Origin of the sequence: Flavobacterium endoglycinae (genome assembly GCF_017352115.1) — a bacterium.
Taxonomy (GTDB): domain Bacteria; phylum Bacteroidota; class Bacteroidia; order Flavobacteriales; family Flavobacteriaceae; genus Flavobacterium; species Flavobacterium endoglycinae.
Map to the genome: position 1 here is coordinate 3,627,672 of NZ_CP071448.1, position 57,671 is coordinate 3,685,342.

Below are 57,671 nucleotides of genomic sequence, written 5' to 3' on the forward strand. Positions count from 1 at the left end.
CATTTGGTAAAATAATTTTGATACCAAAAAGAAGGAAAAATATCGGTTTTCAAGTGACCAAATATTCCGTAAGACAAATTCAGAATAAGATACGTTATAATACTCAGATAATTAAATTTTAAGATCGTAATTAAAAACAGCCAGATAACTCCAAATCCCAAAGTTTCAATAGGGTGAAGTACATACAAACTGTAGACATTGGTTTCGACATGCGTATGATGCAGTTTATGAATTGGATACAGCCATTTTAAATGGTGAACCAGATAATGAAAAAGAAACATTAAAAGATCCATTAACAAAATCAATAAAAGCGTATCGAAAAAGATAAGCTTTATAGATTCTGAAAAATCTATTTTTAGAATTCCGTAATGATATAATTCGAAACCTAATAAGGTTATGAAGGTGTTGCAAATGAGTGTTAATAAAACCCATTTTTGGTCTTTGCTTTTTAAAACGGTATTTTCTGGTTCGAAGATTTTTCCAATTAAAACGGATAGAATTATTAGCGCTAAGTTTTCGATTAAAAAGAAAACAAAGAGCCAGAATGCGTTTAATTGTGCCAACTGTTGTAACCAGCTTTCAAAAATCATGTTGTTTTTCTAAGTTCAATAAACTATTCCTTAAATCTGCAACTCCTTCCGAAGCAAATTTTGCGATGGTTTCTACTTTATTTCGAAGATTTGGAATGGCAATGGGTTTTGGATCAATATAAAAAACTGGAGTTGTACTTGGTGTGTAAGCAATTAATCCCGCTGCTGGATACACTTGTAACGAAGTCCCAATTACAGCAAAATAATCAGCCGTTTCGGTTATGTCAATTGCTTCTTCGAGTGCTGGAACTTCTTCTCCAAACCAAACAATATGCGGACGCAGTTGATGTCCGTTTTTATCCAAATCGCCTGTTATTAAATCTTCTGTCCAGTCTAAAATGAGGTTTTTATTCTGCGTGCTTCTCACTTTTAATAATTCGCCATGCAAATGGAGAACGTTTGTACTTCCTGCACGTTCATGTAAATCATCAACGTTTTGAGTAATAATTTGTACCTCAAAATCGTTTTCCAGTTCGGCTAAAATCTGATGTCCTAAATTAGGCTGTACTTCTTTTAACTGCTGGCGTCTTTTGTTGTAAAAGTCTAAAACCAAATCTTGGTTTTTATACCAGCCTTCTGGAGTTGCCACTTCCATTACGTCATGTCCTTCCCATAATCCTTCGCTGTCGCGGAAAGTTTTAATACCGCTTTCAGCACTGATTCCGGCTCCAGTTAAAACAACAAGTTTCTTTTTCATTCTTACTTTTATTAAAAGATAAAAATAGTAATTTCTGTATTCAGATGGTTAGTAATAGATAGGATTTGTATTATTTTTTTAAGAAATAAAGCGTATTTCTACTCGTTGTACGTCTTTTTAAATTATTTAGTTTTAATGCCAGATTAGAGAAAGAAAATTCCCAATGATTTTAATACAATTTACAGGTTTATCGGGTTCAGGAAAAACTACACTAGCACAAAATGTTAGGCAGCTGTTAATGGAAAATAATTACAATGCTGAGATTGTGGACGGCGATGTGTACCGAAAAACAATTTGTAAAGATTTAGGATTTTCTAAAGAAGACCGCTGTGAAAACGTGAGACGGCTTTTTAATGTGGGGCGAAATTTAATCAGCGAAAATAAAATCGTCTTAATGTCGGTTATCAATCCATATGAAAATCTTCGGAATGAATTACGTTCTTTTGAGTTTGTGAGAACTATATTTTTAGATTGTTCAATTGCTAATTTGATTGAAAGAGACCCCAAAGGATTGTATAAAAAAGCACTGCTGCCAGACGATGACGAGAATAAAATTAAAAACTTTACCGGAATCAGCGATGTTTTTGAAATTCCGCAGAAAGCAGATCTAATACTAAAAACAGATTCTGAACCTGTATCAGTTTCCACTCATAAGCTTTACCATTTTATAGTGAATAGCTTGGTTGCTTCTGTTTGATTCAAAGTCTTTGTTAATTTGTAAACTTTTGCTTATTTATTTAACAAATTGGCTTTTATAAATTTATATATTTACCTAGTAAAATATCCTTGTTAAATTTAATCCTGTAAGCGTATGAATCCTTCTTCCTGCCAGCTGCCGATTTCTTTTTCAATCGAAAAATTGCAAAATGATTTAGTAACCTGCGAAACCAATTTATGGACACCGCATTTTAATACCTATCGGTATGAAGGTAAATGGACCAGTGTTTCCCTGCGTTCGCAGTCAGGATTAGAAACCGATATTCTTTCTTTTCCAGATAAAGAATATAAAAATACGCCTCTGCTGGACAGCTGTCCTTATTTTAAAGAAATAATGGATTGGTTTCAATGTGAAAAAGAAGCAGTGAGATTATTAAGACTTGGACCTGACAGCGAGATTAAAGAACATGTAGATAATGATACTTCTTATGAAGATGGTTTTTTTAGAATTCACGTTCCTATTATCACCAATTCTGAAGTATATTTTTATGTCGATCAAAAATTAGTTCCTATGAAAATGGGCGAGTGCTGGTACGCAAATTTCCAATTGCCACATAGTGTACAGAATAAGAGTTCTGAGCCAAGAATTCATCTCACACTAGATTGTATACGAAACGAATGGTCTGATGCATTGTTTGCTAAAATGGGTTTTGATATACATTATAAACCGCCAACAGAATATTCAGACGAGGTTAAAAAGCGAATGATCGAAGAGCTTTCTAGAAATCCATCGGATATTAATGCTGCACTTATTGCTAAACTTCAATCAAATTTAACTGTATAAAATGGAAAATATTCAGAACCCTGTTGCCAATTGGATTCCGGTAAAATTAATCGAACAAGAAAATCAAATTTATTTTGAATGGATTTATTTGTCAGATATTCTATTTGAAGAACCTTTTTTTGATGAAACAATTGCAAGATGCAAAAGTCATAGTTACAATTCTAAACGGGTTAAATTAATAAGTACAGCAGAAAATTTGATTGAATGGTCTAAGGATTTAGATTTTGTTGCATTAAAATCACTGGTATTTCATGTTTCAAGATGTGGTTCTACAATGTTGAGCCAGTCTTTGGCGACTTCAACAGAAAATATTATGATTTCTGAAGCGCCTATTATTGACCAGATTTTAAGAAGTGACGCTTTTGGTCTTGATAGCAAAACGATTTTACTGGAGTCGGTTATGAGGTTCCTGGGACAAAAAAGATTTCCAGAACAAAAATACCTGATTATAAAACTCGATGCATGGAATATATTTAACGCGTCTTATTTAAGATCTATTTTTCCAGATGTTCCTTTTGCTTTGCTGTACCGCGATCCGTCAGATGTTTTAAAATCACATCAAAAATTAATGGGAATGCACATGGTGCCAAATTTAATTCCGCCAAGTGTTTTTGGAATTACTCAAAAGGAAATCAACCAAATTAGTTTTCAGCAATACGGAGCTTTGGTTCTGGAAAAATATTTTCAAGGTTTTCTGGATTTTTATGAAACCGACGATAATGTTACCATGCTGAATTATAATGAAGGAATGAAAAATGTTGTGGAGCGATTTGTGACATTTATAAATGCCGATTATTCTGAGAATGAAAAAGAGGCCATGTTTGACCGTTTAAAACACCATTCTAAAAATAAACAAGCTGATTTTAGCGGAGATTCTTATAAAGATGATGTTTTGTCGGTAGATTTAAAACAAGCGAATGTACTGCATGAGAAGCTAAATGAAAAATTTAGCTGTTATTTACATCAGTAACTTAAAATAAGTATTTAAAACTAAATACTTATTTTTGGCATCAAAAAATAAAAGTGTCTTCAGAATTAAAAGTAAAAATTAAAAGAAGTTTTTTAGATTATAAGCGAAATCTTCATCTTCACCCAGATTTTATAAAGTTTGAAGATAAAGATTTAGCTAATGATGACTCTACATTTTTTAAAGTAAACGAAATAAAAGAATTTCGTTACGGCATTACTTTCTATCAATATAAATTTGTTTTTGGAAGAGAATATCAATTGTTTATTAAGAATTCCAATAACAAAATATTAAAAATAAATTTCAATACATATTTAGGTATAAAGAAACATGAATGTCATGAATTATATTCTAATATATTGAATTCTCTATGGGATTTATATTTTAAAGACAAAACACTTTCTTTTATCGAAAAATTTCAATCAGGTGAATCTTTCTTGATTGGAGATGTAAATATTACTCAAGAAGGTGTTATTATTGAAGTTTCTAAACTTTTCAAGCAAGAAAAAAAACTTATTCTTTGGCACGATATAGCTGTAAGGAAGTACAATACCTATATTTCTATTTATTCCAAAGAAAATTCTTTAGATTTTAATCGTGGCTATTCATATAAAAATGATTGGAATACATTTGTATTGTATAATGTTATTAATAATATAATTGAAAATAAAAATACTAATTAATGATTGATTTAGATTACCTCGCCTTTTTAGAAAATATATTGACAGAAAACAGAAAGAGTAATTTCTTAAAAGTATTAGAAAACCGCACCAAACATTTTACAGTTGCTGTTGAAGATGTGTATCAAATGCATAATACGAGCGCGGTAATGCGTAGTTGTGAGGTTTTTGGAATTCAGGAACTGAATGTAATCGAACAGCGTTTTGGTAAACGAATTGATAAGGAAATTGCTTTAGGCGCTCAGAAATGGGTTGATATTAATAGATTTGATTCAGTTTCAGGCTGTCTTTCTGATTTAAAAAATAAGGGATATCAAATTATTGCCACAACTCCGCATGAAAAAGACTGTATGCTGGAGGATTTCGATATTTCAAAACCAAGTGCTCTGTTCTTCGGAACAGAAAAAGAAGGCTTGTCAAAAGAAATTATGGACAATGCAGATGGTTTCTTAAAAATACCCATGGTTGGTTTTACAGAGAGTTTGAATATTTCGGTTTCGGCAGCAATTATTATTCAGAATTTGACGAACAGACTTCGCCGATCTGATATTGATTGGAAATTGACCGAAGAAGAAATTCTGGTAAAACGTTTGGACTGGGCCAAAAATTCAATTAAAGATATTAAACGAATAGAAGCCCGTTACTATCAAGATAATCCGCAATAGAATTCCTTCAAGGTTTTTTAAACCTTGAAGGTATGTTTATGTTTGATCATCTAAAAACCTTGCAGGAGATGAAATTACCTCTTTAAAAAAAGAATAAAACCTAATATACTCACAATTAAAATACTCAGTGCAGCCAATACTGTCGCCAGATCACGGATATTTTTTCCTGCCCAATCCATAAATAAAAATTTATGTAAAATGGCAAAAGAATATCCTTCTACACGATCTGAGTTTTTAACCACAGCAGCAAGTCTTGAAGTTGAAGTTTCTATAAAATAAGTCGTTTTCTCAGGTGTATCATAAGCCAGTTTTACAACAGGAAGTCTTTTGTTGACAAAACCATATTCCCGGCTTTCAAAATCATGTAAAACTTTTGATTCTAATAATTTTGTGTTTTCCAAAGAAGGCTGAGGTTCTTCATCTGAAGTTTCGGTCATTTCACAACAAGATCTTTTTGGCGCGCCATCCGTAAAATAAAAAGCTAGAAATTCCGCATATTCCAAATCAAGATTAGGAATTATTTTATTTGAAGCCGCATTGATATACAGAATTTCCGATTTTGAGTTTTCATTTTTATTCCACTTAGAAGCTGATTTTGGTTTTTTAAATCTTCCAGTTTCTTTTTCTGCCAATTGACAGCGAAAATAAACAGAGTCATTTAAGGTAATAAGACTCACGTTCTGAAAACGATTCCAGTCGACGTTAAGTGTATTATTTGCTGTTGCAATTTCTTTGGTTACAAATGTTGGTTCGTAAACCATCTGCGAAAGCATATTCGGAGACCATTTTGTGGTAGTATGATATGCGCCGCTAAATGCGAATGTTAACGTAAAAAGAGAAACCCAGATTCCAATTTGGCGATGGTACTTTCGAAGTCCTTTTTTAGGTTGCAGTGAATCTGTTTTTTTGAACTGTTTCCATAATAAACCATATATTAAAATACCGCTTAAGGCAGAAAATCCAATAATCGACAACAGAAAAATCATGGTAATAATTCGTACGCTGTTGTTCGAAATAGCATCTATAAATGACCAGTTATGAAAAGTATCAAATAATGAAATGAAAATTTGTCTTGAAACCGGATTGTACGTGGCAAGTTTGCTCGATGATGTTTCTACATAAATCTGCATTTCATCTGGTCGATCAAAAGTGATTTTGTAAACTGGAAGATAGCGGTTTACATATTTGTACTGCGAAGTAAATTCGGTTAAAATTTCACTGTTTTTGACAAGACTTTTTTGGTCGTCCAGAAAATAGCGCGAAAGCCATTCGGCATATTTTTGATCTCCGTTTTCTAATTTTTGGGCATTTGAAGTGTCAAAATAAACCAATTCACCAAAAAAGGTTTTTACCTGATAATAGGTTTTATTATTGAAAGTTACAATTCTGAAGTTTTTAAATTGTGTCAGCTCGTTTTTTAATAATACGTCCTGAATAGAATATTTCAGCTGACTTTTATCAATGATGTATTGTTCTATTTTGTCATGTGCAATTTCAGGTTTGAAAAAATGCGCCATAAACGGGTGCATCAAACCAGAAAGCGTCCAGAAAATTACGGGAACAACCGTAATCAATCCAATAACACGATGCCATTTGTACATGTGCTGTTTGATCTTTTTTATGAACTTAGACCCAAAAGATTTCTGGTTCTTCTTCGAAGATTTTTTATTCGTTTCTTTACTCATTGGTTTAGTTTTTTGACCACTCCCAACTGTGCTGAGAGTGGCTAAATATTATTTTTTTAATGAAAAATTATACTGAATTCCAAATACAAATGTTCTTGGCGCCGCTGCAGTATAAGTTGGCTGTGCATTTGTGGTATTAGCTCTCGATACATTGTAAGCATACAATTTATCAGTAAGATTTAAGACATTTCCGTAAACCTCAATTTTTCTCCATTGGTAGCCAATTCTGGCATTGAATATATTATAACCTGAATACTTTACGGTATTAATCTGATCCTGATAGTAACTTCCCACAAGCTGCCATTCTAAAGAGGTTCTCAGATTTGGAAGCCAATTTGGGTAATAACTTACTTCTGAATTTCCTGACCATTTTGGTGCAGCCGGCATTTCTTTGCCATTTAAATCTTGAACAGGATCTGTTGGTTTGTCTGAAAGTTTAAAATCGATATAAGTATGTTGTGCATACGTTCCACCAAGACGAATATTGAATTGTTTTGAGGGTTTGTATGAAGCTCCAAACTCAATTCCTTTGTGGCGTGTTTCTCCTGCAGAACGATAATCTGTTGAGTTGTCAGGTAGTTTTATGTTTAATAATTCATTTTGGCCTTCCATATAATACAAGGCGTAGTCAAAGTTCAGTTTATTTTCTAAAAAAGTAAGCCATCCGCCAATTTCATAATTGTTAAATTCTGCGGGTTTAAGGTTGTAATAAAAATCAGCTGGAACACCAGTTGTACCACCTGTACCTGGTTTTGTTCTAAAAATAGATGTAATTCCCGGAGGCGCAAATCCTTGTGAATAATTCCCGTAAAAACCTGCAAAATGTACAGGATTGTAGTTGATACCTGCTTTAAAAGTAGTTTTGTCGTATACTTTGCTTCCGCTTGAAAGGTCAAGTGCATTATCATAGTTGACTTTCATATTATCGTAACGTCCGCCAAGCGTTACTATTACTTTCTCGATTGGATTAAAACTAATCTGAGCATAACCTGCTGTATTGAAGATGTCTGCAGTATAATCGGCTAGTTTTGAATCAGGATGTTCAGCTATAATTTCGTATGAATCTACGGTTTGTTTTCCGGGTTCTCCCGGATTTAAATTGGCTTTTAAATCGATTACATACGACCAATACGTTACAGGAGAATAATCATATAAAGCTCCGGCTACAATTTTGGTATTCAAGAAATCAAATTTTTGAACGTGCTGTCCAATTGCACCATAGCTTTTAAAGTTGTTTGAGTTTACCTCACCTTTTGCTGTTGTAGGATTTACGGTTGGACTCCATTTAATTCCGTATGACGGGTTTTGTCCTAATTTATTATCGCGTAAATAAACTGTAATGTAACTGTTTGAGTTATCGTTCCAATCGTGCTCAAGCGTTAAACGAGTACGTAGAGCATCAGATTTTCTATACGTAAAATTAGAAGTGCTTTTGTACGTTCTATTATTAAAAGCATCTTCGTTTACAGTTCCACTCATATCCGAATAGTATTTCCCATACATAGTATTGCTTATCAATCGGGTAGAAAGTGAAATGTTGTAATCGATTCTGGCGTTTAGGTTGTCTTTGTTGTAATCTGAATACGTCATCCAGCCATTTTCTTGTAAACTTGAAATTCCGGCAATATGAAATCCGACTTTTCCAATTGTTGCTCCTCCAGCGGCTTGAAATCTTCTGTAACCGTAATTATCAGCCTGAATTCCAAATTTAAATTCAGGATCAACAGGAGGTTTAAGCGAAATTAAGTTAATCGTTCCGCCTACTGCTTCTGGTCCGTATAATGAAGATACTGGACCTTTTACAACTTCAATACTTTGAAGGTTAAATTGGTTGATTTCTAATAGGGCATTGTGATTAAAAATTCCCATTGGACGAATAGGCAGTCCGTCTTCCAAATACAAATAATAAGCATTTGTAGTCATAGGCTGTCGAATAGACATCATGTGTTGTTCGTTACCTAAATTGACCATTAATACACCGGGAGTTTTGTTTACAATTTCGTAAACAGCTGTCGCTTTGGTTTCATTGATCGTTTTTGCCGTTAATTTACTAATGGCAACTGGAGTTTCTTTTCGTTGTGCAGCTGTACGATTTGCGGTTATAAAAACATTTTCAAGTTCCTGCGATTTTGTTGTGTCCTGCGCTGTTTTGTTTTGTGCAAAAACACATTGCCCTATAATAAAAAGGGTAAAGAATATTTTTTTCATTTTAAATTCTATAAATTTTAAAAAGTATTGTGTGTTCTCAGATGCTTCATCTTTGAACAGGCTTAATTCATAAAGCCTAATTAAAATTTATATGAAATAGGATGGAGGATGAAATGCAGGAATTGAAACCCCTATTGGTTTTTTATGGAAAGAGCTGTAAATTTTTCTTTTTGGTTCGGCTGGTAATGTCAGTTCGAAATTATTTAAAACGAAATTTTGAATGTAAACTACTTCTGTTTTTTCTTTCAGATTGTTTTGCATTCTTTTCTCGTTATCGGCATATTTTTTTAAACTTTTTTGAAGTTCGCATCGTCCGTTACAGCTGTTAAACATCATTTTTCGCTGTACGCAGATGGTTTTAGAAATTTCTTCCTGATTTAACTTGAATGAGGTATATACAAAGAAACTGCCAAAAGAAGGTACTAATAGCATACAGGAAAGAAATAGAATAAATAATCTTTTCACTTTGGGTTTCTGTTGTTTTAAATAATTTGATTCTTATTGTGCATAACTAAATTTGAGATTTAGATATAGGCACTTATGTATTCGATGTTTTTACACAGCGAAATTTATTCAATTAAAAAATTGAATTAAGATTTTAAAAAATTATATAAAACAGGATGGAGGGCGAAATGCCACAACAGTAATCGAAACAGGTTTTTTATCTGCACTTGCAAAGTTTTTTGCAGCAGTTTCAACAGGAGCGACTAAAGTATATAGGGAAGTATTTGTATTCTGGATGTAAACAATCTCTGCTTTTTCTTTTAGATTGTCTTGCATTTTCTTTTCGTTGTCGGCGTATTTTTTTAAGCTTTTTTGAAGCTCGCATCGGCCGTTGCAAGTATTGAAAACCATTTTGCGCTGCACGCATATTGTTTTCGAAATTTCTTTTTGATTTAATTTGAAAGAAGCATAAATGAAGACCTTACCAAAAGACGGCACCAGAAGGGTAATCGAAAGTAATATGATAAAAAGTTTCTTCAAGAGTGAATTTCTATGTTTCAAATGCAAAAGTACATTTAATTCGTTTTTATCATAAACTTATTTGAAAGTTTTTTATAAAAAAAATCCCCGATAATTATCGGGGATATTTAAGTGTCGTTCGTTCTGCAGTTTAAGTGAAAACTGAGATTAAAACGTATGTATTAGTTCACTAAAACCCAAGCTCCAGAAGCGATAAGGCTTTCTGCTTTTTTGAATTTCATAGTTTCTGTTTTACCAGTTGCTACTTCTTGAACCGTTACCGTATCGTTACGATTGATTTTTGGCATATCTCTAACGATCGTTTCGGTTACCTGACGCTGTTGTGTTTCTCCAGCTTCACGATTCATGCTTTCGCTGTTTGGAATTTCGTCTTTACTTAATTGTAAGTTTTCTTTTTGACGAACTTCTCTTGCTTCGTGAATTTCAGGAGCGTTTTGAGCAGGTAAATCACCTTTGAATAAGAATGAAATAACTTCTTTGTTAACGTTATCCAGCATTCCTCTAAACAAATTGAAAGCTTCTAATTTGTAAATAAGCAAAGGATCTTTTTGTTCGTGAACGGCTAATTGAACAGATTGTTTCAATTCGTCCATTTTACGTAAGTGTTTTTTCCAAGCTTCATCCACAATAGAAAGTGTGATGTTTTTCTCGAAATCAGCAATTAATTGAGCTCCTTCGCTATCGTAAGCTTTTTTCAAGTCAGTTACCACATTTAGAGTTTTGATTCCGTCTGTAAACGGAACTACAATTCTTTCGAAATGGTTGTTTGGCTCTTCGTAAACTCCTTTGATGATTGGGAAAGCTTCTCTTGCGCTTCTTTCTGTTTTTTCAGTGTAGAATGCTAAAGCTTCTTTGTATACTTTTCCTGTAACTTCAATATCTGATAATTTTACAAAATCAGCTTCTGAAATTGGAGATGTGATTCCGAAATAACGAATTAAATCAAATTCAAATCCTTTAAAGTCATTGGCTACTTTATTGTTGCTTACAATTAATTCGCAAGTATCATAAAGCATGTTGGCAATATCCAGTTTTAAACGCTCTCCAAATAAGGCGTGACGACGGCGTTTGTACACTACTTCACGCTGAGAGTTCATTACATCATCATACTCTAATAAACGTTTACGAACACCAAAGTTATTTTCTTCTACTTTTTTCTGAGCACGTTCGATAGATTTAGTCATCATAGAATGCTGAATAACTTCACCTTCTTTTAATCCCATTCTGTCCATTACTTTTGCAACTCTTTCAGAACCAAATAAACGCATTAAGTTATCTTCAAGAGAAACATAAAATTGAGAACTTCCTGGATCTCCCTGACGACCAGAACGACCACGTAACTGTCTGTCTACACGACGAGAATCGTGACGCTCAGTACCTACGATTGCTAAACCTCCCGCAGCTTTTACTTCTGGAGATAATTTAATATCAGTACCACGACCGGCCATATTTGTTGCTATGGTTACAACTCCGGCTTTACCAGCTTCTTCAACGATTTGTGCCTCTTGCTTATGCATTTTAGCGTTCAATACGTTATGAGTGATTCCTCTCATTTTAAGCATACGGCTTAATAATTCCGAAATCTCTACAGAAGTTGTTCCAATCAATACTGGTCTACCAGCTTTTGATAATTCTGTTACATCTTCGATTACCGCGTTGAATTTTTCACGTGTTGTTTTGTAGATGTAATCTTCTTTGTCTTGTCTTGCAATTGGACGGTTTGTTGGAATTTCAACAACATCCAATTTATAAATCTGCCATAACTCACCCGCTTCTGTAACAGCAGTACCCGTCATACCGGCTAATTTGCTGTACATTCTGAAATAATTCTGTAATGTTACAGTTGCAAAAGTTTGAGTTGCAGCTTCGATTTTTACGTTTTCTTTTGCTTCGATCGCTTGATGAAGACCGTCTGAGTAACGACGTCCATCCATGATACGACCTGTTTGCTCATCGACAATCATAATTTTGTTGTCCATGATAACATACTCTACGTCTTTTTCAAATAAAGCATACGCTTTTAAAAGCTGAGTAAGAGTGTGGATACGCTCGCTTTTTACACCAAAATCTTGAAATAATCTTTCTTTGGCTTCAGCTTCAGCATCTTTGTCAAGTTTTTGTTTTTCGATAGCTGCGATTTCTGTTCCAATGTCTGGTAAAATAAAGAAATCCGCATCAGTATCGCCAGAAAGGTATTTAATACCATTATCTGTCAATTCTACTTGATTGTTTTTTTCTTCAATCACAAAATACAAAGCTTCGTCTACTTTGTGCATTTCGCGATTGTTATCCTGCATGTATTGATTTTCAGTTTTTTGAAGCAATTGTTTAATTCCTTCTTCACTTAAAAATTTAATTAATGCTTTATTTTTAGGTAAACTTCTGTAAGCTCTTAATAATAAGAAACCACCTTCTTTAGTATTACCTTCTTTGATTAATTTTTTAGCTTCAGCTAAGAAACCATTCGCTAACTGGCGTTGTTGTGCAACTAAGTTTTCGATTTTTGGTTTCAATTCGTTGAATTCGTGACGATCTCCTTGAGGAACTGGTCCAGAAATGATAAGCGGTGTTCTAGCATCATCAATTAATACAGAGTCAACCTCGTCGACAATGGCAAAATTGTGTTTTCTCTGCACTAAATCGCTTGGCGAATGTGCCATGTTATCTCTTAAGTAGTCAAAACCAAACTCGTTGTTGGTTCCGTAAGTAATATCGGCATCGTAGGCTTTTTTTCTAGCTTCTGTACTTGGCTGGTGGTTATCGATACAATCTACAGATAAACCGTGGAATTCGAATAAAGGTGCTTTCCATGTGCTGTCACGTTTTGCTAAGTAGTCGTTTACTGTTACTAAGTGAACTCCGTTTCCTGTCAAAGCGTTTAAGTAAAGTGGAAGGGTAGCCACCAAAGTTTTACCTTCTCCCGTTTGCATTTCGGCAACTTTACCTTCGTGTAATACCATACCACCAATTAACTGAACATCATAATGAATCATGTCCCAGGTGATATCTTTTCCGGCAGCATTCCATTTGTTAGCCCAGATTGCTTTGTCGCCTTCAATAGTAATGTATGATTTTGCAGCTGAGAATTCGCGGTCTTTTGCAGTCGCAGTAACTTCTATATGAGAGTTTTCTTTGAAACGACGTGCTGTTTCTTTTACAACCGAAAATGCTTCAGGAAGAATTTCTAATAAAGTTTTTTCAGAGATTTCATAAGCTTCTTTTTCAAGAGCGTCTATTGCATCATAAATATCTTCTCTTTTGTCGATATCCTCAATATTTTCAACTTCAGCTTTAAGCGAAGCAATTTTAGCATCTTTCTCTGCTCTTGCTTCTTTAATTCTATCTTTAAAATAAACGGTTCTTCCTCTTAATTCGTCATTAGACAATTCCATTAAAGGAATTTCGAACGCTTTAATTTTGTTTAAATATGGTTGTAAAGCTTTGACGTCTTTTTCGGATTTATCACCTACAAAGACTTTGATGATGCTGTTTATGAAACTCATAATTTATTGTATTTCTTTATTTTATATAATTAATTTGAACCAAAAAAAAAGCCTCTGTGATGAGACTTTTTCATTTGGTTTATTTTTTTAATATTCATCCTCATTCCAAAGATAATCTTCGTCTGTTGGATAATCAGGCCAAATTTCTTCCATTGATTCATATATCTCTCCTTCATCTTCGATTGACTGAAGGTTTTCTACTACTTCTAATGGAGCACCTGCTCTAATAGCGTAGTCTATAAGTTCGTCTTTGTTAGCAGGCCATGGCGCATCACTTAAATAAGATGCTAATTCTAATGTCCAATACATCTGTTATCTATTTAGTTTGTGCAAAAATAAATTTTTTACTGAAAAAGACAAGTAAAATTTGATTTATTTTAATAAAATTTAAGAACGTCAATTATTAAATCCCTATTTTTTAAATTTCAAATTCCTAAAAAGGAGTTTAAAACATCCTGTTTTAAAGCTTTTATGTAAAATTTAAATTCAAAGAATTATTAATTTTTCTTGGAATTTGGGATTTAAAAAAATTGAAATTTTAAGAAAGCTTTTACTTTCTAGGAATCCATTTCACTTCCTCCGCTTTTAGGTCAAAGGACAACTTTCGTGCCAAGACAAAAAGGTAGTCAGAAAGTCGGTTTAAGTACATGATTGCGATTTCTGGAACATGCTCATTGTGGCTTAAATGCACGGCTAAACGTTCTGCTCGACGGCAAATACAACGTGCAATATGACAATGTGACACGGTAGGATGACCGCCAGGTAAAACAAAATGAGTCATTTGTGGAAGACTTTCTTCCATTTTATCTATTTCGTTTTCGAGCAGTTCGATATCTGAATCAATTATTCCGAGATTTTCTAATCTAAGTTTACCATTTTTTAAAACTTCTTTTTCCGGCGGCGTTGCCAAAATGGCACCCACTGTAAAGAGTCTATCCTGAATTTCTATTAAAATGGTTTTATAATGTGAATCTATTTCCTGATCGCGGATTAATCCTATATATGAATTTAGTTCATCAACAGTTCCGTAACTGTCAATTCGAATATGGTCTTTTGGAACACGGGTTCCTCCAAAAAGAGCTGTTGTTCCTTTGTCGCCTGTTTTGGTGTATACTTTCATTGTGATTTAAGATTGTAGATTTCTGATTTTAGATTGAAATGTTGTTGTCTATAATTTTAGATTTAGAAATTAATCTAAAGTCTAAAATCAGAAATCTAAAATTATTTACTCGTGTCGCTTTCAATTAAACCATCTCTTAAACGAATAACGCGATGTGCATATGCTGCAATATCTTCTTCGTGGGTTACTAGTATTACAGTATTTCCTTGTGCGTGAATATCTCCGAAAAGTTTCATGATTTCTACAGATGTTTTACTGTCTAGGTTTCCTGTTGGCTCATCGGCTAAAATAATTGACGGTTTGTTGACCAAAGCACGGGCAACAGCAACACGCTGGCGCTGTCCTCCAGAAAGCTGATTTGGCTGATGATCCATTCTATCGGCAAGGTTTACTTGTTTTAGAACTTCTGTAGCGCGTGCGATTCGATCTGATTTTCCGTAACCGGCATAAATCATAGGTAAGGCGACATTATCTAGGGCTGTGGTTCTAGGTAAAAGATTAAAGGTCTGGAAAACGAAACCAATTTCCTTATTTCTAATTTCGGCTAGTTCATCGTCTTTCATTTGGCTGACATCTTTTCCGTTTAAAATGTAACGCCCAGAAGTTGGGGTGTCTAAACAGCCTAAAAGGTTCATTAAAGTCGATTTTCCAGATCCAGAAGGTCCCATTAAAGCAACATATTCTCCTTTATTGATTTGTAAATTAATTCCTTTTAGAACATAAACTGTTTCATTCCCCAGAATAAAATTTCGTCTTATGTCAGTTATTTTAATTAATGGATCTGCCATTTGGTTTTACAATTTTGGATTTAAAAGTACGAAACACTTTTCAATAAAAATGATAAGTAGTTGAGAATTGGATTTTGTTACAAAAGCTTTTTTAAGAGATAACATTTAAAATAATATGTTTTTTAAAGTTTTAAATTGTTATATCTTTTTTGATTTGTTTTGCATAATAGTCATTATTTTATGTGTTTTATAGTTTTAAAATGTTTTTAATTCTAAAAATGTGTCAATAATGTAATTTTTTTACGTTTGTTGTTGAGTAAATTTGATTAATCAATATTAAATACTCAACATTATGAAAAATATTAAATTAGGATTAGGAATTGCATTAATTGCCTTAGGTTTTGCATCATGTAAAGATGAGAAACAAGAAAAAGCACAAAAAACTGTAGACTCATATGTAACCTACGTAGATTCTGTTAAGAATGTAGCTGCTGCTGATTTGAAAGAAAATTGGAAAACTGTAGAAGCAGAGTATGACAGAAAATCTCAAGAGGCTCAGGCAGCTTTAGCAGACCTAAAAGATAATTCGGCAGCGACCGAAAAAATTAATGCAAGTAAAATTAAATACGAAGAATTTAGAAATCAAATGGCCACCCAATTTGCCCCACCGGCTCCAAGTCCGAAACAGCAATTAAGAGATGCCTTATTTGGAGCAGGAAAAATAGGTGATGATATGAACTTTGACTGGGTAAATGCTAAAAATATTCACAGCGTTTATCAGCAGTTCGTTCACACTGTAGAAGATAATAAAGATAAATATTCAAGAGAAGACTGGGATGAGGTTAAATTGATGTATGAAGCACTTGACAGCCGTAAAAATACAGTTGAAAAAGAAGGTCTAACATCAGAAGATAACCGAAAAATCGCTGGTTTGAAAATTAAATTTGCACCTATGTATACTGTAAACAGAATGGGGGCAAAATCTGAAGAAAACAAAGAAGCTAAAAAATAGTTTTTTAGAATTTTGAATTAGATAAAAAAAGACGATCAGAAATGGTCGTCTTTTTTTATGCTCGAATTATAAAATGTTCTTTTGGTTGTTCGTATCTAAAAAATACAAATCCCCATTGAAAAGTGTCTATTGTCACTTTTACTCTTGGATGTTCTTTTATGGTTTTCCAAGCTTCTTCCATTTCTGGCGACCAATGAATATCATCAAAAATCCAAACCGAATCGTTGTTTATTGTTGGAAGCAATACTTCAAAATATGTCAAAGTTGCTTTTTTTGAATGATTACCATCGAAATATATTAAGTCGAAGTTTTTAGAATTTAGATTTTCATAAATTAAAAATGATTCAAATTCCGAAATTATACTTTCAACGTTTTTACAATCGAATTTATCCAATTGATTTCTGGCTGTTCCTCCAGTTTGAGGACATCCTTCAATCGTAATAACATTGGCATCTGTATTTCCTAAAGCTAAGGCCGAAGTTGCTAATCCTAATGAAGTTCCTATTTCAAGAATGTTTTCAGGTTTAAAATAACGCGTAACTCTAAATAATAATTCGGCTCGTTTTGGTGAAATTCCTGCAGTTTGTGCAATTTTAGAAATTTGTCTTCGGTTTGATTTAAAGACTTTAGAACCAGCTCCAAAATCAGTTACTTCAATAAAATTGTTATTTTCTAAAAGTGACTTTCTGTAATTTTTTAGAATTTGATATTCGGGTTTTGGCTTTTTATCGTAAAAACATTTGGTGAGTAAACTAAAGACAAAAGGAGAGTGAACTCCGTGTTCGTTTTTAGATTCCCAAAGAAATTTTAGATAAGATTGAATTTGAAACAGCATTCTGAATTTGAAAAAATCTTAATTAACCGAAATTAGTTTTATATCAAATATAAGTACAGATCCGCCTGGTATGCTTTGGTAATCTTTACTCCCGTACCCTAAATGAGCAGGGACTAAAAGTTTGCCTTTCCCGCCTTCTTTAAAATGAGGAATACCTTCTTTCCATCCTTGAATTACTTGAGTCAAACTAAATGCAACTCCTTGTTCATCACTTTGGTCAAAAACATTTCCGTTCGTATAATATCCTTTATAAGCAACTGTTACATTTGAGGTTGCTAATGGAGTTTCTCCTTCAGCATCACCTTCTTCTTCAATAATATAATACAAACCAGAATCAGTTCTTGTTGCAGTTAAGTTATTTTGTGCCAGATAATCTGTGATCTCTTTTTCGTTTTGAGCAGTATAATCTTTTACTTCGTCTTTATCTTTAGAGCAAGAAATGAAAAGTGTTAATGTAAGTAATGCTGATAAAAGGTGTTTCATTTTTTAGGGTTTTAAATCGCTAATTTATATAAAAATATTTTTCAGTCTTGGTTTTCGGTTTGAGTCTCAGTTTTCAGTTTTCAGTCTCAGTTTTCAGTCTCAGTTTTCAGTCTCAGTTTTCAGTCTCGGTTTCGGTCGCAGTCTTAGTTTTGGTTTTCTACTTTGTTTGGCAGCCGAATTTACTTGGATTATTGATCATGTAATTAATTAGCTTTCCAACTTCAATGCTTTTTTTATTCAAATGGTCAAATAATTCCTGATTTATGTATTTGCATTTTAAAGAAAATTCAAGCCAAGTATTGGTTTCTGAATTTTCAGCATCGCTATCAGTCAGTTTGCTTATAAAATGATTTATGTATCTTCTTTTTCTGTATGATTCTGCTATGTTTGCTGTAACGCTTCTTGATGAACGACGAATTTGATCAGTTAATGAATAGGTTTCTTCTTTTGGAAAAGTTTTCGAAATCTCAAAAATGTCCATTGCCAGTTCAAATGATTTTTTGTAAGCCAATAAATCTTTAAAATCCATTTTCTATTTTTCTACAAGAATAATAAAAAAGAAAGAAAATGTTTACTTTTTTAAAGAAAAACTGAGACTGAAAACTGAAAACTGAAAACTGAGACTGAAAACTAAAACTATCCTTCAATTTTTGCAGAAAGCTCAAACCATCTTTCTTCTTTTGCTTCAATTTTATTGATTATGTTTTGAAGTTCGTTGGCTTTTTTCTCGATATCAGCATCAGCAACTTTTCCATCAGAGAAAAGCTGTTCGATTTTGGCTTTTTCGATTTCTAAATCTTTGATTTCGCGTTCGATTTTTTGATATTCTTTCTGTTCGTTAAAGCTTAGATTTCCGGTTGGGTTATTTTGTTTCCAGTCTTTTTTCTCAGCTTTGTTTTCTTCTTTTTGAGTAACATCTGCGCTGTCTTCGTAAGCACGGAAATCAGAATAGTTTCCTGGGAAGTTTTCGATTTCGCCTTGTCCTCTAAAAACAAATAAATGATCGACAATTTTATCCATAAAATAGCGATCGTGAGAAACCACCAATAAACAGCCCGGATAATCTAATAAGAAACTTTCCAAAACGTTTAAAGTTACAATGTCCAAATCGTTTGTAGGCTCATCGAGAATCAAGAAGTTCGGATTTTGAATTAAAACGGTACATAAATACAAACGTTTTAATTCTCCACCGCTTAATTTTTCGACATAATCGTATTGTTTTTTGGCATCAAAAAGGAAACGTTCCAATAATTGCGAAGCCGAAATAATCTTTCCTTTTGTCAGCGGAATGTATTCGCCGTATTCTTTAATAATATCAATAACTCGCTGACCCGGTTTTGGATTAATTCCAGATTGCGTGTAATAGCCAACTTTTATAGTATCGCCTTTTACAACACGTCCGCTGTCTGGCGGAATTGTGCCTGTAAGCAAGTTTAAGAAAGTCGATTTACCGGTTCCGTTTTTACCAATAATCCCGATTCTTTCGCCGCGCTGGAAATCAAAACTGAAGTTGTCGAGAATAACTCGGTCTTTGAATTTTTTAGAAAGTTTGTGAAGCTCGATAATTTTGCTTCCCATTCTTTCCATATTAATTTCAAGCTCGACTTTGTTTTCTTTACGTCGGCTTTGTGCTTTTTCCTTAATAATGTAAAAATCGTCCTGACGTGATTTAGATTTGGTTGTTCGCGCTTTCGGCTGGCGGCGCATCCATTCTAATTCTTTTACAAAAAGGTTTTTGGCTTTGTCAATACTCGCATTTTCAGAAGTAATTCTTTCTTCTTTTTTCTGTAAGTAATACGAGTAATTTCCTTTGTATTGGTATAATTTTCCGTTGTCTAATTCGATAATTTCATTACACACACGTTCCAAAAAGAAACGGTCGTGCGTTACCATAAACAACGTAATGTTTTCTTTTGCAAAATAACTTTCCAGCCATTCGATCATTTCAAGATCTAAATGGTTGGTTGGCTCATCCAAAATCAATAAATCTGGTCGATTAATTAAGATTATGGCCAATGAAAGACGCTTTTTTTGTCCTCCTGAAAGATTTTTTACTTTTAGTTTAAAATCTTCCAATTTTAGTTTGAATAAAATCTGTTTGTACTGCGTTTCGAAATCCCACGCATTGTGCTGATCCATGGCATCAAAAGCTTTTTGATACGCTTCTTCGTCATTTGGGTTTTCGAGTGCTTTTTCGTAAGCTTCAATTACCTTCAGTGTTTCATTGTCTGATGCGAAAATACTTTCTTCAATCGTAAGTTCATCTTGCAGGTTATTATCTTGAGAAAGAAATGCCATTCTGATTCCTTTTCGCAAAACCACTTGTCCAGTATCTGGCTCTTCCAAACCATTAATAATACTCATAATAGTGGTTTTACCAGAACCATTTTTGGCAATAAAAGCAATTTTTTGGTCTTTGTTGATTCCAAACGAAATGTTGTCAAAAAGGACTCTTTCTCCAAATGACTTCGATATATTTTCTACAGATAAGTAATTCACTGTTGTAATTATAAGTTATAAATTGTGAGTTATGAAGGTTTCTAAAAACATAACTTTCTGCAAAAGTAAACTATTATCTTACGATTTACGAATTATTTATGGAGATACGAATTGAGTACCGAACCCAAATCTAAATAATGCATTTGCTGCGGCGTGTTTATAATAGGTTTGCGAACGAGTGATTCGTTTGTAATAAAATAATGAATTCCGTCTTTGGTTGTAATTCCTTCTATTTGATGAAAAGGCAGTTTTAAATCAATTCGGCGTTGGTTTCCCGAAGTGAAATCAGAGTTTTTGAAATCATATAAAAGATACAGAAATGATTTTCCAACTTTTGAATATCCGCAGAGGACAACAAGTTTTTTATCTTCTACATAAACGGCGCCTGTCACTAAACCTTTTGTATCAATTGTGCCTTTCAATTGTGCAATGTGATTTCCAGACTGTTTAGGCAGCACATAAATGTTAGTTTTTGAAGAAGTCCACTGTTTGGTAAACAAATAAATACTATCTCTTGAAACAATAAAAGCTTCACAGTCAAAATTGGTGGTATTTGGTTTTTGTGAAGATAAATCTGTTTGATCCGAATAGCTGAAAGAGATGGTTTCAATAATTGGATTTTGGGTAAAAAAAGAATTTTTATCGATTTTTAAAATATGAAGATCAGTTCGGCTTCCAGTGTAATTATTTCCAAAATCGCCAATGTACAAATGTAAACTGTCTTGCGATATTTCTTCCCAGTCATGGTTGGTTACTTGTTCTAGAACAATTTTCTTTTTGATTTTTCCTAAAGAATCTAAGCCGTAAATTGTTTTGTCGTGATCGTCATTATGTGTCCAAAGCAAATTGTTAAACGCAATTAAACCAGATGTTTCTTTTATAGAATCACTTAACTTTATCGAATATTCTGGTTTTATTTTTAAGTTTTCGTAGGTACAACTTCCGTCATTTTCGATTGCTGCAGAATTGTAGTTTTTTGCCAAAGAATCTGTACAGCCAGAATTTTGTGTATAAGCACTGAAACAACTGAAAAAAACGAATAAAATAAACCTGTTCACTGTCTTGATTTTAAGTTTACGTTAATATAAAAGTAAATTTTTAAAGAATAGAAAAAAAAATAGGATTATTAATATAATTAAAATGTTATTTTGCAGCTACAAGTTTACCCCCAGATTCAGTTTTCCAATATATGAAGATATTAGAAGAGTTATCACGTTTTAGAATGTCCCGTTATTTCAAACTTTTGTTTGTCTGCTGGGATATTGTTTTGTTGAATACTGCCATAATTCTTTCGGCTCTGGCCAGATTTGGAACTCTGGATGAGCTTTTTATAAAAGAAGAAAAAACGGTTTCTTTGCTGGCAAATCTCGTTTGGATTGGTCTTCTTCTTAATAATGATTCCTATCGTATGATCCGTATCGAACGTATCGAATCTATTGTAAAACGTACAACCAGAAAACTGATTATTCATGCTTCGGTAATTTCGATTTTTGTCGTTTACCTTAAGTTCGCCGATATTTCCCGACTTCGTCTGCTTTTTTTCTATCTTTTCTTTTTCGCTATATTGCTCGTTTCGCGTTACATTTCAATGAAACTGCTAAAAGAAATAAGAGCAAAAGGGTATAATTTTAGGAAATTTATAGTTGTAGGCGCTAATGAAACCGGCGAAAGAATGAAAAAAATCTTAGCCAAAGATCTAACATATGGGTATCGGTTTTTAGGTTTTTTCGACGGAAATCCTGATCCATCTTTTTCAGAAGAAATTCTGGGAGGTTTTGATAAAATTCAAGAGTTTATAGTCAAAGAAGGTGTCGAAGAAATGTACATTGCACTTCATATCGATCAGGTTGAGGTTATAAATGAATTGATTAAAGTATGCGAACAAAACATGGTAAGAATTAAATTTATACCTGATTTCCAGTTGTATACTAAATCAAGTAAAGTCGAAATTACCTTCTATGAAAATACTCCCGTATTAATGTTTCGTCCAGAACCTTTAGAATCTTCAATAAACAGATTGATCAAAAAAGCATTTGATGTGTGTTTTTCGGGTCTTGTAATTCTGCTGATATTTCCTTGGTTATTTCCTATCGTAATGCTCATTATTAAAATCGAATCGCCTGGACCTGTATTTTTTAGACAAAAACGTTCAGGACGTGACAATCGCGAATTTTTATGTTTGAAATTTAGAAGTATGTACGTTAACGATCTGGCTCATAATAAACAGGCAGGAAAAGGAGATAGTCGTATAACGAAATTTGGGGCTTTTATCCGTAAAACCAGTATTGACGAACTGCCTCAGTTTTTCAATGTTTTCTGGGGAGATATGTCGGTTGTTGGCCCTCGTCCGCACATGATCAATCTTGCCAAAGAATACAGCGAATTGATTAATCATTATTTAGTGCGTCAGTTTGCAAAACCTGGAATAACAGGCTGGGCGCAGGTAAATGGTTACCGCGGAGAAACAAAAGAGCTTGTCGATATGGAAAACAGAGTCGAATACGATATTTGGTATATCGAAAATTGGAGTTTACTTCTCGATATTAAAATTATCATTAGAACGATAATCAATGTTCTAAAAGGTGAAGAAAACGCGTATTAGTTTTTAAAATTTAAAAAACTGATTGTTGGTTATAACTTCTTTCAGCTGTACTGAAGAATCAATTTTTATTTTTTGATGCAGCGATTCGATGTGTTTTCCGTGGTGAACATCTGTTCCCGCGAAATCATACATTCCTTTTTTCAATAAAAGTTCAGACGTTTTAGTGATTTCACTTCCATAATATCCCATTACAGCCAATAAATTTAACTGAAACAAACAACCGGATTTCTTGAGGTTTTCGTACTCACCAAAGTTTTTATGAAAATAAACATATCTTTCAGGATGTGCCAAAACAGGTTTGTATCCTGCAAGCTGAATATCAAAAATCATTTTATAAAGGTTGAATGGCGCGCTTAAATACGATATTTCAACCAACACGTAATTATCTTTTAAAGTCAGCAGTTTTCCTTCTTTTAAATGATTCTCAAACCAATCGTCCATAAAATATTCGGCAGCAGCTTTGAATATTGGTGTGCTGTTTTCTTCTTTTAATAAAAGTTTAGTTTCATTGTATTTTGCTGCAATGCCTTCTTCAGAATTATTCCAAACATAATGATTAATGTGTGGTGTGGTTACAAACTGAGAAATTCCCAAATCCTCAAAAGCTTTTGCCAGTTTTACAGTTTTTTTAATCGTTTTTGCGCCGTCGTCTATTCCCGGCAGTAAATGCGAGTGAATATCAACAAAGTCTCCGGCTAAAAGATCTTTTAAATAAGGTTTGGATTTGAAAAATGATAACATGGGCGCAAAAGTAAAAAAATGATACCGTTTTTATCTATGCAAGAACAGATTAATGCAAAATAAAATAATGTAACCATGTAACCCATTTTAGAATTATGCTATATTTGATAAAAAAGTAATATTTTATGAAAATTAAAGAGAATTTGTATAATCAAAGGATTATTTCGATTGACGCTTTGCGCGGAATTACCATTTTTGTAATGATATTTGTAAACGAACTTGCAAGTATTCAAGATGTACCACAATGGATGAGACACATGCCTGCCGATGCCGATGCGATGACCTTTGTCGATTTAGTTTTTCCTGCTTTTTTATTTATTGTCGGAATGTCGATTCCGTTTGCTTTCAATGCCCGTTTGATAAAAGGTGACCCTCCAAAAACCATCTGGACACATACCCTCAAACGTGCTTTAGCATTAATCATTATTGGTGTTTATATGGTTAATTCAAGTGAAGGTTTTGATGCTTCAAAAATGATCATTACACCTGCAGTCTGGGGACTCTTGGCGTATGCCATGCCAATTCCTATCTGGAATAAATATCCTAAAGATTTTTCAGCGGGTTTAAAATATGTACTTCAATACGGCGGAATGCTGGTTTTAATTGCTCTTTATTTTTTATATGTTCAAGAAGGAACAGGCAAAGTTGGAATCACGCCGCAATGGTGGGGAATTTTAGGGCTGATTGGCTGGGCGTATCTTATTTCGGTTATTTATTATTGGCTGGTTTCTGGCAGATTATGGGCAATGATTGCTTTTTTGGTAGTTTGTGTCGCTGCAAATTCGATTCATTTAACCAAAGATATTCATTTGCCGGAATGGCTTGGGTTTATTGTAGGACATTTAACTCATACTTCATTAGTAACCGCTGGAGTTGTAATTTCATTATTGTTTTTTGACCGAAAAGTCGAAGCTAAAATAAATTGGCCTGTAATATTATTTATAGTATTATTTTTTGTTGTTGGATTTTCGCTTCGTCCGTACTACGGAATTTCTAAAATACATGGTACGCCATCATGGACAATGATTTCTGCCGGAATTTGTACTATTTTATTTTACTTTCTTTTCTGGCTCATGGAAATCAAAAAGAAAACTAAGTGGAGCGAATTTTTCATGCCAGCTGCAGCTAATCCATTATTGATTTATATCCTGCCAGGAGTTATTTATTATTTCTGTAAAGCTTTAAACCTTCATATTATTCCGGGCTATTTTAGAGTAGGAGTTCCAGGAATTATCTGGTCACTGCTGTTTTCTATTATCATGCTGTATGTCATGAGGATTTTTAACAGATTTAAAATTCAATTGCATTTATAATTTTCTTGAATAAAAAAAATTAACCGCAAAGTACGCAAATAGTAAAGGCGCGGCACAAAAAAGCGCAAAGTTCGCAAAGCTTAATCAATAAATAGCTTTGCGAACTTTGTGTTTTATAGAATCTCGCTTATTAAAACTTAGCGTGCTTTGCGGTAAATAATAAAGGAATACACTATTCAATAATAACTGACTTTATCTCTAAAATCGCTCCAGAACTTGGATTGTAATTCACAAAATTGAACTTACACAAATTATGAACATTTAAGAGCTTTCCGTTTGGATTGCCATCTTGCCTAAAATTTGTCCACGGAATTTTTATAGTCGTGAATTTTTCAGAAATAGGTAAGTCAACTCTTGGATGCGAACCGCCATGAACACATCCAGTTCCCTCAGCATTTCCTTCGCGTGCCTGCAATTTAATCAGCTGATTTGATTTGTAAGTGATACTCACATATTTTGAATTTTGCGAGAGGTTTGTAGGTGCGCCGTCATTTGAATCAGATTCGGTAATCATGACATTTAATTCGATTTCTCCAATCGGATTTTCTTTTGCAGTAACACGTACAATTCCTTTTTCTTTCCGAATAGCATTTATAGTTTCTTGGGTTTCATTAACCGGACCGGCAATAAACCACGTTGAGGTTTTTACTAAATCAATTCTAGATTTTGTTTTTTCTTCTGAGAAAGCAAAACCCATTACTACATATAAAATGGATGACAAAAATAAACTGATAATTGCTATGCTGCTTTTCATAAAATTTCCTGTTCTATTTCAAAAATAAGATTTCTTTTTATTCTTTGTGAAAATAAGATGACTATTCTGAATAAAATTTTAAATTTGTAAGGTGTTGTTTTTGAAAAAGTTGCGGTATGAAAAATGTAAAATTGATACTGGGTTTGTTTTTCTTTTTTCAAGTGCATTTTTGCTATTGCCAAAACGATTCTATTTCAAACAACAATAAAGATATTTTAGATGTTCTGCTTAAACTTTTCCATAAAAATGATTCAATCAGACAAAATACAGATAAGAAAATAGCTTTTTCACTGCTTCCTATTCCCGTTGATGCTAATAAAAGTACCGGTTTGGTCGTTTCCTTTTTAACAACATTTTATCTCGGAGACAGCAAAACGACCAAAATGTCGCAGATTACTTTTTCGCCTTATTTTAGTTTTACCAAGCAATATGTTTTTCCCATTCAATCGTATATTTATACAAAAGACAATAATTGGAATTTTACAGGCGATTATAGATTTATGATTTATCCGCAAGATACGTATGGCTTAGGCGGACATAATACTGATGAAAAAATGTCGACACTCGATTATCAGCAATGGCGGTTTTATCAATTTGCAACCCGAAGAATTTTTGGAAATTTTAGAGGCGGATTGGGATTGCTGCTGGATAATTATCAAAATATTTCTGAGAAATCATACATAGAAGATGAAACAGATTATTATAAATATATGAATGGGGATTTTTCAGATGAAAACTCCTTTGGAATCGCGATTCAAGGACTTTACGATTCGCGCGAAAACAATGTAAATCCAGAACAAGGAATGTATATAGAAGCCGATTACCGTATAAATACCAGCGGTATTGAAGGTAAAAAATGGAATTCTATTTATATTGATGCCCGAAAATACCATTCTTTTCATAAATACAAGCACAGAGTTTTAGCTTACAGAGCCTTTTACTGGTCAACTTTTGGAGGAAAACCACATTATTTAGATCTGCCGAGTATTGGCTGGGACAGAGAAGGAAAAACAGGCCGAGGTTTTACCCGAAACAGATTTAGAAGTAATGCTCTGATTTATTTTGAATCCGAATATCGGACCGATATTTCCAGAAATGGTTTTTGGGGAGCCGTATTTTTTACCAATATTTCTTCGGTTTCTAAATTCGATACCTACGATTTTAAAAAATGGAATCCTGCTGCTGGCGCTGGACTGCGTATTAAATGGAACAAGAAAAACAACAGTAATTTAGTACTCGATTACGGAATTAGTAAAAACGACTGGTCATTGCGATTAGGTTTGGCCGAAAATTTCTAACTTTCCCCAAAATCAATTTTCTATTTTTTTCATGCAGTTATCGGTAATTATACTTAATTATAATGTACGTTACTTTCTGGAACAATGCGTTTTAAGCGTTCAGGAAGCAATCGCCGAACTTGATGCCGAAATAATAGTAATCGATAATAATTCATCTGACGACAGCTGTTTGATGATGAAAAGTAAATTCCCCAATGTAAAACTCATTGAAAACAAAGAAAATTTCGGTTTTCCAAAAGGCAATAATATAGGAGTTGAACAAGCGCGCGGAAAATACATTTGTATTCTAAATCCGGATACTGTTGTTGCTGATGATACTTTTGTGAAAATTTTGGCTTTCGCCGAAGAAAAGCAAAACCTCGGAATCGTGGGCTGTAAATTAATTGACGGAACTGGAAGTTTTCTGCCCGAAAGTAAACGCGGAATTCCAACTCCGTGGGTGGCATTTACCAAGATTTTCGGATTGTATAAAATAGCGCCAAAATCAAAACTTTTCAATCAATATTACGCCCAGCACATCGATGAAAATCAAACTGGAAAAGTAGAAATTCTCGTAGGCGCTTTTATGTTTATGGAAAGAAAATTATATCTCGACGTAAACGGTTTTGATGAAAATTGCTTTATGTATGCCGATGATATTGATTTGTCATACCGCGTTTTACAGCTTAAAAAATCCAATTATTATTTTCATGAAACGACAGTGCTGCATTATAAAGGAGAAAGTACGATAAAAGATGAATTGTATATGAAACGTTTTCAAGATGCGATGAACTTTTTCTATGAGAAACATTTTAAAAAATCATGGTTTTTTAGTTTTTTTATTCAAATAGGAATCTGGATTTTTTCATTTGTAAAAATGTTTCAAGGAAAACCAAAAGTAAAACCATTGCCAGAAAGTTATATTTTGTATTCAGAAAATACGAATTTGTTTGAAAAACTGGCTTCGATTTTAGAAAATAAAGTTAGTTTTTTAGATTTCAAAAAGGAAAAAATGGTAAATTCGTCGCTGATTTTAAAGGGTAAAAAGACAGAGATCATTTTGGATAATCACTATATTTCATTCAAAAAATGTATCAATATCATAGAAACTCTTAAAGATAAGAACATTACTTTTAAGATTTTCCCTAAAAGAACAAGTTTTAGTATTGGAAGTAATTCTAGAAATGACAGGGGGCAAATCATGAAAATTGAGTAAAAAATTATATTAAGTGAAATTTATATTCAAAATTTTCAGTAATTTCGCAATCAGAAAATCAAAATCACCCTTTAGAATAACAATATGGCAAGATTTGAATTAAAGCTTCCTAAAATGGGAGAGAGCGTCGCTGAAGCAACCATAACCAACTGGTTGAAAGAAGTGGGAGACAAAATTGAAGCTGATGAAGCAGTACTGGAAATTGCAACGGATAAAGTTGACAGTGAAGTGCCAAGTGAAGTATCAGGAATTTTGGTTGAACAATTATTTGGCAAAGATGATTTAGTTCAGGTAGGGCAGACAATTGCAATTATCGAAACTGAAGGCGGTGATGAACCAGCTGCAAAAACGGCACCGCAAGAAATTGCTGCTCCGGCAGAAGCTGTAGAAATTGAAAAATCAATTGAAGCAGTAAAAGAAAATACGGCACCTCAGGATTTTTCTGGTTCTGAGAAATTCTTCTCTCCGTTAGTAAAAAATATTGCAAAAGAAGAAGGAGTTTCTGTTACTGAACTTGAAAATATTCAAGGTTCAGGAAAAGATGGCCGAGTAACTAAAGAAGATATTTTAAAATACATAGACGACCGTAAATCTGGAGTTGTAGAAACGCCAAAAGCTGTTGAAGAAGCTCCAAAACCAGCTGTTGAAGCGCCAAAAGTGGCTGCGGAAACACCAAAAGCGGCAGAACCTGCGGTTCAGAAAAGTCAGCAGGCAGTTCCGGTTTCTGTAAACGGAGCTGATGAAATTGTCGAAATGGATAGAATGCGTAAACTAATCTCAGGATATATGGTCGCTTCTGTACAGACTTCGGCTCACGTTCAGTCTTTTATTGAAGTTGACGTAACCAACATTGTAAAATGGAGAGATAAAGTAAAAGCAGCTTTTGAAAAAAGAGAAGGTGAAAAACTTACTTTTACGCCAATTATGATGGAAGCTGTTGCGAAAGCATTAAAAGATTTCCCTGGAATGAATATTTCTGTTGATGGCGATTATATCATCAAAAAGAAAAACATCAACTTAGGAATGGCGGCTGCGTTACCAAATGGGAATTTAATTGTTCCTGTAATTAAAAATGCAGATCAGTTAAACCTTGTTGGAATGGCAAAAGCGGTTAACGATTTAGGAAACCGTGCAAAAGCAGGAAAACTAAAACCAGACGATACTCAAGGTGGAACGTATACAGTTACAAACGTAGGAACTTTTGGAAGCGTTTTTGGAACTCCAATTATCAATCAGCCTCAAGTCGGCATTTTAGCACTTGGAGCTATTCGTAAAGTACCTGCAGTTATCGAAACTCCAGAAGGAGATTTCATCGGAATCCGTCAGAAAATGTTCTTGTCACACTCTTACGATCATAGAGTGGTTGATGGTGCATTAGGAGGAAGTTTTGTGAAAAGAGTAGCAGAATATTTAGAAGCTTTTGATGTAGATAGAGATTTCTAATATATTCCTAAAAATACATTCAGAACCCGAAAAAACGAGAACGTTTTTTCGGGTTTTTCTTTTTTAAGAAATTGGGAAAATCTATTTTTAATGCTTTTTTTACACGTTTTTTTAAAGTTAAAATTCGAAAAATAGCCTTATTTTGGTCAAAAAAATAGAATTTGGGGCGGAAAATTCGCCTTTTAAAATTACATTTGTAATTCTTATAAAAATTAAAAATGGAATTAAAACTTAACAAACCAATCTGCTTTTTTGATCTTGAAACAACTGGAATTGATATAGGTAAAGATCGAATTGTAGAGATTTCAATATTTAAAGTTTTCCCAAACGGAAATAAAGAAAGTAAAACCTGGCTGGTTAATCCAACAATTCCAATTCCTCCGCAGACAACTGCTGTTCACGGAATAACCGATGAAAAAGTAGCAAACGAACCTACTTTTGCAGAATTGGCTCCGCATATCCACAATATGATTAAAGACAGCGATCTTGGAGGATTTAATTCAGACCGATTCGATATTCCGTTATTAGCAGAAGAACTGCTTCGCGCAGGAGTTGATTTCGATATGAAAAATAAAGTTTCTGTTGATGTTCAGACTATTTTTCACAAAATGGAAGAACGCACATTAAGTGCTGCTTTGAAGTTTTATTGCGGAAAAAATCTAGACAATGCGCATTCAGCAGAAGCAGATACGATGGCAACTTACGAAATTTTAAAAGCGCAGCTGGATCGTTATCCTGAACTGGAAAACGACATGAAATCTTTATCTGAATTTACCACTCGTAAAAAGATAGCTGATTTCGCTGGAATGATTGCTTTTGACAATGATAATGAAGAGATTTTTACTTTCGGAAAACATAAAGGTGCCAAAGTAGAAAAAGTGTTAGAAACTGAGCCAGGATATTTCAGCTGGATTCAAAACGCAGATTTTCCTCTGTATACCAAAAAGGTGTTGACGGGAATAAAATTGAGAAAATTAAATACGAAATAAGGTGCTGAGGTACTAAGGTTCTAAGGTTGTTAAGTTTTTTACCTTAGAATCTTAGTGTCTTAGAATCTTAGAACCTATAAAAGAAATGAAGATTATTTGTATCGGTAGAAATTATACCAATCATATTGAAGAGCTGAAAAACGAACGTCCAGACGAACCGGTGGTGTTTATGAAACCAGATTCGGCAGTGTTATTGAAGCAGCATCCGTTTGTAATTCCCGAATTTTCTGAAGAAGTTCATCACGAATTAGAAATAATTGTGAAAATTAACAAAGTAGGCAAGTACATCGAGCCTAAGTTTGCACACAAATATTATGATGATATAAGTGTGGGTATCGATTTTACAGCCAGAGACTTACAAGATAAATTGAAAGCAAAAGGACTTCCGTGGGAAAAAGCAAAAGCATTTGACGGATCGGCAGTTATTGGAGATTTTTTACCAAAAAGTGATTTTGTTTCGTTAGAAAACCTTACGTTTGAACTCAAAAAGAATTCAGAAACAGCTCAAATAGGAAATACAAGTTTAATGCTTTGGAAGATTGATGAGCTTATTTCGTATGTGTCTCAGTTTTTTACATTGAAAATAGGAGATATTATTTTTACAGGAACGCCGGCAGGTGTAGGACCAGTTAAACCGAACGATATTTTAGAAGGCTTTTTAGAAGATAAAAAATTATTTAGAATACAAGTAAAATAATGGCTTTAAAGTACAACCTTTCGAAAGTGTATGCGCTTTCAGATAATGATCCCGAATTTGTAAACGAAATTCTAAAATTATTTGTTACAGAAGTTCCAGAAGATTTAAAACAAATCAAAGAAGGAATCAAGAAAAAGGATCATAAATATGCCTATTCTTATGCACACAAAATCAAGCCTACATTAGATTTAATGGGGTTAAATGTTGCTTTTGAAGAAATCCTTCAGGTTGAAGCTTGGACAAAAGCAGAAGGAAAGAAAAAGGACATCATAGAAACTTTTAAAAGCATAAAAGTACAGGTGAAAGACGCGATTAAGGAAATCAAAAAAGACTTTGATTTATAAAAATAAAACGACCTGATTCGTTTAAAAGAATCAGGTCTCTTTTCTGATTTTCAGAAAATAACTTTTGTTTCAGAATATCATACCACACCATATTCTTGTAATACGTTTTACTTCCCCAAAAACGAAACAGAAACAAAAGAACCACTTCATAAATTAATGGCTCAATAAATAGAGTGTAAAAAATAATTCACATGAAAGCAGTTATTGTTACGATTGGAGATGAAATTTTAATTGGTCAGATTGTAGATACAAATTCTAATTTCATTGCCAAAGAGCTGGATCGCATAGGTGTTGAAACGCATGAAATGATTTCAATAAGCGATGATAAACAGCATATTTTGAATACATTTAAACAATTGCAGAATAAAGTTGACATTGTAATTGTAACTGGAGGTCTTGGGCCAACAAAGGATGATGTTACTAAAAAAACTTTCTGTGAATATTTTAATGACGAACTGGTGGTTAATCCAGAAGTTTTAGCACACGTAACACAATTGATTGAAGGTTTTTATAAGAGACCAATTTCGCAGTTGAATAAAGATCAGGCACTTGTTCCGTCAAAATGCACCGTTCTGCATAATAAAATGGGAACCGCTCCGGGGATGTGGATGAAAAAGGAAAATACCGTTTTTGTTTCGCTTCCGGGTGTGCCGTATGAAATGAAATATCTGGTCGAAAATGAAATAATTCCTAAACTTGTCCGCGAATACGAACGACCTTATATTATTCATAAAACTATTTTAACGTATGGTCAAGGAGAAAGTTTAGTTGCAGAACGTATCGAACAATGGGAAAACAATCTGCCTGAATTTATAAAATTGGCTTATCTGCCAAATCCGGGACGAGTTCGCCTGCGTTTAACAGCACGCGGAACCAATAAGGAAAAACTAGAAGAAGCAATTGAAAGCAATGTACGTTCTCTAGATGCTATAATTCATGATATTATAGTAGGATATGAAGAAAATGAAACCATAGAAACAGTTGTTGGAAAACTGCTGGCAAAACAAAATCAAACCGTAGCAACGGCGGAAAGCTGTACGGGCGGAAAAATAGCATCGCTTTTATCAAGTGTTCCGGGATCTTCTTCTTATTTTAAAGGAAGTGTTGTTTCGTATGCGACTGAAGTTAAGGTAAATGTTTTGGGAATTCCACAGGAATTGGTAGATCAATTTTCAGTAGTAAGTGCCGAAGTGGCATCTGCTATGGCACAGAACGTTAAAAAATTACTGAAAACGGATTATGCGCTAGCAACGACTGGCAATGCAGGGCCTTCTAAGGGGGATTCAGATGCTGAAATTGGAACCGTTTTTATAGCCTTAGCAACGCCTGAAGGTGTAATTACTGAGGAATTTAACTTTGGACAACCACGTGAAAAAGTGATAGATAGGGCAACTGTTAAGAGTTTGGAAATACTGCAAAAAGAAATTTTAAAAATTGTTCGATAAATTTTGGTACAATGGTTTATTTTTCTTTTCTTTGCACCCTGATTTTGAATAACGATAAAAGATAAGTATAATGTCAAGAGTTTGTGACCTTACAGGTAAAAGAGCGATGGTAGGAAATAACGTTTCTCACGCTATGAACAAAACTAAGAGAAAGTTTTCTGTAAACTTAGTTAAAAAGCGTTTTTATCTTCCAGAAGAAGATAGATGGATTACTCTTAGAGTAGCAGCATCTACGATAAAAACAATTAATAAAAACGGAATCACTGCTGTTTTGAAAAAAGCACAGTCAGAAGGATTTATCAAATAATCTTTTCCTAAATAAATATATAGCAAGATGGCAAAGAAAGGTAATAGAATCCAAGTAATTTTAGAATGTACTGAGCACAAAACTTCTGGTGTTCCAGGAACTTCTAGATATATTACAACTAAGAACAAAAAAAATACTCCAGACAGATTAGAGATTAAAAAATTTAATCCAATCTTAAAAAGAGTAACTGTTCATAAAGAAATTAAGTAATAATTAGAGATTTTGTAAATCTCAATGGTTGTTTTGCCATTTGAGTTTTATAAAAACTTCAAATAACATTTGAATCATGGCAAAGAAAACCGTAGCATCGTTACAAACATCTTCTAAGAGATTATCAAAAGCCATCAAAATGGTAAAATCTCCAAAAACTGGTGCATATATATTCGTTGAATCTATTATGGCTCCTGAATTAGTTGATGAATTCTTGAAAAAGAAATAATTACAATCACATCATATAGAAAAGCTGCTTTCTTTCGGAAGTAGCTTTTTTATTTTTATATTTGTTTAAAATTTTATAGGAACACCGCAAATTTGTGTTTTTTTAAACATTTGTTCCCGCCATACTCTTTATCTTTACCTGTCTAAAGAAGCCAGGCAAAGGATATCGTTCCTGTCGGGTTACATTAAAAACAATAGGCATTCTATAGACATAGAGATGGTTTCAAAACTTAAAAGAAACCATCTGGAACTAACAATAAATAAAAAAATGAGTTTTTTTAAAAAATTATTCTCTACCGAAAAAAAAGAGACTTTAGACAAAGGTCTTGAAAAAACAAAAACTACTTTTTTCTCTAAGTTAAGCAAAGCTGTTGCTGGAAAATCTAAAGTCGATGATGATGTTTTAGATAATCTGGAAGAAGTTTTGGTAGCATCTGATGTTGGTGTTAATACAACATTGAAAATTATTGAAAGAATTGAAAAAAGAGTATCTGAAGATAAATATCTAGGAACAGATGAGTTAAACCAAATTCTGCGTGATGAAATTGGTGCTCTTTTATCTGAAACTAATACTGGTGAAGCTACTGAATTTGAAATTCCGAAAGATAAAAAACCGTATGTTTTAATGGTAGTAGGAGTAAATGGAGTAGGAAAAACGACTACTATTGGTAAATTGGCTTACCAGTTTAAAAAAGCCGGACACAAAGTAGTTTTAGGTGCAGCTGATACTTTCCGAGCAGCAGCAATCGATCAATTGCAAGTTTGGGCTGATCGTGTAGATGTGCCTATTGTAAGACAACAAATGGGGAGTGATCCAGCTTCTGTAGCATTTGATACTTTACAGTCGGCAGTGGCTCAAAATGCCGATGTAGTGATTATTGATACTGCAGGACGTCTTCATAACAAAATTAATTTGATGAACGAATTAACGAAAGTAAAACGTGTGATGCAGAAGGTTGTTGACGATGCTCCTCACGATGTGCTTTTGGTTTTAGATGGTTCTACAGGACAAAATGCTTTTGAACAAGCCAAACAATTTACAGCAGCTACCGAAGTGACTTCACTAGCTGTTACTAAATTAGACGGAACTGCAAAAGGTGGTGTTGTAATTGGAATTTCGGATCAATTTAAAATTCCTGTAAAATACATTGGTGTTGGCGAAGGAATTGAAGATTTGCAAGTCTTTAATAAATACGAATTCGTTGATAGTTTCTTTAAATAATTTATAATGAAAAATATATCGGCTGTTACGTTCTATTTTGCCAGCGTAATATGTTTTGTTTTTGCAAACGTATTGAAAGGTACTAATATTTCAGTTTATTATGTTTTACTGGTTTTAGGAGTAATTTTATTCTTTTTGGGAGTTCTTAAAAGAATAGGGACTAATCGCTAGAGTTTTAGTAAAATATAAATTCTAAAAATATTGAGCTTTTAAATAAAAGATTTTGATGACTTTTATTTAAAAGTTCTTTTTTTATTGGTATAAAGCGCTAATCTTTTCCCATAAAGTTTTATCGAAATCAGATAACGCCAGATTAACATTGTCAGCAGCATCACCCATTCTGATTACGACCATTTTTTTACTTGGAACAACGTAAATTTTCTGATCATTTTTACCCAGCGCCATAAACATATCGTTTGGTCCTGTTGGAATTACACTCCCTTGAAAAGTAAGCTGTGATTGTGGTAAATGATAAGAAGTTTTTCCGTTTAGCCACCATAAATAGCCGTATCCTAAATTAATATTTTGTGAAGTAGTTGTAGCTTCATTAAAATATGTTTCGTTTAGAATTTCGTTGTTTTCCCATTTTCCTTTGTTGAGCATTAATAATCCGAAACGCGCCATGCTTCTGGTTGTGCTGGTGTAAACACTATTTACACCAAGTTGTACCCAAGTGCCGTTCATTCCAATTTTGTCTCGTAATTTCGCATTAAAATAATTCTCCCAAGTTTGTCCGCTGGCTTGTGCTACAACGTCCTGAAGTTTTACATATACATTATGATACGCCCATCGTGTTCCAGCATCGGCTTTATAGATTAAACTGGCGGGGTCAACATCGTCTGTGCTGTCGTCAAGACCGGATGTCATGGATAGTAAATGTTTGCAGGTGATTAAATTTTCTTTGGCTAAAGTTTCGCTTGTCCATCCTGTTCCTAAATATTGTGAAACTTTGTTGTTGATGTTAAGCAGATTTTCTTGCTGAGCAATTCCGGTAACAGTTGAAGTTAACGTTTTTCCGGCGCTGGCCCAATACCAGTTTGTTGTAGCTGAATGTCCGTTGAAATAATTTTCGAGAACGATTCTGCCGTTTATTAAAATAATAAAAGATTTAGAATGTTTAAGTTCAAGATAATCCAATAAAGGCTGTACTGCGGTTTGATTCCATTTTAAATCAGCAATAGATCTGGTTTCCCAAGTTGTTCCGGTTAAAGGTGGGAAATACATGCTTTCTGATGGTGTTGGTACAGGATCTGGTTCGGCTGTGTCTTTACTGCAGCTTATGCACAATAAGGCTGTCAGTACAATACAAATGATTCGGTTCATGGTTTTTGGTTTTAGTTTGGGCTTTGACCAAAAATATGCAAAATAGTTTAATGGGATTTGTAATTTTTTATTTCTTATAGATTAACTTTGCAGATTACGAATTTTTCTTTTGAAAACGAAGTCTAGCCCTGATGGGAGCGGCATCCTTTTTCTGGCTTCTTTAGACAGAAAAAGATACAGCGTACAGCAGGAATAAGCTTCTAATAAATGATATGATTATTATGAAAAACACTTTTATGATTTTGGTTTTGTCTTTATTGTTTGTGAGTTGCAAACAGGAAATAAAACCAGCAGATATTGCGAAATTAAATGGATATTGGGAAATTGAAAAAGTGGTTTTTGATAAAGGTGAGGAGAAGGCGTATGGAATGAATGAAAATTTTGATTACCTTCAAGTGAAAGGAAATAAAGGAACGCGAACGAAAGTTATGGCGCAGCTTGATGGGACTTTTTTAACTACAGATACTTTTGAAAATTTTTCGGTTCGGTTTACAGATAAGGGAACTTTTCTGGATTATAAAACAGATTATGCGAAATGGAGTGAAGAGTTAATTTCGATTTCGGATGATCAATTTGTGGTGAAAAATGATCAGAATAAAGAATATCATTATAAAAAGGCGGGACCTGTAAATTTGTTGAAAGATGGCGAAAAGACTAAATAACGAAAGTACAATTGGTGCAGTTTTGCAGCAAATCATTCAGGTGAATAAATTGCAGCCTGGAATGGATCAAATCGACGTGCGTGAGGCATGGAGACAATTAATGGGAAATGGTGTAAATACGTATACCAGAAATGTTGTTTTGAAGGGCAGTACTTTGTATGTTGAATTGGGATCGGCTGTTTTGCGTGAGGAATTAAGTCACGGAAAATCGAAAATTGTTAAAATGATTAATGAAGAGTTGGGTAGAGAAGTAGTTAAAGATGTGGTTTTACGATAATCCAGCGTGTTTTTAATAAGATTAGTTCTGATTTTAAAATGAATTTAACACTTCCTGTTTTGGAAGTGTTTTTTTTACGATACATTTGAGCACTTTTATTTTTTAAAATATATCGTAAATTAATTAATCCAAAAACAATTTAAAAACACATGAAAAGAATTTTACTTATTTTAACTGTATTGTTTGCTTTAACTGGTTATTCTCAAAAGAAGAAGGTTGCTGTTGTTTCTTTTTACACAGACAAAACGATAGATCTTTCTGAATTAGGTTTAAACGGATTAGCTGCTATTGCTGACTTAGGAAACAATCCAAACTTTAATCTTTCTCCAATTTTAGAGAAATACCACAATGCATTTTTTAATGATTATTCTAAAAAATTCCCTTTTGAATTACTTCCAGAAACTGATGTAACCCAAAAGCCAGAATACATTGCTTTTACTCCTAAATTTGCAAGAGAAGGTGGAGAAAATGGTACTATTATTAACTATCCTGGATACAAATATATTTATGAAGGAATTAATGGTTCTGCAAATGAAGAAGCATCTGCTCAAATATTTAAAGACGTAGCTGATGGCGTTTTATTTACAGAAATTCATTTCGCTGTAGTGAAAGGATTCGCTGTTGGTGGAACTGGAACTGTAAAAATGAAAGCTTATGCAAGAATTGCTTTGTATGATAAAACAGGAAAAAAAGTATTTGCTTTTTCTGAAGGTGCAACTTCTAAGAAAACTGGTGCGATTGTAGGTGGAGTTCCTGTTTTAAGTCTTGAAAAAGTATTGCCTATGTGCGAAAGTGCCTTGGAAGAACTTTTGAAGGATCTTGATGAAAAAATTGAGAAAATCGTTAAAAAGTCAGACAAGCTTTAATCGATATTTGATATAAAAAAAATCCATTTCAATTGAAATGGATTTTTTTGTTTTTATGGATTAGGTTTAGCAATCTAAGCTCTAAAAATTAAAACTGCTCTCTTCCTGCAAAGTGGAATGCTGATTCGATAGCAGCGTTTTCGTCGCTGTCAGATCCGTGAACTGCATTTTCTCCAATAGAAGTTGCGTATGCTTTACGAATAGTTCCTTCAGCAGCTTCAGCTGGGTTTGTAGCTCCAATTAAAGTTCTGAAATCTTCTACTGCGTTTTCTTTTTCTAAAATTGCAGCAACAATTGGTCCGCGTGACATAAATTCAACTAATTCTCCGTAGAAAGGTCTTTCTGCGTGAACTGCATAGAATGCTTTAGCATCAGCTACAGTTAATTGAGTTAATTTTAAAGAAACGATTTTGAAACCACCATTAGTAATCATTGCTAAGATATTCCCGATGTGTCCGTTTGCAACAGCATCTGGTTTAATCATTGTAAAAGTTCTATTTGTTGCCATTTTATATTTTATTAAATTTTGTGCAAAAGTAGACTTTTTTTATGAATTGTTTTTAATAAATTCATAATTAAAACGTTTGAGAATAATGTTTTGACTAAAAAACTTTTTCTTCGAACCGCATAAGTAATATAAGTCCATTTAATTACTTTGTGTAAATTTATTGCTTATGAAACTATTCGGTTTTGCTGCAATGAACTTAAATGACTTATGGTTGATTAAATTTATACTTTGAAAATCAATTTATTTCTGTAGAATATCCACAGAATGAAAGTCCAGATACAAACATACACTAATGCTCCTGCAAGTGAAGCAGTCATTGGATTACTAAAAAATGGTGCTATCCAGAACTTGTAGAGATAATTGAGTAAGTTGATTTTTTCTGAGGGATTATGCGGATTTTGAAATTCGATCATTACCAAAGCCTGCGGAATAATCTGCGATGTAAAAAATACAATCATTGGGTTAACTCCCCAGATTAAGAAAGGTTTGAATCCTTTTTTATAATCGGCAATATCAATTGTATAATATAGAATTGTCAGGAAAACTGTTGCCAATCCAGTTGTGTATAAAACATAACTGCTTGTCCAGATTGATTTGTTGATTGGAAAAACCAAATCCCACATTAATCCTAAAAAGATAAGCACAGTTCCTGCGATTCCCATTTTTTGTGCTTTCAGAATTTTAGTGGTATCACGCTGTAAAACCTGACCAACCAAAAGACCAATAATTCCGTTTACGATTGAAGGCAGCGTGCTTAAAATTCCTTCAGGATCCCAAGTTACAGTACCTCGATACATATGACCTTTTAGCAAAATGCTATCGACCCAAGCCGCAAGGTTTGTTCCCTTATCAAGATTCGCTTCTCCAATTCCAGGAACAGGAATTAAGGTCATTGCAGCCCAATAACCTAATAATAAAACTGCTCCGGTTATAATTTGTGTTTTCTGTGATGTTTTTAGATACAAAAGAGAAACTACAAAGTAAACAATCGCAATTCGCTGTAAAACTCCTGGAAGCCTTACATCATGATAGGCTTCGATACCGCTGTAAGCCAGAAACAGATAAATAAACAGAATTGAAAAGGCTAAAATATTTTTGACTTTAGGACTAAAACTTCCCATTAAAGCGTAACCAACAGCGATCGTTATAGCTAAACGTCCTATTAAAAGCGGAATTCCTTCAAGTCCAAATAATTGGATTTTTCCGAAAAAGTTAAAGAAAATCCCCAAACAAAACATTCGCAAGGAACGAATCAGGATTTTATTGAAAGTGGTGTCGTCGTAAAACTTGTCGGGCATTGCCAGCGGAACTGCGACCCCCATTATAAATACAAAAAAGGGAAAAACTAAGTCGGTTGGCGTACATCCGTTCCATTCGGCGTGAAGCAGCGGCGAATACACATTGCCCCAGTCTCCGGGATTGTTGACAATTGTCATTAATAAAATAGTGAGTCCGCGAAAGACATCTAGCGAAATTAAGCGTTCTTTTACCATTGGTTTTGGGTAAATTGGTTAGTTAATAATTTTAATAATCGCTATTTGGTTTATGGGAGTAATAATTTTGAGAAGATAGGTGGTTATTTGTTTCTCGTAATTATTACTATATTATTTGACACGAATGCAATCGTGCCTTGTGTCTTAAATGATTACAATGTTAAAATTCATTTCTAAAGGTTTTAGTTTCTGCATTAAGAGCGGTATTAATTGTTCGCCTTTTTCTAAATAAAATTCAGAAAAATTGCTTTGACGCTCTTGTAAACCATTATTTGGAAACAGTTCACATTGAAGATCTATTACACGTTGCAATTGATCGTTTAGTTTTCTTTTTTGTGCTTTTAATAATCGTTTTTCTAAATTTTCTAAACCTTTCATCTGTTTTACTTCTTGGGCTTTTACAGCTCCCGAAAATGATTTGTCAGTTTGATTGGCTAGATTGTAAAGATATTCAAATTGCGTTTTCAGCGTTTCTTTTTGAGCAGTTAAATCAATCGGGAAAGCTGAAATTTTGTGTGTAATCTCGTTTACTAAATTTTCCTGTTTTGTGAATAAATCTTTCCAGCTTAAATTTAAACTATCGGCTTTTTTGGCTTGTTTTTCGGTTGCTAATAAAACTGAATTACGAACTAAAAGCATTGGAAAAGTGATTTTTACAGCATCAAAAAAAGATTTTAATTCCAGCCAGTATGCAATTTCTCCGCCTCCGCCAATGTAACATAAATTCGGCAGAATTATTTCCTGATACAATGGACGCATAATCACATTTGGACTGAATTTTTCAGGATTGCTATTTAGTAAGTGTAGAATTTCTTCTTTAGAAAATGAGATTTTAGTATTGTTTACAAGGTATTTATCATTTTCAAAAATGATTCTTTCGCGAAGATTATCTTCAATATAAAATAAATTAATCTCACGAGGATTTACCTGAACAGTATATTGTTTTAATTCTTCAATCGTTTTTTGAACGGTATGAAATGAAGTCTGTTTTTCTAATTCCTCTTTTATGTACGGAATAAATGCTTGTTTCAAATTAGCATCATCAGCATCAATAATCACTAAACCATGGCTTGCAAATAAACTATTTGCTAAAAAACGAGTGGCATCAGCGAGATTATCATGTTTTACGTAAGCTTCTTCAAAAAGAGTTTTTAAGGTATTTGCATTAGTACTCGATCCTAGTTCTAAAGAATAGATTTCTAAAAACTCGGTTAAACCTTCGGTGGAAAGGCGCCCAACTGGACCTGTACTTTCTCTATTCCATCTGAATTTTTTTCCTTTAAAATTAAAATAGTTGATTTCTTCAAAATCATGATCTTCAGTCGCCATCCAATAAATTGGAACAAAATTGCTAGAAGGATATTTTGATTTTAATTCTTTGGTTAAATTAATCGTAGAAATGATTTTATACAGAAAATATAAGGGACCACTAAATAAATTTAATTGATGACCAGTGGTAATGGTAAATGTATTTTGAAGAGTAAGGAGTTCAATATTATGTTTGGTCGAATCTGAGATTTCAATGTTTTGATATTGCTTTCTTAACGTTTCAACTAATGGAATTCGGTTGTTATTATCAAAATTGGATTGTTTTTCCTGAATTTGTTTTTCGAAGTTTTCCAGTGTTGGAAAATTATTATATAAAGATTGTAAATGTGGTTTTTGATCTAAATAATCTTGTATCAAGGTAGAGAAATATCCTGAATTTTTGTAGCTGATACAGTCGGTAGGCATAATTTTAGATTTATTTTTGACAGCTGTAAATTTAATGAAAATATGCAGTTAAAAATGTTTTTAACGATTGCTTATGATTTGATTTTTTTGGATTTGATTTAAAGTTCCTATAATCAGGTTTTTAATTTGGTTTTAAAATAGAGTTTGTAAAATAGAAAACTCATGAAATTTGTTAAATAATTATCGACGTTTCGAAACTAATTATTGGAAATGTGAATTATTAATAATGAAACTCTATTTTTGTAATCAAAAAAAAGTTATATCTATTTTAAAATGAAAACGACCCCAAATCAGAAGAACTCATTAAAGCACGTTCTTTTTGGAAGCCTTATTGGTACCACAATCGAATTTTTTGATTTTTATATTTTTGCCAATGCGGCGGTATTGGTTTTTCCCCAATTATTTTTTCCAGGTTCAGATCCAACAGTGGCGACTTTGGAATCATTAGCTACTTTTTCAGTTGCATTTTTAGCGCGTCCGTTAGGTTCTGCTTTTTTTGGACATTATGGCGATAAAATCGGGCGTAAATTTACTCTTGTAGCGGCTTTGCTTACCATGGGAATTTCGACAGTTACCATTGGTTTTTTACCAAGTTATGCCAGCATTGGTGTTGCCGCGCCTTTATTGTTAATGCTCTGCCGATTTGGACAAGGTGTTGGTTTAGGTGGAGAATGGGGTGGAGCGGTTTTGCTTGCGATTGAAAATGCGCCTCCGCATAAACGTGCTTGGTACGGAATGTTTCCGCAATTAGGTGCTCCAATTGGATTGCTGCTTTCTGGAGGAACTTTTTTATTACTAACGGATTCTATGAGCAATGAAGATTTTATGGATTACGGCTGGAGAATTCCCTTTATTGCCAGTGCGCTTTTGGTAATAGTTGGTTTTTATATCCGAACAAAAATTACAGAAACGCCTTCATTTGAAAATGCTAAAAAACATGAAGAAGAAGTAAAAGTTCCATTTTTAACTTTGGTAAAATTATATAGAAATCAATTGATTTTTGGAACCTTCGCGGCCATTACAACCTTCTTGGTTTTCTATTTAATGACGGTATTTACTCTAAGCTGGGCAACCTCTGATTTAGGTATTGTAAAAAGAGATGGTTTGTTGATACAATTATTCTCGGTATTGTTTTTTGCCATTTTTATTCCAATTTCCGCAGTTGTTGCCGATAAAATTGGTCGTCGTAAAATGCTTATTGCGGCAACAGCAGGTATTGCTGTTTTCGGATTTTTCTTTTCGTATTTCTTAAGTGTTGGAAATATTACTCTGGTTACTATTTTTGCTTGTATAGGAATGACTTTAATGGGATTCACTTACGGACCTTTGGGAACTTTTTTATCAGAATTGTTTCCAACAAATGTTCGTTACTCTGGTTCATCTTTAACATTTAATATGGCAGGAATTCTTGGAGCGGCTTTTGCGCCAATGATTGCGATTTGGCTAGCTAAGAATTATGATGTCAGTTATGTAGGCTTTTATTTAGTTGCCGCAGCTTGCATTTCTTTAATTTCATTTTTAGTAATCAGCAAAGACGAACATAAGTTTTAAAAAAACTATTTTACAGATTTTAATGAAGCAGTAACTAAAAAAGTTGCTGCTTTTTTTTTGCATTAAAAAAGTATTTAGATATTTGTCTAAATATTTAAATATTATGAATGAAATTTTTAAAGCTTTAAATGATTCCACAAGAAGGGAGATTTTGGATCTCTTGAAGGAGAAAGACCGATCGGCAGGAGAAATTGCCGATGCTTTTAATATTTCGAAACCCAGTATTTCGCATCATTTGGATATTCTAAAAAGAGCTGATTTAATTACGTCTGAAAAAAATGGACAATTCATCATTTATTCCATTAATACTACCATCATGGACGATGTTTTACAATGGATACTAACTTTTAAACATTAATAAAATGAACCTAGAATTTAAAAAAGAGCTTCCCATAATTGGAATTGTTTTGATACCTTTTGTTTATTTGGCAACAATTTGGAATAGCCTTCCTGAAAGAGTACCTATTCACTGGAATTCGAAAGGAGAAATTGATAATTGGGGAAATAAACTGGCTTTAATCGCTTTGCTTTTTATGCTTCCTGTTTTGACTTATGTGATCATGTCAGTGATTACTAAAATTGATCCCCAAAAAAAATTGACGTTAATGGGAGGGAAGCTTTATCAGCTTAAATTTTTTCTAGTTCTTTTTATGTCAATTCTGGCTTTGTTTATTGTGTACAGCAGTAAAAATCAATCTTTTTCAAGTCCGAATTTCACTTTTGTTATGATTGGCGCATTGTTAATGATTTTCGGAAATTATTTTAAAGTAATCCGTCCCAATTATTTTATCGGAATTCGTACACCGTGGACTTTAAAAAATGAAGAAGTTTGGAAACTGACACATGTTTTTGCAGGAAAGTTGTGGTTTATTGCGGGCTTTTTAATCATTTTAAGCAGCCTGGTTTTTGAAATGCCTGTTTTCTCAAAAGTTTTTTTCCCATTTGTCCTTATTGTGGCAATTATGCCAATTGTATATTCTTATTTTAAATATAGCAGCTTGCAAAAAGGAGAAAATTTATAAATCAATTAATTGAAAGAGTGATGATAAAAGTAGTATTTGTTCTAATGACATTGCTTATTAAATATATAATGGCACGTTAAAAGTAAATTAAAAACAAAAAGAGTCTGAATATACAGACTCTTTTGTTTTTTATTATCGTTTAAGAGAAAAATGTCCTCTAAATTCCTGTCCATTTAGTCTTGTAACCGTAAACCAATAATCACTGGCTGGTTCCTGATGTCCAAGATATGTCCCATCCCAAGAAGCGTCCAATCGCAATTCTTTGATGAGCTTTCCGTAGCGGTCAAAAATTCTAATCCCGGTATTTGGTGCTAAATATATAAAATCAATAGTCCATGTATCATTATAGCCATCATTATTCGGGGTAAAAAATTTAGGGTAGGGAAGTTCATCCACAAAATGAATGCAATCCGGAGTTGTAGCTTCAAGAATATGTATAGTAACAGGAATTTTGTCGCTTTCACAATTGCTGGAAGTTTGTGATGCATAATACGTGATTCCGTCTGCAAGTTCAGTTGTTTCGGATAACCCAATAGTAGATGAAGCTGTTTGATACCACTTAATATTTTGTCCTATTATTTTAATATCCCTAATTTTTGCATTTTTCTGAATACAGAATTGTTGTGGAGAATCAGCAATTGGTATTTGTGTGTCTTGAATTTTTACCGTTACTGCAAATCTTTTGCTTTCGCAGTTGTTCAATGTTTGAGTTGCATAATAAGTTGTGCTTTGTAATAAATCGGTGTTTGATAAAATATTTCCGTTTACTGCAACATCATACCATTTTATATTTGTCCCTGTTATCTGAATGTTCTCGATTGTTGCAATTTCATCAATACAAAATTGCTGATTGTCATTTCCTATTGGTAATGGTGTGTCATAAATCTGAACCAGAATTGGTGTTCTGTCACTTTCACATCCGACAGTCTGCGAAGCATAATACGTTTTGTTGTTTTCAAGCAAAGTGGTATTCGGTAAAACCGAAGCCGACAAATTAGTGTCGAACCATTTTATATTTTGACCCGAAATCTGAATATTGCTTAAGGTGGCATTTTCACTTTTACAAAATGATTGAGTAGCATTTCCGGAAGGAGCAGAAGGCGTATTTACAATTGAAACGGTAATTCCTAACCTTGAACCTTCACAATTATTTTCTGTCTGCGATGCATAATAGGTTTTTCCATTAACCAGATTTGTAGTTTCGGTCAACAAAGAGCCATTGGTTTGTGCGTCATACCATTTTATGGAATTTCCAGTAACTTGAATATTGGCAATTGTTGGATTTTGTGCTGTACAAAATGATTGAGTGCCATTTCCTGTTGGAGGCAATGTAACCTGAATATTAATCTTAACAGGAACTCTTTCGCTTTCGCATCCGTTTATGGTTTGTGAAGCATAATACGTTGCTTTGTCTTGAGCGACTGTTGTACTTGATACAAGTGTTCCACCTGTTAAGTTACTATACCATTTAATGTTTTGTCCCGTAATTTGAATTTCGTTTAATGTCGCATTTTGCTCAACGCAAAAAGTCTGTAGAGAATTTGCAGTTGGTAATGGCTGACTTGTAATATTAACCGTTTGATTTTGATGCGAAATATTTCCATTTCCATCATCATAATTCCAAACTATTGTATAAGTACCTGGCAACACGTAAGAGAGAGGATCAGTAGTTGTTCCAGTTATTACTCCTGCACAAGCATCAGTAGCGGTTGGGATTGTTGTGACAGTAGTATTGCAATCTCCTGTTATTGCTGGAAGAGTCGCTAAATCTGGTCTTGGAGCTTCGATATCGCCAATTACTACATTTACTTTTTTAGTATCGTCACAACCGCCTGTTCCAGTAATTAAACAACTGTATTCTCCACTATTTAGTGTTGAGGCATTTGTAATTGTAGGATTCTGATCTGTTGATGTAAATCCGTTTGGACCTGTCCATAAATAAGTAGTTCCTCCGGAAGCTTTTAGTTCTAATGTTTTGCCTATGCAAATAGGGGAATTACTTGTTATTTGAGGATTTGAAAGACAGTCTTGGAATTTAGCAAGGTAAACATTATAAATTGCACCTAAAGAGTTCAATGTGTACTGTTCCTGATGTGCTCCAGGGGTAGAAATTCCTTTTGAACTTTTTGTATTTCCAACCAAATATATATTGTCTAATTCATCTAAAGATATTTTATTATTTACATCCGCTGCCCCATTAGTTCCTTCAGTAAAATTTCCGCCATAGTAAGTTCCCCATTCTCTTTGTCCATTTTCATCAAGTTTTATCATGTATGCATCTCCATATTGGGGAACAGTTGAATAGGCATCTATTGTTGCAATTCCGCTAGTAATATCGGTCACACCTTCAATTATAACTTTGTTTTTTGAGTTAACTACTACATCTTGTATAATTTCTCCAAAGTAAGTACCCCAAACTTGTTTTTGAGTATCGAGATCAAACTTGATAATATAGCTGTTGAAATCGTACCCCAACCAAAATGAAGAAGTTTGAAAAGCAGGATTAAATGTATTGTTGCTTATTAGACTGGTATGTGAATCAGTTTTACCAATTAAATACATATAATTTTGTTTAATTACTGATTTAGTTATCGTTGAATATCTGCTGCCATTGCAGTAGCTACCCCAAACTCTCATCCCGTTTAATGTGAATTTTGCAATCATAGCCGAACCATAACCAATAAAAGTTGGCTCGTAAGAGTTGGGTGTTGCAATATTGTCTGTACTTGTAGTGTTTCCTGTTATGTATAAAAAGCCATCATCAGAAATATTGCATGAGCGAATATCATCATTGCCAGTGCCTCCAAAATATGTGCCCCAAACTCTCACTCCTTGGGGGTTAAACTTGACAATATAGCCGTCACTATCTAAATAACCTGCAGCATGAGTAGGCTGATAACTTCCAATAGTCGAAATTTTGTTAAGACTCTGAGTCTTTCCTACTAGATAAACGTTGTTAAAAGAGTCAAAACAAAGATCATTTCCCAAATCAAACTGTCCATCGCCGTAATAAGTACCCCATTCTCTTACTCCCAAAGAATTTAATTTTACTAAATATGCTGTTGAATAATCATACATAGTTTTTGAAGGTTGATGTGAACCAGGAGTCGTTACATTTGCTGCTTCAATATCTTCTGTTCCTGTAAAGTATAAATTATAATTAGAATCGACTTTAATTGTTGATGGAATAACGGAATAATATGTTCCCCATATTCTAACTCCGTCTGGATCGAATTTTGTAACAAATCCAATTCCGTTATAATATGTGTAAGAAGTTGATTCTGGAATTGAGCCTATAGTAGCAATATTTATTGTACTTCGCGTATAACCGGAAAAGTAAACATTGTTACTTTTATCGTTGCAAATAGCAGATGAAAAATCCCCGTCATTTCCTCCATAATAAGTTCCCCAAAGTCTGGTTGGAACTGGATCAATCACAATAGTTTTTCCTTCGGATGAATTTAAAGAACGAAATCCATAAACATTCTTTTTTATTTTATTGTAGGCAACAGTAATTTCTTTTTTGCCTTCTCGATCTTCAATCCAGCTTGCCGGAAGTGTTTCTTCCATTTTTCCAAAACGAACATTCATCTGGATTTTATTATCGACTAAATCTGTTTCGGCGCCAGAAAATTTTAACTGGATATCAGAAATTTTTCCTTTTGGACGAATTATGAAATTGTATTCGACTGTTTTATTTGGATCAGCAGGAATGGTAAAAACAACATCAATATTTGGATAAATATTTTTATACGTAATCTGTTTATATTGATGAACACCATGTATTCCTTCTGGTTTGTTGGGAACGTTGTAATAGTTGTCAAAATCGGCAGATTCTTGTTCAGCAATTAATTCAACTTTTAAATTTGAATTTAGAAAATCGATATCTATTCTGTGGAATGTATATTCCAAGTTGTATTCAGTTTCGTCTTTTGGTTTATTATGAAAATGCGAAATAGATTCTCTTGAATTTCTTGGATCTTTAGATGGAGAAATTGGAGTCTTTTTTACTTCATAAACATCATACGAAAAACCATTTTGTTTTAATTGAACATTTAATCCTCCTGTGTTCAATAAATATTTTACAGCAGAATTCAGCTTTCCTTTTTGATCTATAATCTGGCCTTTATTTTCTTTAAAACCTACAGATTGGTTTTTACTTTGAGAAAAACCCAAAATAAAAAGCAGTAATAATAAAGATGTAAATTTCTTTTTCATTTTCTAAATTATCTTTTTAAAGAAAAGTGTCCTCTAAATTCTTTTCCATTTAGTCTTGTAACTGTAAACCAATAATCACTGGCTGGTTCCTGATGCCCAAGATAAGTACCATCCCAAGAATTATCCAATCGCAATTCTTTGATGAGCTTTCCGTAGCGGTCAAAAATTTTAATCCCGGTATTTGGTGCTAAATATATAAAATCAATAGTCCATGTATCATTATAGCCATCATTATTCGGGGTAAAGAATTTAGGGTAGGGAAGTTCATCCACAAAGTGAATGCAATCCGCAGTTGTAGCTTCAAGAATATGTATAGTAACAGGAATTTTGTCGCTTTCACAATTGCTGGAAGTTTGTGACGCATAATATGTGATTCCGTCTGCAAGTTCAGTTGTTTCGGATAAACCAATAGTAGATGAAGCTGTTTCATACCACTTAATATTTTGTCCTATTATTTTAATATCCCTAATTTTTGCATTTTTCTGAATACAGAATTGTTGTGGAGAATCAGCAATTGGGATTTGTGTGTCTTGAATTTTTACCGTTACTGCAAATCTTTTGCTTTCGCAGCTGTTCAATGTTTGAGTTGCATAATAAGTTGTGCTTTGCAATAAATCGGTGTCTGATAAAATATTTCCGTTTACTGCAGCATCGTACCATTTTATATTTGTCCCTGTTATCTGAATGTTCTCGATTGTTGCAATTTCATCAATACAAAATTGCTGATTGTTATTTCCTGTTGGCAATGGTGTGTCATAAACCTGAACGAGAATTGGTGTTCTGTCACTTTCACATCCAACAGTTTGCGAAGCATAATACGTTCTGTTGTTTTCAAGCAACGTGGTATTCGGTAAAACCGAAGCCGACAAATTAGTGTCGAACCATTTTATATTTTGACCCGAAATCTGAATATTGCTTAAGGTGGCATTTTCACTTTTACAAAATGATTGAGTAGCATTTGCAGTTGGAGCAGAAGGTGTGTTTACAATTGAAATAGTAACTCCTAATCTTGAACCTTCACAATTGTTTTCTGTTTGTGATGCATAATAGGTTTTTCCATTAACCAGATTTGTAGCTGCTGTTAATAGCGAACCGTTGCTTACTGCATCATACCATTTTATGGAATTTCCAGTAACTTGAAGATTGGCAATTGTTGGATTTTGTGCTGTACAAAATGATTGAGTGGCATTTCCTGTTGGAGGCAATGTAACCTGAATATTAATCTTAACGGGAACTCTTTCGCTTTCGCATCCGTTTATGGTTTGCGAAGCGTAATAAGTTGCTTTATCTTGCACTACAGTTGTATTTGATACAAGTGTTCCACCTGTTAAGTTACTATACCATTTTATATTTTGTCCCGTAATTTGAATATCATTTAATGTCGCATTCTGCTCAACGCAGAAGGTTTGTAAATTCAATGTTTCGGGTAAAGGTGTCAAATTAATAAATTTTGTTATAATTACTTTTACTGCTTCAGAAATACAGCCGCTGGAATTTTTGATTTTTAGATAATATTCAGCTGGCTCCAAAGATTCTGACGCTGGATTGTTAGTCCATGTTATTCCATTGTCAAAACTATATTCTGAGGCATTAGAAAGAATATTTATCTTTCCTTTACTATCAATACAGTTTGGCTGAATACTATTATATGAAGGAGGAAAAGGATAATCTGCAGGAGGATTTATCTGAACAGTAACGGGATCAGATATACAACCAGCTGAATTCTGAATTTTAATTTTATAAGTTCCAATAGTTAAATTGCCAGAAACTGTACTGGTTTGCCAGCTGATTCCATTATCGAAACTATATTTTGAAGCTGGAGTTAAAATTGTAATGCTTCCAAAGGGATTAGTACAACTTGTGGGCTGGATAGCTGTATAAGCAGGATTCGTTATTGCATCTAACGGAGCATCGATTGTCACTTTAATAGCAGGAGAAGGACAGGCTACAGCACTATTTCTTATTCTAACAAAATAATTTCCAGGATCCAAACCTGTTACCTTATTATTACTTGTCCAGTTTATTCCGTTGTCAAAGCTATATTGATAAGCAGTTGTTGATACTGCCGTAATAGTTCCTTTTGAAGATGTGCAGCTGCTTGGCTGTTGAATTAAAATGCCGGGTGCCTGAGCAGCAGGATCTGGATCGGTAAGAGTAAGTAATTTAGGGCTGGATTCACATCCTAATACTGATTTAATTATTAAATAATAATCACCAGCTTTTAAATTTGAAAAGACAGGATTTGAACTCCAGTTTTCTCCATTATCAATACTGTATTCAAATGCTGGTGAAGTAAACTTAATACTTCCTAAAGATTCGCAATTAGGTTGAGTCAACGTAATTGAAGGCTCATCTAAATAGAATCGGGATATATTAACCGCTTTTGGATAAGATTGACATCCAAATTTATTTTTTAATATTATATAATAAGTTCCTTCGTCTAAATCAGTAGAAACCGGGTTTTTAGTCCACGTCATTCCATTGTCGAAACTATATTCATCTCCAATCGGATCAATAGAAATACTTCCGCCTTTCTCACATGTTGGTTCTGTCGTTGTATATTCAGGTGTTTCTATGAATATAGCGGGAATACCTATCACTGACTGATAAGATTCGCAGCCCGTTTCGTCTTTTATAATGATATAGTAATTTTCAGCGTAAATCGATGCTGGAATATTCAAAACTTTATTTGAGTTACTCCATGTTCTTCCGCCGTCAAAACTATATTGTGCAGCAGGAGTATTTACTGTAATGCTTCCCGGTGATCCACATTTAGGCTGAATAACTGTTATATCAGGGTAGATTAATTTTGGTTCAGTAAAATTGACGCTGTAATAAGTTGGGGAAACACAGCCGAATTCATTTTTGATTTTTGGATAATAAAAACCGGGAGGTAAATTTAAAGCAGTTGGGTTAGTTCCCCAGGTTTGTCCTCCATCAAAGCTGTAAAATGGGGCTTGAGTTGTTATAGTAATACTTCCTCCCTTATTACAAGTTGGATTTGTATAAGTATACTCCGCATTTCTTAGGTCGAATGGTATGAAATTAATATAAATGTTTTCCGAAACACAACCATCACTGTTTTTGATTTTTATACGATACTCAGAATCAACAGGAAGATTTTCAGCCGTAGGATTAGTGCTCCATGTTGCTCCATCATTAAAGCTGTAAAAATCAGCTTTAGTTCTTATTGTAATACTTCCAGTAGCATTTTCGCCACAAACAGTAGGCTGGGTAACGTCTAAGGCTGGCATTGGAAGATAAAATGGAAAAAGATGGATATAAAAGGGTAAACTAGTACAACCCTCTGCATTTTTTATCACAACATAATAATTACCTTCTTCTAAATTAGATTTTGCCGCGCTTGTTCCCCAAGTTACTCCACCATCAAAACTGTAAAATGGAGCCGGAGTAGTAATTGTAATACTCCCTTTTTTATTACATTCAGGTTGTACAACCGAACAAGTTGGAAAACTTAAATAATTATCATAGATAGAAACCCTTGTTTGGTAAGTTATACATCCATTGCTGTTTCTTGTTTTTAAATAATAATCACTAGCTTTTAAATTTACAGCTGTGGGATTTGTAGACCAAGTTTGACCATCATCAAAGCTATATTCTTCGGCTGGCGATGTAATAGTTATACTTGCACCTGAGTCGCATGTTACTTGCTTATTTATAACATATTTAGTATCCCCAGTATTAATTTCGGGATTCATATATACATATTGAGGATCTGATGTACAGCCAAATTCATTTTTTATAGAAATAAAATATTCTGAAAAAACAGTAGGAACTGTCATTATTGGATTTGTAGTCCAAGTTAACCCGCGATCAAAACTATAAGCAGCCGCAGGAGTTGTAATTGTGATACTTCCATTAGTAGTACAGGTAGATTGTACAGTTGCATAAGTCGGCGTAGGAAGAAAATAAGGTTTCAGATAAACATATAATGGCTCAGTTTCACAGCCAAGGCTATTTTTAGTTTTTACTGCATAAGTTCCAGATTCTAAATTTATCGCTTTAGGATTTGTGGTCCATGTTATGCCATTATCAAAACTATATTCAGCTGCAGTGGTTAGAATAGTTATAGAACCTAAATTTGCACAAGAAGGTGCAACCGATCTTACTTTTGGAAAAGGAGCGTAAAACTTTTTCAAATAAATATATTCATGAGGAGTATTGGATTCACATCCATTTTGATCCTTAATTTTTATAAAATAATATCCTGAAGGCAGATTTGTTGCAGTTGGATTTGTTGTCCATGTGACTCCATTATCAAAACTATATTCAGATGCAGACGTTGTAATAGTTATACTTCCTCCCGAAGTACAGCTGGGAACTGTAAAGGTGTATTTAGGGAAATCTAAATGCGGAATAAAAAGTAATACGTTTTGAGAATAAGACTCACAACCTAAATTGTTTTTAATTTTAATGTTATAATTTCCTGCCGGTAAATTGCTTTTAGTGGGATTCGTATTCCATGTTAATCCATCATCAAAACTATATTGTGATCCGGGAGTCGTAATAGTGATACTGCCATTAGTATTGCATGTTGGCTGTACAATTGAAAATGAAGGTCTGTCCAACAATACCGGATCAATAATAGTTATAATAGAAGGTGATGAAATACATCCAGCTGTGGATTTAGTTTTAACATAATATTTTCCTGGACCATTTGGAATAAAAACAGGATTGGTCTGCCAGGATTTGCCATTATCAAAACTATAATTTAAGCCAGTTTCTTTAACAGTTATGCTTCCTTTAGTATTATTACAGTTAGGTTGAACTACAATTGTTTCGGGACTTAAAAGCGAATTATTTATGGTGAAATTTGAACTAACAAAGCAAGTATTTCCATTCGTTATTTTAACTGAATAAGCTCCAATATTAGATGGTATTGATGATATTGAATTAGTTTTGTTTGTGGCTCCATTTATAGCAATTCCATCTTTATACCATTGATAAGTAGTGTTTGAGTTTAGATTTTTAGTAATGTTCGCAGTTAGTTGTAAATTACCATTACAAAAAGATCCTGTTTCAGAAATAGTTACGCCAAAATTTTCTGAAGTGTTCAAAATTAAATTGTCGTAAAGAAATGCCAATGTTTCTAATGTGTCAAATAATGGCGGTAATTTCCCTGAAGGTGGCCCCAGCATTATTGAGTTTATGTTTACACTTGGAGTAAAAGTCATAGTAATTTCTCCCCATACTGATTGAGGCTGATAGGTTACATGCCCAATTTCTATCCAGCTTGGATCAAAAGTATCTGGACTAGAATTGGTATACAATGGTAAATTATCACGATTATTACATCCAAAAAGGGTAATATTAACAGGTTCTAAGTAATTAAAATCAAATTCTTTATTATTACTTTCGTCTATATAGATACTAGTTAACGTAGCAATGTTTAATTTTAACTGATATTTTGTACCCGCAATTAAAGGAGTTTGTAATTTAGTAGCGAGGTATTCTTTTCTGCTATTTTTATATTCAGCCCTGATTATTCCGTCACCATCAGGAAAATTTTCAAGATGTTTATTGTATATAGCATTTTGTTTTTCACAATTAATGTAGTCAGGTGAAGGCTGGGTACCTTTTACCCATGAATTTACGGCACTTAAATCGTTTAAATTATACGGACAATTTGTTTTTTCTTCAAAAGAAGGATTGGCTAAAATTGAAGTTGTTTTATTACAGACACAATCGCTGTCATTTAAATCTATTTTTCCATCGCCATCATCGTCGATACCATTATTGCAATTTTCCTGAGAGTAACAAAACGTTGAAATAAGTAAAAATAAAAAAAGTAAAGTTTTCTTCATGCGGTCGATTTAAGAGCAAACAAATGTAATTAAATATTGACTAAATAAAATTAAAAAATCAAAACTCAAACCATTAAATCTTTTCCTGAAAAGTCTCCAAATAACCCGTATTTTTGCAGAAAAATATTCCTTTTGAAAACAAAGCTTTTTATAATTACACCGCCTTTTACACAGCTGAATACACCGTATCCGGCAACAGCTTATATAAAAGGTTTTTTAAATACTAAAAATATCCAATCAGTTCAAGCTGATTTGGGTATTGATGTGATTTTGGAATTGTTTTCAAAAAAAGGACTTGAAAGATTATTTCAATCCCACAACCCACAGCCCACAACCGACAACTGTAAAAGAATTTTTGCTTTACAGGATGAATATATCAAGACAATTGATCCTGTTATTCAGTTTTTACAAGGAAAAAATCCAACTTTAGCGTTACAAATCTGTCAGGAAGATTTTCTGCCCGAAGCTTCTCGTTTTGCGCAGTTGGAAGAACTCGATTGGGCTTTCGGTTCAATGGGAACTCAGGATAAAGCCAAACATTTAGCGACTTTATACCTCGAAGATATTTCGGATTTTATCGTAGAATGTGTAGATGAAAATTTTGGCTTTAGCCGATATGCCGAACGTTTAGGACGAAGCGCCAATTCATTTGATGAATTGTATCAAGCTTTACAGCAACCGCCAACTTATATCGATTCGATTTTAATTTCACTTTTAAAAGCTAAAATTGAAACTGTAAAACCAACCTTGTTTTTAATTTCTGTTCCTTTTCCTGGGAATTTATATAGTGCATTTCGATGTGCGCAATGGGTAAAACAAAACCATCCTGAAATTAAAATTTCAATGGGCGGAGGTTTTCCGAATACCGAATTGCGTTCGCTTTCGGATAAACGCGTTTTCGAATTTTTTGATTTCATTACTTTAGATGATGGTGAAGTGCCAATTGAGGAACTTGTTGATAATTTGTCATCCCGAGCGGAGTCGAGGGACGAGAAGCATTATAAACGAACCTTTTTATTAGAAAATGGAGAAGTCGTTTACAAAAACAATTCCCTAAAACACGATTATAAGCAATCACAAGTAGGAACTCCCGATTATTCTGATCTGCCTTTGGATAAATACATTTCGGTTATCGAAATCGTAAATCCAATGCACCGAATGTGGAGTGACGGACGCTGGAATAAATTAACCATGGCGCACGGCTGCTATTGGGGAAAATGTACGTTCTGCGATATTTCGTTAGATTATATAAAAGTATACGAACCTGTTGCCGCAAGTTTGCTTTGCGATCGTATCGAAGAATTAATCGAACAGACAGGACAAAACGGTTTTCATTTTGTAGATGAAGCAGCACCGCCAGCTTTAATGCGTGCGCTGGCTCTTGAAATTTTAAAAAGAAAACTAGCCGTGACTTGGTGGACAAATATTCGTTTTGAAAAAAGCTTTTCAAAAGATTTATGTCTATTGCTAAAAGCTTCGGGATGTATCGCCGTTTCGGGAGGTTTAGAGGTGGCTTCAGACCGATTATTGAAATTAATAGATAAAGGGGTTACGGTTGAGCAAGTGGCAAAAGTTACCCGAAATTTTACCGAGGCCGGAATTATGGTTCATGCGTATTTAATGTACGGATATCCTACACAAACAATTCAGGAAACGGTTGACAGTCTTGAAATGGTACGCCAGTTGTTTGAAGCTGGAGTTTTACAGTCTGGATTTTGGCATCAGTTTGCATTGACGGCACATAGTCCGGTTGGGTTGTATCCGGAGAAATTTGGCGTGAATAAAAAAACAGAAGCCGTTGGAACTTTTGCCAATAACGATATTGAATACAATGATTCAACTGGAATTAATCACGATAAATTCAGTTTCGGATTGAAGAAATCTCTCTTTAATTTCATGCACGGAATCTGTTTTGATTATGAACTGCAGGAATGGTTTGATTTTAAAATACCAAGAACCAAAATTCATCCTGATTTTATTTTCAATGCGCTCGAAGAACAAAATGATTTCAATACCAAACCAAATGCAAAAGTAGTTTGGCTTGGCGGAAAACCTTCGGCAGAAATATTCACAAAATCCAAAAAAGGAAGAAGCTGGGAAATGATGTCCCTAACTTTTCATGATAAAAAAGAAAGTTTTGCGATTCAAACCAGTAAAGAAGAAGGCGAGTGGCTGACTTCAATTCTTTCTAAAATTTCGATTTCGAATGCTAAAAATTATACTTTTCAGGAAGTGAAAAATGATTTTGAAACTACCTTAGAAGACTTTGAATTATTTTGGTATTCAAAACCAATTAATACGTTACGTGAATTTGGACTTTTGGTTTTATAATTAATATTCGATCGCATATCCATCATTTGGAATCGCCGTTTTAGATAAAAGATTGTTCTGCGAAAGCGCTCTTTTTAATTCCTCACGCGTTGTTGGGCAATGATTTAAAGCTTCAAGATGATTGGCAAAAACTTTTCCGGGAGCCAAAGTCACAAATCTCAAAATGTCGTTCATTTTCATTAATAAAGGCTGTCCAATATCCAATCGGGCAGTTCCGCAGGCAACGGTCGAAATATCTGGTTTTAGTTCGATAAGCACCTTTTGCACATCATCTGTAAAAATAGTGTCGGAACTTATGTAAACTGTTTTCTCGTTAGGAAGTTCAATAAAAAATCCCATTACATTTCCCATCAATTTGGCTATAAAACCATAACCATGAACGGCCGGGATTCCAATAATTCGTCCGCCTAAAAAAGGCTGTGGTGTCCAATATTCTAAAGTTTGAATAATATTTAAACCTCTTTGAGTAAGTTTTTTTTCGTCTTTTACGTTGCAGATTACCGGAATACTTTTTCTTCTTAAAAAAACTTCTCCCGCTTTGTCGATATGATCCGGATGTAAATGTGTAATTAAACAATGGGTTACCTTACTCAAAATTTCCCTGCTGTTTTTAGGAAGAGCGACAAGAGGATTTCGTTTCGGATTATATCGAAAAATGGTAAATGGCGGAATTGTTTTTCTCTTGCCTAACATTGGGTCAACCAGAATCACATTCTCTTCTGTTTCGATAACCAATGTAGCATTTCGCAGGTGATGTATTTTCATGTCAGGGGAATTTAGAACTTAAAAATACAAAGATTTTCGAAAAACCATTTACAGATTTTTCTTTATTTTTAACAGAATTGTTAATAATTAGCGTCAGAATTACAACAAACTATCCAATCAAAAAGCGAAATCCAATTCCGTGTAGATTTTC

At 33.7% G+C, this 57,671-nt stretch carries 52 protein-coding genes (2 of these 52 cut by a window edge); 27 read left to right on the plus strand and 25 right to left on the minus strand.

Annotation, left to right across the window (positions count from 1 at the left end; translation table 11 throughout):
* Both J0383_RS16160 and J0383_RS16165 read right to left on the minus strand, forming a co-directional pair.
* On the minus strand, positions 1–590 hold the 5' portion of the coding sequence (locus J0383_RS16160; RefSeq protein WP_207295017.1) for a sterol desaturase family protein. It extends 103 nt beyond the left edge of the window; 590 of the gene's 693 nt are visible here — the first part of the coding sequence; it begins with the start codon at positions 588–590; its stop codon lies off the left edge, out of view.
* Positions 580–1,287, minus strand: coding sequence for an SIR2 family NAD-dependent protein deacylase (locus tag J0383_RS16165; RefSeq protein WP_207295018.1), 708 nt, complete (start codon positions 1,285–1,287; stop codon positions 580–582). The genes J0383_RS16160 and J0383_RS16165 overlap by 11 nt, the downstream gene beginning before the upstream one ends.
* Before the next feature lie 163 nt (positions 1,288–1,450).
* Here J0383_RS16165 and cysC point away from each other — a divergent pair, with 163 nt between their 5' ends.
* The 5 genes from cysC to J0383_RS16190 all read left to right on the plus strand — a co-directional run bounded on the left by cysC (position 1,451) and on the right by J0383_RS16190 (position 5,100).
* A complete protein-coding gene (cysC, locus tag J0383_RS16170; RefSeq protein WP_207295019.1) occupies positions 1,451–1,984 on the plus strand; it encodes an adenylyl-sulfate kinase in 534 nt (177 codons plus the stop codon).
* Positions 1,985–2,098: 114 nt separating this feature from the next.
* Entirely contained in the window at positions 2,099–2,788 is a 690-nt protein-coding gene (locus J0383_RS16175) for an aspartyl/asparaginyl beta-hydroxylase domain-containing protein (RefSeq protein WP_207295020.1), read from the plus strand.
* Position 2,789: 1 nt separating this feature from the next.
* On the plus strand, positions 2,790–3,758 hold the full coding sequence (locus tag J0383_RS16180) for a sulfotransferase family protein (protein ID WP_207295021.1): 969 nt from the start codon (positions 2,790–2,792) through the stop codon (positions 3,756–3,758).
* A 53-nt stretch (positions 3,759–3,811) separates the two neighbouring features.
* Positions 3,812–4,438, plus strand: coding sequence for a hypothetical protein (locus J0383_RS16185; protein ID WP_207295022.1), 627 nt, complete (start codon positions 3,812–3,814; stop codon positions 4,436–4,438).
* Positions 4,438–5,100 carry a TrmH family RNA methyltransferase gene (locus J0383_RS16190; RefSeq protein ID WP_207295023.1) on the plus strand — a complete coding sequence of 221 codons (663 nt, stop codon included), beginning with the start codon at positions 4,438–4,440 and terminating at the stop codon, positions 5,098–5,100. Before J0383_RS16185 ends, J0383_RS16190 begins: the two co-directional genes overlap by 1 nt.
* A gap of 74 nt (positions 5,101–5,174) precedes the next feature.
* On the opposite strand, the gene J0383_RS16195 is transcribed toward J0383_RS16190, so the two are convergent.
* The 8 genes from J0383_RS16195 to J0383_RS16230 form a co-directional block, all read right to left on the minus strand.
* A complete protein-coding gene (locus J0383_RS16195; protein WP_207295024.1) occupies positions 5,175–6,785 on the minus strand; it encodes a PepSY-associated TM helix domain-containing protein in 1,611 nt (536 codons plus the stop codon).
* Positions 6,786–6,833: 48 nt separating this feature from the next.
* On the minus strand, positions 6,834–8,993 hold the full coding sequence (locus J0383_RS16200; protein WP_207295025.1) for a TonB-dependent receptor: 2,160 nt from the start codon (positions 8,991–8,993) through the stop codon (positions 6,834–6,836).
* 87 nt (positions 8,994–9,080) lie between these two features.
* A complete protein-coding gene (locus J0383_RS16205) occupies positions 9,081–9,425 on the minus strand; it encodes a hypothetical protein (RefSeq protein WP_207295026.1) in 345 nt (114 codons plus the stop codon).
* 174 nt (positions 9,426–9,599) lie between these two features.
* The gene (locus J0383_RS16210) at positions 9,600–9,977 is read right to left on the minus strand and encodes a hypothetical protein (protein WP_239023085.1); all 378 of its coding nucleotides are present in this window, start codon (positions 9,975–9,977) and stop codon (positions 9,600–9,602) included.
* Between the two features lie 161 nt (positions 9,978–10,138).
* On the minus strand, positions 10,139–13,480 hold the full coding sequence (gene secA, locus J0383_RS16215; protein ID WP_207295028.1) for a preprotein translocase subunit SecA: 3,342 nt from the start codon (positions 13,478–13,480) through the stop codon (positions 10,139–10,141).
* A gap of 87 nt (positions 13,481–13,567) precedes the next feature.
* Positions 13,568–13,789, minus strand: coding sequence for a DUF2795 domain-containing protein (locus J0383_RS16220; RefSeq protein WP_007138072.1), 222 nt, complete (start codon positions 13,787–13,789; stop codon positions 13,568–13,570).
* A 241-nt stretch (positions 13,790–14,030) separates the two neighbouring features.
* Positions 14,031–14,600, minus strand: a complete 570-nt coding sequence (locus J0383_RS16225; protein ID WP_207295029.1) for a cob(I)yrinic acid a,c-diamide adenosyltransferase — start codon at positions 14,598–14,600, stop codon at positions 14,031–14,033.
* A gap of 101 nt (positions 14,601–14,701) precedes the next feature.
* Complete coding sequence (locus tag J0383_RS16230) at positions 14,702–15,388, minus strand: ABC transporter ATP-binding protein (protein ID WP_207295030.1); 687 nt, start codon at positions 15,386–15,388, stop codon at positions 14,702–14,704.
* Between the two features lie 292 nt (positions 15,389–15,680).
* Between J0383_RS16230 and J0383_RS16235 the strand changes: the two genes are divergently transcribed.
* On the plus strand, positions 15,681–16,340 hold the full coding sequence (locus J0383_RS16235; RefSeq protein ID WP_207295031.1) for a DUF6565 domain-containing protein: 660 nt from the start codon (positions 15,681–15,683) through the stop codon (positions 16,338–16,340).
* A 55-nt stretch (positions 16,341–16,395) separates the two neighbouring features.
* Here the strand turns inward: J0383_RS16235 and J0383_RS16240 are convergent, their stop codons facing one another.
* The 5 genes from J0383_RS16240 to J0383_RS16260 all read right to left on the minus strand — a co-directional run bounded on the left by J0383_RS16240 (position 16,396) and on the right by J0383_RS16260 (position 21,215).
* Positions 16,396–17,175 (minus strand): O-methyltransferase, encoded by a 780-nt coding sequence (locus J0383_RS16240; protein ID WP_207295032.1) that lies wholly within the window; start codon positions 17,173–17,175, stop codon positions 16,396–16,398.
* Positions 17,176–17,193: 18 nt separating this feature from the next.
* On the minus strand, positions 17,194–17,658 hold the full coding sequence (locus J0383_RS16245) for an FKBP-type peptidyl-prolyl cis-trans isomerase (protein ID WP_207295033.1): 465 nt from the start codon (positions 17,656–17,658) through the stop codon (positions 17,194–17,196).
* A gap of 157 nt (positions 17,659–17,815) precedes the next feature.
* Entirely contained in the window at positions 17,816–18,187 is a 372-nt protein-coding gene (locus J0383_RS16250; RefSeq protein ID WP_207295034.1) for a four helix bundle protein, read from the minus strand.
* A gap of 107 nt (positions 18,188–18,294) precedes the next feature.
* Positions 18,295–20,157, minus strand: coding sequence for an ABC-F family ATP-binding cassette domain-containing protein (locus J0383_RS16255; protein ID WP_207295035.1), 1,863 nt, complete (start codon positions 20,155–20,157; stop codon positions 18,295–18,297).
* 92 nt (positions 20,158–20,249) lie between these two features.
* Positions 20,250–21,215 carry a T9SS C-terminal target domain-containing protein gene (locus J0383_RS16260; protein WP_207295036.1) on the minus strand — a complete coding sequence of 322 codons (966 nt, stop codon included), beginning with the start codon at positions 21,213–21,215 and terminating at the stop codon, positions 20,250–20,252.
* Positions 21,216–21,346: 131 nt separating this feature from the next.
* On the opposite strand from J0383_RS16260, the gene J0383_RS16265 reads away from it, so the two are divergent.
* The gene (locus tag J0383_RS16265; protein ID WP_207295037.1) at positions 21,347–22,759 is read left to right on the plus strand and encodes an undecaprenyl-phosphate glucose phosphotransferase; all 1,413 of its coding nucleotides are present in this window, start codon (positions 21,347–21,349) and stop codon (positions 22,757–22,759) included.
* A 3-nt stretch (positions 22,760–22,762) separates the two neighbouring features.
* On the opposite strand, the gene J0383_RS16270 is transcribed toward J0383_RS16265, so the two are convergent.
* The gene (locus J0383_RS16270) at positions 22,763–23,500 is read right to left on the minus strand and encodes a tyrosine-protein phosphatase (protein ID WP_207295038.1); all 738 of its coding nucleotides are present in this window, start codon (positions 23,498–23,500) and stop codon (positions 22,763–22,765) included.
* Positions 23,501–23,625: 125 nt separating this feature from the next.
* On the opposite strand from J0383_RS16270, the gene J0383_RS16275 reads away from it, so the two are divergent.
* Complete coding sequence (locus tag J0383_RS16275; RefSeq protein ID WP_207295039.1) at positions 23,626–24,813, plus strand: DUF5009 domain-containing protein; 1,188 nt, start codon at positions 23,626–23,628, stop codon at positions 24,811–24,813.
* Between the two features lie 172 nt (positions 24,814–24,985).
* Here the strand turns inward: J0383_RS16275 and J0383_RS16280 are convergent, their stop codons facing one another.
* Positions 24,986–25,567 carry a hypothetical protein gene (locus J0383_RS16280; RefSeq protein WP_207295040.1) on the minus strand — a complete coding sequence of 194 codons (582 nt, stop codon included), beginning with the start codon at positions 25,565–25,567 and terminating at the stop codon, positions 24,986–24,988.
* Between the two features lie 116 nt (positions 25,568–25,683).
* Between J0383_RS16280 and J0383_RS16285 the strand changes: the two genes are divergently transcribed.
* The 12 genes from J0383_RS16285 to J0383_RS16340 all read left to right on the plus strand — a co-directional run bounded on the left by J0383_RS16285 (position 25,684) and on the right by J0383_RS16340 (position 35,116).
* Positions 25,684–26,865 (plus strand): outer membrane protein assembly factor, encoded by a 1,182-nt coding sequence (locus J0383_RS16285; protein ID WP_239023086.1) that lies wholly within the window; start codon positions 25,684–25,686, stop codon positions 26,863–26,865.
* A gap of 31 nt (positions 26,866–26,896) precedes the next feature.
* Complete coding sequence (locus tag J0383_RS16290; RefSeq protein WP_207295041.1) at positions 26,897–28,060, plus strand: glycosyltransferase family 2 protein; 1,164 nt, start codon at positions 26,897–26,899, stop codon at positions 28,058–28,060.
* Between the two features lie 84 nt (positions 28,061–28,144).
* The gene (locus J0383_RS16295; RefSeq protein ID WP_207295042.1) at positions 28,145–29,503 is read left to right on the plus strand and encodes a dihydrolipoamide acetyltransferase family protein; all 1,359 of its coding nucleotides are present in this window, start codon (positions 28,145–28,147) and stop codon (positions 29,501–29,503) included.
* A 218-nt stretch (positions 29,504–29,721) separates the two neighbouring features.
* The gene (locus tag J0383_RS16300) at positions 29,722–30,492 is read left to right on the plus strand and encodes a 3'-5' exonuclease (RefSeq protein ID WP_207295043.1); all 771 of its coding nucleotides are present in this window, start codon (positions 29,722–29,724) and stop codon (positions 30,490–30,492) included.
* 85 nt (positions 30,493–30,577) lie between these two features.
* Positions 30,578–31,189, plus strand: coding sequence for a fumarylacetoacetate hydrolase family protein (locus J0383_RS16305; protein WP_207295044.1), 612 nt, complete (start codon positions 30,578–30,580; stop codon positions 31,187–31,189).
* Positions 31,189–31,533, plus strand: coding sequence for an Hpt domain-containing protein (locus J0383_RS16310; protein WP_012026948.1), 345 nt, complete (start codon positions 31,189–31,191; stop codon positions 31,531–31,533). The genes J0383_RS16305 and J0383_RS16310 overlap by 1 nt, the downstream gene beginning before the upstream one ends.
* Positions 31,534–31,724: 191 nt before the next feature.
* On the plus strand, positions 31,725–32,978 hold the full coding sequence (locus tag J0383_RS16315; RefSeq protein ID WP_207295045.1) for a competence/damage-inducible protein A: 1,254 nt from the start codon (positions 31,725–31,727) through the stop codon (positions 32,976–32,978).
* A gap of 70 nt (positions 32,979–33,048) precedes the next feature.
* Complete coding sequence (rpmB, locus tag J0383_RS16320) at positions 33,049–33,285, plus strand: 50S ribosomal protein L28 (protein ID WP_008468080.1); 237 nt, start codon at positions 33,049–33,051, stop codon at positions 33,283–33,285.
* A gap of 27 nt (positions 33,286–33,312) precedes the next feature.
* Positions 33,313–33,495 carry a 50S ribosomal protein L33 gene (gene rpmG, locus J0383_RS16325; RefSeq protein ID WP_008253902.1) on the plus strand — a complete coding sequence of 61 codons (183 nt, stop codon included), beginning with the start codon at positions 33,313–33,315 and terminating at the stop codon, positions 33,493–33,495.
* A gap of 76 nt (positions 33,496–33,571) precedes the next feature.
* Positions 33,572–33,724, plus strand: coding sequence for a DUF4295 domain-containing protein (locus J0383_RS16330; RefSeq protein ID WP_012026946.1), 153 nt, complete (start codon positions 33,572–33,574; stop codon positions 33,722–33,724).
* Positions 33,725–33,991: 267 nt separating this feature from the next.
* Entirely contained in the window at positions 33,992–34,945 is a 954-nt protein-coding gene (gene ftsY / locus J0383_RS16335; RefSeq protein ID WP_239023087.1) for a signal recognition particle-docking protein FtsY, read from the plus strand.
* A 6-nt stretch (positions 34,946–34,951) separates the two neighbouring features.
* Positions 34,952–35,116, plus strand: coding sequence for a hypothetical protein (locus tag J0383_RS16340; protein WP_207295047.1), 165 nt, complete (start codon positions 34,952–34,954; stop codon positions 35,114–35,116).
* An 81-nt stretch (positions 35,117–35,197) separates the two neighbouring features.
* Here J0383_RS16340 and J0383_RS16345 read toward each other — a convergent pair whose 3' ends face one another.
* The gene (locus J0383_RS16345; RefSeq protein ID WP_207295048.1) at positions 35,198–36,268 is read right to left on the minus strand and encodes a serine hydrolase domain-containing protein; all 1,071 of its coding nucleotides are present in this window, start codon (positions 36,266–36,268) and stop codon (positions 35,198–35,200) included.
* 221 nt (positions 36,269–36,489) lie between these two features.
* Here J0383_RS16345 and J0383_RS16350 point away from each other — a divergent pair, with 221 nt between their 5' ends.
* From J0383_RS16350 to J0383_RS16360, 3 genes are all read left to right on the plus strand, one after another.
* Entirely contained in the window at positions 36,490–36,930 is a 441-nt protein-coding gene (locus J0383_RS16350; RefSeq protein ID WP_207295049.1) for a hypothetical protein, read from the plus strand.
* Positions 36,911–37,207: a DUF721 domain-containing protein gene (locus J0383_RS16355; protein ID WP_207295050.1), complete on the plus strand. Its 297-nt coding sequence runs from the start codon at positions 36,911–36,913 to the stop codon at positions 37,205–37,207. Before J0383_RS16350 ends, J0383_RS16355 begins: the two co-directional genes overlap by 20 nt.
* A gap of 149 nt (positions 37,208–37,356) precedes the next feature.
* Positions 37,357–38,073 (plus strand): hypothetical protein, encoded by a 717-nt coding sequence (locus tag J0383_RS16360; RefSeq protein ID WP_207295051.1) that lies wholly within the window; start codon positions 37,357–37,359, stop codon positions 38,071–38,073.
* A gap of 88 nt (positions 38,074–38,161) precedes the next feature.
* Here J0383_RS16360 and J0383_RS16365 read toward each other — a convergent pair whose 3' ends face one another.
* The 3 genes from J0383_RS16365 to bshC form a co-directional block, all read right to left on the minus strand.
* The gene (locus J0383_RS16365; RefSeq protein ID WP_071634812.1) at positions 38,162–38,581 is read right to left on the minus strand and encodes a nucleoside-diphosphate kinase; all 420 of its coding nucleotides are present in this window, start codon (positions 38,579–38,581) and stop codon (positions 38,162–38,164) included.
* Between the two features lie 221 nt (positions 38,582–38,802).
* Positions 38,803–40,074, minus strand: a complete 1,272-nt coding sequence (locus J0383_RS16370; protein ID WP_207295052.1) for an acyltransferase family protein — start codon at positions 40,072–40,074, stop codon at positions 38,803–38,805.
* A 144-nt stretch (positions 40,075–40,218) separates the two neighbouring features.
* Positions 40,219–41,808 (minus strand): bacillithiol biosynthesis cysteine-adding enzyme BshC, encoded by a 1,590-nt coding sequence (gene bshC, locus J0383_RS16375; protein WP_207295053.1) that lies wholly within the window; start codon positions 41,806–41,808, stop codon positions 40,219–40,221.
* A 273-nt stretch (positions 41,809–42,081) separates the two neighbouring features.
* Between bshC and J0383_RS16380 the strand changes: the two genes are divergently transcribed.
* The 3 genes from J0383_RS16380 to J0383_RS16390 all read left to right on the plus strand — a co-directional run bounded on the left by J0383_RS16380 (position 42,082) and on the right by J0383_RS16390 (position 44,381).
* On the plus strand, positions 42,082–43,359 hold the full coding sequence (locus tag J0383_RS16380; protein WP_207295054.1) for an MFS transporter: 1,278 nt from the start codon (positions 42,082–42,084) through the stop codon (positions 43,357–43,359).
* 103 nt (positions 43,360–43,462) lie between these two features.
* A complete protein-coding gene (locus tag J0383_RS16385; protein ID WP_207295055.1) occupies positions 43,463–43,717 on the plus strand; it encodes an autorepressor SdpR family transcription factor in 255 nt (84 codons plus the stop codon).
* 4 nt (positions 43,718–43,721) lie between these two features.
* Entirely contained in the window at positions 43,722–44,381 is a 660-nt protein-coding gene (locus J0383_RS16390; protein ID WP_207295056.1) for an SdpI family protein, read from the plus strand.
* A 132-nt stretch (positions 44,382–44,513) separates the two neighbouring features.
* On the opposite strand, the gene J0383_RS16395 is transcribed toward J0383_RS16390, so the two are convergent.
* Entirely contained in the window at positions 44,514–48,599 is a 4,086-nt protein-coding gene (locus J0383_RS16395; RefSeq protein ID WP_207295057.1) for a DUF7948 domain-containing protein, read from the minus strand.
* Between the two features lie 8 nt (positions 48,600–48,607).
* On the minus strand, positions 48,608–54,424 hold the full coding sequence (locus J0383_RS16400) for a T9SS type B sorting domain-containing protein (protein ID WP_207295058.1): 5,817 nt from the start codon (positions 54,422–54,424) through the stop codon (positions 48,608–48,610).
* 132 nt (positions 54,425–54,556) lie between these two features.
* Between J0383_RS16400 and J0383_RS16405 the strand changes: the two genes are divergently transcribed.
* Positions 54,557–56,755, plus strand: a complete 2,199-nt coding sequence (locus J0383_RS16405; RefSeq protein ID WP_207295059.1) for a B12-binding domain-containing radical SAM protein — start codon at positions 54,557–54,559, stop codon at positions 56,753–56,755.
* Here J0383_RS16405 and J0383_RS16410 read toward each other — a convergent pair whose 3' ends face one another.
* Both J0383_RS16410 and J0383_RS16415 read right to left on the minus strand, forming a co-directional pair.
* A complete protein-coding gene (locus J0383_RS16410; RefSeq protein ID WP_207295060.1) occupies positions 56,756–57,520 on the minus strand; it encodes an MBL fold metallo-hydrolase in 765 nt (254 codons plus the stop codon).
* 109 nt (positions 57,521–57,629) lie between these two features.
* Positions 57,630–57,671: the 3' portion of a response regulator transcription factor gene (locus J0383_RS16415; RefSeq protein ID WP_207295061.1), read on the minus strand. 645 nt of this gene lie beyond the right edge of the window; the window shows 42 of its 687 coding nt (coding positions 646–687); the start codon falls outside the window, past its right edge; the stop codon is at positions 57,630–57,632.

What these genes read in the sequence shown, in the direction of transcription:
- J0383_RS16165 (WP_207295018.1), bottom strand. Translation starts at nt 1,287, where the DNA reads ATGAAAAAGAAACTTGTTGTTTTAACTGGAGCCGGAATCAGTGCTGAA.
- cysC (WP_207295019.1), top strand. Translation starts at nt 1,451, where the DNA reads ATGATTTTAATACAATTTACAGGTTTATCGGGTTCAGGAAAAACTACA.
- J0383_RS16175 (WP_207295020.1), top strand. Translation starts at nt 2,099, where the DNA reads ATGAATCCTTCTTCCTGCCAGCTGCCGATTTCTTTTTCAATCGAAAAA.
- J0383_RS16180 (WP_207295021.1), top strand. Translation starts at nt 2,790, where the DNA reads ATGGAAAATATTCAGAACCCTGTTGCCAATTGGATTCCGGTAAAATTA.
- J0383_RS16190 (WP_207295023.1), top strand. Translation starts at nt 4,438, where the DNA reads ATGATTGATTTAGATTACCTCGCCTTTTTAGAAAATATATTGACAGAA.
- J0383_RS16195 (WP_207295024.1), bottom strand. Translation starts at nt 6,785, where the DNA reads ATGAGTAAAGAAACGAATAAAAAATCTTCGAAGAAGAACCAGAAATCT.
- J0383_RS16200 (WP_207295025.1), bottom strand. Translation starts at nt 8,993, where the DNA reads ATGAAAAAAATATTCTTTACCCTTTTTATTATAGGGCAATGTGTTTTT.
- J0383_RS16205 (WP_207295026.1), bottom strand. Translation starts at nt 9,425, where the DNA reads ATGCTATTAGTACCTTCTTTTGGCAGTTTCTTTGTATATACCTCATTC.
- secA (WP_207295028.1), bottom strand. Translation starts at nt 13,480, where the DNA reads ATGAGTTTCATAAACAGCATCATCAAAGTCTTTGTAGGTGATAAATCC.
- J0383_RS16220 (WP_007138072.1), bottom strand. Translation starts at nt 13,789, where the DNA reads ATGTATTGGACATTAGAATTAGCATCTTATTTAAGTGATGCGCCATGG.
- J0383_RS16225 (WP_207295029.1), bottom strand. Translation starts at nt 14,600, where the DNA reads ATGAAAGTATACACCAAAACAGGCGACAAAGGAACAACAGCTCTTTTT.
- J0383_RS16230 (WP_207295030.1), bottom strand. Translation starts at nt 15,388, where the DNA reads ATGGCAGATCCATTAATTAAAATAACTGACATAAGACGAAATTTTATT.
- J0383_RS16235 (WP_207295031.1), top strand. Translation starts at nt 15,681, where the DNA reads ATGAAAAATATTAAATTAGGATTAGGAATTGCATTAATTGCCTTAGGT.
- J0383_RS16240 (WP_207295032.1), bottom strand. Translation starts at nt 17,175, where the DNA reads ATGCTGTTTCAAATTCAATCTTATCTAAAATTTCTTTGGGAATCTAAA.
- J0383_RS16245 (WP_207295033.1), bottom strand. Translation starts at nt 17,658, where the DNA reads ATGAAACACCTTTTATCAGCATTACTTACATTAACACTTTTCATTTCT.
- J0383_RS16250 (WP_207295034.1), bottom strand. Translation starts at nt 18,187, where the DNA reads ATGGATTTTAAAGATTTATTGGCTTACAAAAAATCATTTGAACTGGCA.
- J0383_RS16265 (WP_207295037.1), top strand. Translation starts at nt 21,347, where the DNA reads ATGAAGATATTAGAAGAGTTATCACGTTTTAGAATGTCCCGTTATTTC.
- J0383_RS16270 (WP_207295038.1), bottom strand. Translation starts at nt 23,500, where the DNA reads ATGTTATCATTTTTCAAATCCAAACCTTATTTAAAAGATCTTTTAGCC.
- J0383_RS16275 (WP_207295039.1), top strand. Translation starts at nt 23,626, where the DNA reads ATGAAAATTAAAGAGAATTTGTATAATCAAAGGATTATTTCGATTGAC.
- J0383_RS16280 (WP_207295040.1), bottom strand. Translation starts at nt 25,567, where the DNA reads ATGAAAAGCAGCATAGCAATTATCAGTTTATTTTTGTCATCCATTTTA.
- J0383_RS16285 (WP_239023086.1), top strand. Translation starts at nt 25,684, where the DNA reads ATGAAAAATGTAAAATTGATACTGGGTTTGTTTTTCTTTTTTCAAGTG.
- J0383_RS16290 (WP_207295041.1), top strand. Translation starts at nt 26,897, where the DNA reads ATGCAGTTATCGGTAATTATACTTAATTATAATGTACGTTACTTTCTG.
- J0383_RS16295 (WP_207295042.1), top strand. Translation starts at nt 28,145, where the DNA reads ATGGCAAGATTTGAATTAAAGCTTCCTAAAATGGGAGAGAGCGTCGCT.
- J0383_RS16300 (WP_207295043.1), top strand. Translation starts at nt 29,722, where the DNA reads ATGGAATTAAAACTTAACAAACCAATCTGCTTTTTTGATCTTGAAACA.
- J0383_RS16305 (WP_207295044.1), top strand. Translation starts at nt 30,578, where the DNA reads ATGAAGATTATTTGTATCGGTAGAAATTATACCAATCATATTGAAGAG.
- J0383_RS16310 (WP_012026948.1), top strand. Translation starts at nt 31,189, where the DNA reads ATGGCTTTAAAGTACAACCTTTCGAAAGTGTATGCGCTTTCAGATAAT.
- J0383_RS16315 (WP_207295045.1), top strand. Translation starts at nt 31,725, where the DNA reads ATGAAAGCAGTTATTGTTACGATTGGAGATGAAATTTTAATTGGTCAG.
- rpmB (WP_008468080.1), top strand. Translation starts at nt 33,049, where the DNA reads ATGTCAAGAGTTTGTGACCTTACAGGTAAAAGAGCGATGGTAGGAAAT.
- rpmG (WP_008253902.1), top strand. Translation starts at nt 33,313, where the DNA reads ATGGCAAAGAAAGGTAATAGAATCCAAGTAATTTTAGAATGTACTGAG.
- J0383_RS16330 (WP_012026946.1), top strand. Translation starts at nt 33,572, where the DNA reads ATGGCAAAGAAAACCGTAGCATCGTTACAAACATCTTCTAAGAGATTA.
- ftsY (WP_239023087.1), top strand. Translation starts at nt 33,992, where the DNA reads ATGAGTTTTTTTAAAAAATTATTCTCTACCGAAAAAAAAGAGACTTTA.
- J0383_RS16340 (WP_207295047.1), top strand. Translation starts at nt 34,952, where the DNA reads ATGAAAAATATATCGGCTGTTACGTTCTATTTTGCCAGCGTAATATGT.
- J0383_RS16345 (WP_207295048.1), bottom strand. Translation starts at nt 36,268, where the DNA reads ATGAACCGAATCATTTGTATTGTACTGACAGCCTTATTGTGCATAAGC.
- J0383_RS16350 (WP_207295049.1), top strand. Translation starts at nt 36,490, where the DNA reads ATGAAAAACACTTTTATGATTTTGGTTTTGTCTTTATTGTTTGTGAGT.
- J0383_RS16355 (WP_207295050.1), top strand. Translation starts at nt 36,911, where the DNA reads ATGGCGAAAAGACTAAATAACGAAAGTACAATTGGTGCAGTTTTGCAG.
- J0383_RS16360 (WP_207295051.1), top strand. Translation starts at nt 37,357, where the DNA reads ATGAAAAGAATTTTACTTATTTTAACTGTATTGTTTGCTTTAACTGGT.
- J0383_RS16365 (WP_071634812.1), bottom strand. Translation starts at nt 38,581, where the DNA reads ATGGCAACAAATAGAACTTTTACAATGATTAAACCAGATGCTGTTGCA.
- J0383_RS16370 (WP_207295052.1), bottom strand. Translation starts at nt 40,074, where the DNA reads ATGGTAAAAGAACGCTTAATTTCGCTAGATGTCTTTCGCGGACTCACT.
- bshC (WP_207295053.1), bottom strand. Translation starts at nt 41,808, where the DNA reads ATGCCTACCGACTGTATCAGCTACAAAAATTCAGGATATTTCTCTACC.
- J0383_RS16380 (WP_207295054.1), top strand. Translation starts at nt 42,082, where the DNA reads ATGAAAACGACCCCAAATCAGAAGAACTCATTAAAGCACGTTCTTTTT.
- J0383_RS16385 (WP_207295055.1), top strand. Translation starts at nt 43,463, where the DNA reads ATGAATGAAATTTTTAAAGCTTTAAATGATTCCACAAGAAGGGAGATT.
- J0383_RS16390 (WP_207295056.1), top strand. Translation starts at nt 43,722, where the DNA reads ATGAACCTAGAATTTAAAAAAGAGCTTCCCATAATTGGAATTGTTTTG.
- J0383_RS16395 (WP_207295057.1), bottom strand. Translation starts at nt 48,599, where the DNA reads ATGAAAAAGAAATTTACATCTTTATTATTACTGCTTTTTATTTTGGGT.
- J0383_RS16400 (WP_207295058.1), bottom strand. Translation starts at nt 54,424, where the DNA reads ATGAAGAAAACTTTACTTTTTTTATTTTTACTTATTTCAACGTTTTGT.
- J0383_RS16410 (WP_207295060.1), bottom strand. Translation starts at nt 57,520, where the DNA reads ATGAAAATACATCACCTGCGAAATGCTACATTGGTTATCGAAACAGAA.